At 64.7% G+C, this 56,070-nt stretch carries 52 protein-coding genes (2 of these 52 only partly in view); 23 read left to right on the top strand and 29 right to left on the bottom strand.

The features are described from left to right. From VM94_RS01070 to VM94_RS28425, 3 genes are all read left to right on the top strand, one after another. Positions 1 to 367, top strand: the end of a protein-coding gene (locus VM94_RS01070; RefSeq protein ID WP_046681814.1) for an MFS transporter. The gene continues 1,055 nt to the left of window position 1, outside the view; 367 of the gene's 1,422 nt are visible here — the last part of the coding sequence; the start codon falls outside the window, past its left edge; it ends in the stop codon at positions 365 to 367. Then, positions 364 to 768, top strand: coding sequence for a DUF4440 domain-containing protein (locus VM94_RS01065; RefSeq protein ID WP_046681813.1), 405 nt, complete (start codon positions 364 to 366; stop codon positions 766 to 768). Before VM94_RS01070 ends, VM94_RS01065 begins: the two co-directional genes overlap by 4 nt. A gap of 88 nt (positions 769 to 856) precedes the next feature. Beyond that, a complete protein-coding gene (locus VM94_RS28425) occupies positions 857 to 1,030 on the top strand; it encodes a hypothetical protein (RefSeq protein ID WP_160309262.1) in 174 nt (57 codons plus the stop codon). A gap of 15 nt (positions 1,031 to 1,045) precedes the next feature. Here the strand turns inward: VM94_RS28425 and VM94_RS01060 are convergent, their stop codons facing one another. Continuing rightward, entirely contained in the window at positions 1,046 to 1,510 is a 465-nt protein-coding gene (locus VM94_RS01060; RefSeq protein WP_046681812.1) for a DUF2269 family protein, read from the bottom strand. Beyond that, the gene (locus tag VM94_RS01055) at positions 1,498 to 2,808 is read right to left on the bottom strand and encodes an SDR family oxidoreductase (protein WP_046681811.1); all 1,311 of its coding nucleotides are present in this window, start codon (positions 2,806 to 2,808) and stop codon (positions 1,498 to 1,500) included. Before VM94_RS01055 ends, VM94_RS01060 begins: the two co-directional genes overlap by 13 nt. Positions 2,809 to 2,886: 78 nt before the next feature. Here VM94_RS01055 and VM94_RS01050 point away from each other — a divergent pair, with 78 nt between their 5' ends. The 4 genes from VM94_RS01050 to VM94_RS01035 all read left to right on the top strand — a co-directional run bounded on the left by VM94_RS01050 (position 2,887) and on the right by VM94_RS01035 (position 5,674). Next, positions 2,887 to 3,354 (top strand): hypothetical protein, encoded by a 468-nt coding sequence (locus tag VM94_RS01050; RefSeq protein ID WP_046681810.1) that lies wholly within the window; start codon positions 2,887 to 2,889, stop codon positions 3,352 to 3,354. A gap of 107 nt (positions 3,355 to 3,461) precedes the next feature. After that, positions 3,462 to 3,818: a hypothetical protein gene (locus VM94_RS01045; RefSeq protein WP_046681809.1), complete on the top strand. Its 357-nt coding sequence runs from the start codon at positions 3,462 to 3,464 to the stop codon at positions 3,816 to 3,818. A 29-nt stretch (positions 3,819 to 3,847) separates the two neighbouring features. Next, a complete protein-coding gene (locus VM94_RS01040) occupies positions 3,848 to 4,756 on the top strand; it encodes a manganese catalase family protein (protein ID WP_034752585.1) in 909 nt (302 codons plus the stop codon). 24 nt (positions 4,757 to 4,780) lie between these two features. After that, positions 4,781 to 5,674, top strand: a complete 894-nt coding sequence (locus tag VM94_RS01035; RefSeq protein WP_235432783.1) for a ZIP family metal transporter — start codon at positions 4,781 to 4,783, stop codon at positions 5,672 to 5,674. A gap of 18 nt (positions 5,675 to 5,692) precedes the next feature. Here the strand turns inward: VM94_RS01035 and VM94_RS01030 are convergent, their stop codons facing one another. The 5 genes from VM94_RS01030 to VM94_RS01010 all read right to left on the bottom strand — a co-directional run bounded on the left by VM94_RS01030 (position 5,693) and on the right by VM94_RS01010 (position 12,440). Then, positions 5,693 to 6,268 carry a DUF1349 domain-containing protein gene (locus VM94_RS01030; protein WP_046681808.1) on the bottom strand — a complete coding sequence of 192 codons (576 nt, stop codon included), beginning with the start codon at positions 6,266 to 6,268 and terminating at the stop codon, positions 5,693 to 5,695. Positions 6,269 to 6,293: 25 nt separating this feature from the next. Beyond that, positions 6,294 to 7,682, bottom strand: a complete 1,389-nt coding sequence (locus tag VM94_RS01025) for an efflux transporter outer membrane subunit (RefSeq protein WP_046681807.1) — start codon at positions 7,680 to 7,682, stop codon at positions 6,294 to 6,296. Beyond that, the gene (locus VM94_RS01020; RefSeq protein ID WP_046681806.1) at positions 7,679 to 10,777 is read right to left on the bottom strand and encodes a MexW/MexI family multidrug efflux RND transporter permease subunit; all 3,099 of its coding nucleotides are present in this window, start codon (positions 10,775 to 10,777) and stop codon (positions 7,679 to 7,681) included. Before VM94_RS01020 ends, VM94_RS01025 begins: the two co-directional genes overlap by 4 nt. 12 nt (positions 10,778 to 10,789) lie before the next feature. Beyond that, the gene (locus tag VM94_RS01015; RefSeq protein WP_046681805.1) at positions 10,790 to 11,890 is read right to left on the bottom strand and encodes an efflux RND transporter periplasmic adaptor subunit; all 1,101 of its coding nucleotides are present in this window, start codon (positions 11,888 to 11,890) and stop codon (positions 10,790 to 10,792) included. Between the two features lie 67 nt (positions 11,891 to 11,957). Further along, complete coding sequence (locus tag VM94_RS01010) at positions 11,958 to 12,440, bottom strand: DUF2165 family protein (protein ID WP_046681804.1); 483 nt, start codon at positions 12,438 to 12,440, stop codon at positions 11,958 to 11,960. 124 nt (positions 12,441 to 12,564) lie between these two features. On the opposite strand from VM94_RS01010, the gene VM94_RS01005 reads away from it, so the two are divergent. Further along, positions 12,565 to 13,224: a helix-turn-helix transcriptional regulator gene (locus VM94_RS01005; protein ID WP_046682047.1), complete on the top strand. Its 660-nt coding sequence runs from the start codon at positions 12,565 to 12,567 to the stop codon at positions 13,222 to 13,224. Here VM94_RS01005 and VM94_RS01000 read toward each other — a convergent pair. After that, on the bottom strand, positions 13,221 to 14,486 hold the full coding sequence (locus tag VM94_RS01000; protein WP_046681803.1) for an MFS transporter: 1,266 nt from the start codon (positions 14,484 to 14,486) through the stop codon (positions 13,221 to 13,223). The genes VM94_RS01005 and VM94_RS01000 overlap by 4 nt on opposite strands. A gap of 70 nt (positions 14,487 to 14,556) precedes the next feature. Here VM94_RS01000 and VM94_RS00995 point away from each other — a divergent pair, with 70 nt between their 5' ends. Continuing rightward, the gene (locus VM94_RS00995; RefSeq protein ID WP_235432782.1) at positions 14,557 to 15,498 is read left to right on the top strand and encodes a LysR substrate-binding domain-containing protein; all 942 of its coding nucleotides are present in this window, start codon (positions 14,557 to 14,559) and stop codon (positions 15,496 to 15,498) included. Here the strand turns inward: VM94_RS00995 and VM94_RS00990 are convergent. Beyond that, entirely contained in the window at positions 15,495 to 16,247 is a 753-nt protein-coding gene (locus VM94_RS00990) for an SDR family oxidoreductase (protein ID WP_046681801.1), read from the bottom strand. The two genes, VM94_RS00995 and VM94_RS00990, sit on opposite strands and share 4 nt — an antisense overlap. 117 nt (positions 16,248 to 16,364) lie before the next feature. After that, positions 16,365 to 17,408, bottom strand: a complete 1,044-nt coding sequence (locus VM94_RS00985; protein WP_046681800.1) for a methyltransferase domain-containing protein — start codon at positions 17,406 to 17,408, stop codon at positions 16,365 to 16,367. 128 nt (positions 17,409 to 17,536) lie between these two features. Between VM94_RS00985 and VM94_RS00980 the strand changes: the two genes are divergently transcribed. Continuing rightward, a complete protein-coding gene (locus VM94_RS00980) occupies positions 17,537 to 18,427 on the top strand; it encodes a helix-turn-helix transcriptional regulator (RefSeq protein WP_046681799.1) in 891 nt (296 codons plus the stop codon). A gap of 57 nt (positions 18,428 to 18,484) precedes the next feature. Further along, entirely contained in the window at positions 18,485 to 18,889 is a 405-nt protein-coding gene (locus tag VM94_RS00975; protein ID WP_046681798.1) for a VOC family protein, read from the top strand. Between the two features lie 131 nt (positions 18,890 to 19,020). On the opposite strand, the gene VM94_RS00970 is transcribed toward VM94_RS00975, so the two are convergent. Beyond that, a complete protein-coding gene (locus VM94_RS00970; protein WP_046681797.1) occupies positions 19,021 to 21,891 on the bottom strand; it encodes an insulinase family protein in 2,871 nt (956 codons plus the stop codon). Positions 21,892 to 22,173: 282 nt separating this feature from the next. Between VM94_RS00970 and VM94_RS00965 the strand changes: the two genes are divergently transcribed. The 4 genes from VM94_RS00965 (at position 22,174) to VM94_RS00950 (ending at position 26,119) form a co-directional block, all read left to right on the top strand. Further along, entirely contained in the window at positions 22,174 to 23,586 is a 1,413-nt protein-coding gene (locus VM94_RS00965) for a sensor histidine kinase (protein ID WP_046681796.1), read from the top strand. Further along, a complete protein-coding gene (locus VM94_RS00960; protein WP_046681795.1) occupies positions 23,583 to 24,125 on the top strand; it encodes a hypothetical protein in 543 nt (180 codons plus the stop codon). The genes VM94_RS00965 and VM94_RS00960 overlap by 4 nt, the downstream gene beginning before the upstream one ends. Continuing rightward, complete coding sequence (locus VM94_RS00955; RefSeq protein ID WP_046681794.1) at positions 24,122 to 25,489, top strand: sigma 54-interacting transcriptional regulator; 1,368 nt, start codon at positions 24,122 to 24,124, stop codon at positions 25,487 to 25,489. Before VM94_RS00960 ends, VM94_RS00955 begins: the two co-directional genes overlap by 4 nt. A 267-nt stretch (positions 25,490 to 25,756) precedes the next feature. Next, entirely contained in the window at positions 25,757 to 26,119 is a 363-nt protein-coding gene (locus VM94_RS00950; protein ID WP_034752546.1) for a BON domain-containing protein, read from the top strand. 157 nt (positions 26,120 to 26,276) lie between these two features. On the opposite strand, the gene VM94_RS00945 is transcribed toward VM94_RS00950, so the two are convergent. The 7 genes from VM94_RS00945 to VM94_RS00915 form a co-directional block, all read right to left on the bottom strand. Beyond that, complete coding sequence (locus tag VM94_RS00945) at positions 26,277 to 27,650, bottom strand: FGGY-family carbohydrate kinase (RefSeq protein ID WP_138828953.1); 1,374 nt, start codon at positions 27,648 to 27,650, stop codon at positions 26,277 to 26,279. Positions 27,651 to 27,658: 8 nt separating this feature from the next. Beyond that, a complete protein-coding gene (gene rhaM, locus VM94_RS00940) occupies positions 27,659 to 27,973 on the bottom strand; it encodes an L-rhamnose mutarotase (protein WP_046681793.1) in 315 nt (104 codons plus the stop codon). A 3-nt stretch (positions 27,974 to 27,976) separates the two neighbouring features. Continuing rightward, positions 27,977 to 28,981: an ABC transporter permease gene (locus VM94_RS00935; protein WP_082127517.1), complete on the bottom strand. Its 1,005-nt coding sequence runs from the start codon at positions 28,979 to 28,981 to the stop codon at positions 27,977 to 27,979. 29 nt (positions 28,982 to 29,010) lie between these two features. Continuing rightward, complete coding sequence (locus VM94_RS00930; protein WP_046681792.1) at positions 29,011 to 30,009, bottom strand: ABC transporter permease; 999 nt, start codon at positions 30,007 to 30,009, stop codon at positions 29,011 to 29,013. Beyond that, positions 29,997 to 31,550, bottom strand: a complete 1,554-nt coding sequence (locus VM94_RS00925; protein WP_046681791.1) for a sugar ABC transporter ATP-binding protein — start codon at positions 31,548 to 31,550, stop codon at positions 29,997 to 29,999. The genes VM94_RS00930 and VM94_RS00925 overlap by 13 nt, the downstream gene beginning before the upstream one ends. Before the next feature lie 76 nt (positions 31,551 to 31,626). Further along, complete coding sequence (gene rhaS / locus VM94_RS00920) at positions 31,627 to 32,613, bottom strand: rhamnose ABC transporter substrate-binding protein (protein WP_409929623.1); 987 nt, start codon at positions 32,611 to 32,613, stop codon at positions 31,627 to 31,629. Positions 32,614 to 32,712: 99 nt separating this feature from the next. Beyond that, the gene (locus VM94_RS00915; protein WP_046681789.1) at positions 32,713 to 33,552 is read right to left on the bottom strand and encodes a DeoR/GlpR family DNA-binding transcription regulator; all 840 of its coding nucleotides are present in this window, start codon (positions 33,550 to 33,552) and stop codon (positions 32,713 to 32,715) included. Positions 33,553 to 33,865: 313 nt separating this feature from the next. On the opposite strand from VM94_RS00915, the gene VM94_RS00910 reads away from it, so the two are divergent. The 3 genes from VM94_RS00910 to VM94_RS00900 all read left to right on the top strand — a co-directional run bounded on the left by VM94_RS00910 (position 33,866) and on the right by VM94_RS00900 (position 38,482). Further along, positions 33,866 to 35,974 (top strand): bifunctional rhamnulose-1-phosphate aldolase/short-chain dehydrogenase, encoded by a 2,109-nt coding sequence (locus VM94_RS00910; RefSeq protein ID WP_082127495.1) that lies wholly within the window; start codon positions 33,866 to 33,868, stop codon positions 35,972 to 35,974. A gap of 51 nt (positions 35,975 to 36,025) precedes the next feature. Beyond that, positions 36,026 to 37,321, top strand: coding sequence for an L-rhamnose catabolism isomerase (gene rhaI / locus VM94_RS00905; protein ID WP_046681788.1), 1,296 nt, complete (start codon positions 36,026 to 36,028; stop codon positions 37,319 to 37,321). Between the two features lie 147 nt (positions 37,322 to 37,468). Then, positions 37,469 to 38,482 (top strand): bile acid:sodium symporter family protein, encoded by a 1,014-nt coding sequence (locus VM94_RS00900; RefSeq protein ID WP_046681787.1) that lies wholly within the window; start codon positions 37,469 to 37,471, stop codon positions 38,480 to 38,482. Between the two features lie 3 nt (positions 38,483 to 38,485). On the opposite strand, the gene VM94_RS00895 is transcribed toward VM94_RS00900, so the two are convergent. Further along, positions 38,486 to 39,904 (bottom strand): UdgX family uracil-DNA binding protein, encoded by a 1,419-nt coding sequence (locus VM94_RS00895; RefSeq protein WP_046681786.1) that lies wholly within the window; start codon positions 39,902 to 39,904, stop codon positions 38,486 to 38,488. Further along, a complete protein-coding gene (locus VM94_RS00890; protein ID WP_046681785.1) occupies positions 39,901 to 41,133 on the bottom strand; it encodes a putative DNA modification/repair radical SAM protein in 1,233 nt (410 codons plus the stop codon). The genes VM94_RS00895 and VM94_RS00890 overlap by 4 nt, the downstream gene beginning before the upstream one ends. Before the next feature lie 138 nt (positions 41,134 to 41,271). Here VM94_RS00890 and modA point away from each other — a divergent pair, with 138 nt between their 5' ends. The 4 genes from modA to VM94_RS00870 are packed head-to-tail and all read left to right on the top strand — an operon-like array spanning position 41,272 to position 44,232. Beyond that, a complete protein-coding gene (modA, locus tag VM94_RS00885; RefSeq protein WP_046681784.1) occupies positions 41,272 to 42,030 on the top strand; it encodes a molybdate ABC transporter substrate-binding protein in 759 nt (252 codons plus the stop codon). Positions 42,031 to 42,045: 15 nt separating this feature from the next. Further along, positions 42,046 to 42,717: a molybdate ABC transporter permease subunit gene (gene modB, locus VM94_RS00880; RefSeq protein WP_046681783.1), complete on the top strand. Its 672-nt coding sequence runs from the start codon at positions 42,046 to 42,048 to the stop codon at positions 42,715 to 42,717. 5 nt (positions 42,718 to 42,722) lie between these two features. Next, the gene (locus tag VM94_RS00875; protein WP_046681782.1) at positions 42,723 to 43,424 is read left to right on the top strand and encodes a sulfate/molybdate ABC transporter ATP-binding protein; all 702 of its coding nucleotides are present in this window, start codon (positions 42,723 to 42,725) and stop codon (positions 43,422 to 43,424) included. A 40-nt stretch (positions 43,425 to 43,464) separates the two neighbouring features. Then, positions 43,465 to 44,232, top strand: coding sequence for a TOBE domain-containing protein (locus VM94_RS00870; RefSeq protein ID WP_046682043.1), 768 nt, complete (start codon positions 43,465 to 43,467; stop codon positions 44,230 to 44,232). Between the two features lie 66 nt (positions 44,233 to 44,298). On the opposite strand, the gene VM94_RS00865 is transcribed toward VM94_RS00870, so the two are convergent. Then, positions 44,299 to 47,373: a response regulator gene (locus VM94_RS00865; protein WP_046681781.1), complete on the bottom strand. Its 3,075-nt coding sequence runs from the start codon at positions 47,371 to 47,373 to the stop codon at positions 44,299 to 44,301. 239 nt (positions 47,374 to 47,612) lie between these two features. Here VM94_RS00865 and fnr point away from each other — a divergent pair, with 239 nt between their 5' ends. Further along, positions 47,613 to 48,371: a fumarate/nitrate reduction transcriptional regulator Fnr gene (fnr, locus tag VM94_RS00860; RefSeq protein ID WP_046681780.1), complete on the top strand. Its 759-nt coding sequence runs from the start codon at positions 47,613 to 47,615 to the stop codon at positions 48,369 to 48,371. 126 nt (positions 48,372 to 48,497) lie between these two features. Here fnr and VM94_RS00855 read toward each other — a convergent pair whose 3' ends face one another. The 8 genes from VM94_RS00855 to VM94_RS00820 form a co-directional block, all read right to left on the bottom strand. Then, positions 48,498 to 49,022, bottom strand: a complete 525-nt coding sequence (locus tag VM94_RS00855) for a FixH family protein (protein WP_046681779.1) — start codon at positions 49,020 to 49,022, stop codon at positions 48,498 to 48,500. Positions 49,023 to 49,084: 62 nt separating this feature from the next. After that, positions 49,085 to 50,467, bottom strand: a complete 1,383-nt coding sequence (gene ccoG / locus VM94_RS00850; RefSeq protein WP_138828954.1) for a cytochrome c oxidase accessory protein CcoG — start codon at positions 50,465 to 50,467, stop codon at positions 49,085 to 49,087. 4 nt (positions 50,468 to 50,471) lie between these two features. Next, positions 50,472 to 51,392 carry a cytochrome-c oxidase, cbb3-type subunit III gene (gene ccoP / locus VM94_RS00845; RefSeq protein ID WP_046681778.1) on the bottom strand — a complete coding sequence of 307 codons (921 nt, stop codon included), beginning with the start codon at positions 51,390 to 51,392 and terminating at the stop codon, positions 50,472 to 50,474. Beyond that, entirely contained in the window at positions 51,385 to 51,588 is a 204-nt protein-coding gene (locus VM94_RS00840) for a cbb3-type cytochrome oxidase subunit 3 (protein ID WP_046681777.1), read from the bottom strand. The genes ccoP and VM94_RS00840 overlap by 8 nt, the downstream gene beginning before the upstream one ends. Position 51,589: 1 nt before the next feature. Next, complete coding sequence (ccoO, locus tag VM94_RS00835; protein ID WP_046681776.1) at positions 51,590 to 52,204, bottom strand: cytochrome-c oxidase, cbb3-type subunit II; 615 nt, start codon at positions 52,202 to 52,204, stop codon at positions 51,590 to 51,592. Positions 52,205 to 52,219: 15 nt separating this feature from the next. Beyond that, positions 52,220 to 53,647: a cytochrome-c oxidase, cbb3-type subunit I gene (gene ccoN, locus VM94_RS00830; RefSeq protein ID WP_046681775.1), complete on the bottom strand. Its 1,428-nt coding sequence runs from the start codon at positions 53,645 to 53,647 to the stop codon at positions 52,220 to 52,222. Between the two features lie 227 nt (positions 53,648 to 53,874). Then, positions 53,875 to 54,051, bottom strand: a complete 177-nt coding sequence (gene ccoS, locus VM94_RS00825) for a cbb3-type cytochrome oxidase assembly protein CcoS (protein WP_046681774.1) — start codon at positions 54,049 to 54,051, stop codon at positions 53,875 to 53,877. A 2-nt stretch (positions 54,052 to 54,053) separates the two neighbouring features. Next, a protein-coding gene (locus tag VM94_RS00820) for a heavy metal translocating P-type ATPase (RefSeq protein WP_046681773.1) crosses the window boundary here: on the bottom strand, positions 54,054 to 56,070 show its 3' portion. 413 nt of this gene lie beyond the right edge of the window; the window shows 2,017 of its 2,430 coding nt (coding positions 414-2,430); its start codon lies beyond the right edge, outside the window; it ends in the stop codon at positions 54,054 to 54,056.

Genomic DNA, 56,070 nt, shown 5'->3' with positions numbered 1-56,070 from the left:
GCTGGCCGGCGCGTACGCCGTGATGGGCTTTGGCGGCGGCTTGTGCAGCAGCACGGCGCAAAGCACGGCCTTCTTGCGCACGCCGGACGCGCAGCTGAGCCAGGCCAGCGCCGTGTGGAATATCAACCGCCAGCTGGGCTTTTGCCTGGGCGTGGCGCTGCTCAGCGTACTGCTGAATGGCTTGCTGGCGGCGCAGGGCATCGCTTCGCTGGACGACCCCGCCCAGCACCTGCGTGCGGCGCAGGTGTTCCACTGGTGCTTTGCACTGGCCGCCGCCTCGTGCCTGCTGCCTTTGGCACTGTGCCTGCGCATCGACAACCGCGCCGTTCTCGACCTTTTACACCACCATGGAGCAAGCAAAAAATGACTGCAACGAACCCCTATTTTGACGACGTTTTATCCACGCATGTGCTGATCCGTGCATGGCTTTCCGGTGAGGCGGCAGCGGAAAACTGCGCGCAATTGCTGGCGCGTTTTTCGCCCGATTTTACGATGGTGGCGCCCGGCGGGATGCGGCTCGACCACTTTGGCTTGACAGGGTTTTTCCAGGGCGCCGGCGGCAGCCGCCCGGGCCTCGCCATGCGCATCACGGACTTGCAATTGATCCAGGAAAGTGCCACCGGCGCCACCGTCTCCTACCGCGAATTCCAGTCGCTGCCGGGCGCGGAAAACACCGAGCGCTGGTCCACCGTCGTGTACGAGAAAACGCCCGACGGCGCCTTGCTGTGGCGCCACCTGCATGAAACGTGGGCCGCGCGGGCGGATTGATCCTACAGCGTGGCGGCGGGCGCGCCGATGGACAATGGCGCCATGGCGGCTAGGCTGACAGGGTCCCCTCGTTCATCAGGAGCGCGTCATGCCCAAGCAAAAATCGCAGGCCGGCCAGAATCGCCAATCGGCCGCCCCCACGGAAGACAAAAGTAGCACCGACAATGACGTTGGCAAGCGCGGCAAGGATGCGGCCAGCCATACCAAGGCCGGTTCCGGCAAGGGCGCCGGCGGCGGCAAGAAGCAGGGCCGCAAACATTGAAGGGCACCGGCGCGCTCACGCCGGCTTGGCCGTCATCAGGTAAAACACGATGATGAGGGCGAAGAAGGCGGGCACGCCCAGCGCCGCCCAGATGCGCAGGTAGCGCCAGTACAGCGCGGGCAAGGCGACGCCGTCGCGCGCGCTCGTTTGCGCCATGTCGCGCATGCGCATCTGCAGCCACACGACGGGCAGCCAGCAGGCGCCGGCCACCAGGTACAGCACCACGGACCAGACGATCCAGCGGCTGCTCAAGGGAAAGCCGGCCAGGTGGGCCAGGTAAAAGCCGCTCAGGGGCTGGAACACCACCGTCGTGGCCGTAAACAGCCAGTCGGCGCGCACCACGTGGCGGCTGACGACGGCGATGGCGCGCACGTCGCGGCTCAGGCTCGCGAACAGCAGGTAGAAGGCCGAGCCGATGCCGGTGCCGAACAGCAGGGTCGACGAGACGATGTGCAGCCATTTGACGATCAGGTATTCCATGGATGTTCCTCCAGTTGGTACAGCAGCCACAGGGCCGCCAGCATGGGCAGATTTTTCGTCAGGGGTCCGTACGGATGCCACAGGAATTCCGGTAGGAATACGGCGATCCAGACGGTATAGAACACGATGAGCGCGGCTTGCAGCGGCCATAGCCAGCGCCGCCACGGCGGGCGCAGCGCCAGGGTGGCCATGCCCAGCAGCAGGTCGAGCAGGCAGGCGCCGGCCAGCAGCGGCGGCGCCCAATCTGGCGGCACGCCGCTGCGTTCGAGCAGGCGATAGCTGTCTTCGACTCGATAGACGCCGGCCGAGACGATGGCCGTGGCGATCCACACGATGGCAATCGACAGGCGCAGCACAGGCAGCAGCCAGTCGAGCTGGGCGCGTACGGCCGCGCCGCGCGCGTCGCTGATGAACTGCGCCACGGGACGCGGCGCGTGTCCCAGCAAACGCCGCGTGAGCCCCGCATCGGCTGTATTGCCGCGCTCGAGCATGCCCAGGGTGGCGCGGTCCGGCATGGCAAAGCCCAGCAGCCTGGCCAGCAGCAGCACGGGCGGCATCAGCCACCTGGGCAGCGGCGCGACGCGCAGCCGCCCCAGCCCCATGGCTGAGCGCAACGCCGCCAGGTAGGCCGCAAACGGCAGCGCCTGCGGCCCCACGACGGGCACGCGGCGCGTCTTCTGGCCGCCCAGCGCGCCCGCGCCGCGCACCAGCGCGACGATGACATCGGTCAGGTCGTCCACATGCACGGGCTGCACCAGCTGCGGCGCGCGGCCGAAGCGGGGATACACGGGCAGGCTGGCCAGCATGCGGAACAGGCGCGCGCTTTCGCCATCGTCGCCATACACGAGCGAAGGCTGCACGATGACGGCGCGCAGCGGCAGGCTGGCGAGAAAATCGTCGGCCGCCTTCTTGCTCAGGTGGTAGGGCGAGACGGCGCCGTCGTCCGCGCCGAGGGCCGACAGCTGTATCACCAGTTGCACCTCGCTTTCGGCGCAGGCGGCGAACAGGGCGCGCGGCGCCTGCGTGTGCAGGGCCGCAAACGTCTGCGCGCCATGCTCGGCGATGATGCCGACGCAGTTGATGACGACGTCGATGCCGGCCAGGCGCGGCAGCCACGCGGCCTTGGCCGTGTCGCGCGCAAAATCGGCCTCGATCAGGTGCACGCGCTGCTCCTGGCCGGTGGGCGCGCGGGGCGGCGCGCGACGTGTCGTGCACGCGAGCTGGAAACCTTCGGCCAGCAGCGCGGTCGAAACATGCGTTCCGATGAAACCGCTCGCCCCCGTCAGCAGTATGCGCATCGATGCCCTTTCCTGATGGGAGTTGGATTCGCCTTTTGCGTTTCAGTTCATTACCGCATTTACTACGGGAGAACCACCATGCCAGCCTTGCCTACCACCCTGCATCACGGCGCCCTGTCGGGCAGCCTTGCCTCCCTCCTGTCCGCTGCCGCCCTGGCCCTGTGCGGCCGGCGCGAAACGGGCAGCGTGTTCGCCGCCGTCAACGCCGTCAGCCACTGGCTGTGGGGCGACGAGGCGGCGCGCCGCGACGACGCCTCGCTCAGGCATACCCTGGTCGGCTATGTCATCCACCATTGCAGCGCCATGTTCTGGGGCGTGCTGTTCGAGCGTTATGCGGCGCGCATCCTCGACCGGCGCCGCGTGGCATCCACCGTCGCGGCGGCGGCCGGCGCCACGGCCGTGGCCTGTTTCACGGATTACCAGCTGACGCCGCACCGTTTGCAGCCCGGCTACGAGATGCGCCTGTCGCGCCCCTCGCTGCTGCTGGTGTACGGCGCCTTCGGCATCGGCCTGGCCGCCGGCGCGCTGTGGCTGCGGCGGCGCTGAGGCGCTGCGCGAGTCACTTTCCTACACGCCGGCCCGCCGCGCGCCTATCTTGCCGGCCGTTGCGCGCCAGTAGCATGGAACTTCATCCACCAACCGAGGAGAAGCGCATGCAGGAAAAACACGGCAACACTCCGCAGCATCCCGCCGACCAGGGCCGTAACACGCGCATGGACAAGAGCGACGTCAATCAGTCGCAGGGCGATGCGTATGCCAATCAGGGCGGCGGCAAGCTGGCCAGCGGCAATGCCAACAGCGGCCACTGGGCCAACGACGTCATCACGCCGCAGGGCGGGCTTGACCCGGTGGAGCAGGAAAACCTGCCCACCCTGACGCAATCTGACGACAACGCCCACGTCAAGGGCGCGGCGCAGCGGCCGCAGAGCGAAGCGGGCAAGCTGGCCGACGACCGGCCGGGCCGCAACGAGTCGAAGGACATCCACAGATCACTGAATCAGCACGAGTAGACCGGCGTGCTGCGAACGAGGAGAGCACCATGTTTGCACACAACAAGCGACTGCAATACACGGTCAGGGTGGAGCAGCCCAATCCCGGGCTGGCCAACCTGATGCTGGAACAATTCGGCGGCCCGCAGGGCGAGCTGGCCGCCGCCTGCCGCTATTTCACGCAAGCCTTGTCGGAGGACGATCCGGGCCGCAAGGACATGCTGTTCGATATCGCGACGGAAGAACTGAGCCACCTGGAAGTGATCGGCAATATCGTCGTCATGCTCAACAAGGGCGCCAAGGGGCGGCTGGCCGAGGGCGTCGACCAGGCGGCGGAGCTGTACCGCAATATCACGGGCGCGGGCAACGACAGCCACGTGACGCAGGTGCTGTACGGCGGCGGCGCCCCGCTGGTCAATTCGGCCGGCGTGCCGTGGACGGCCGCCTACATCGATACCATCGGCGAACCGACGGCCGACCTGCGCTCGAACATCGCCGCCGAGGCGCGCGCCAAGATCGTCTACGAGCGCCTGATCAACCTGACGGACGACCCGGGCGTGAAGGAAGCGCTGGGTTTCCTGATGACGCGCGAAGTGGCACACCAGAAGTCGTTTGAAAAAGCCCTGTATTCGATCGAGCCCAATTTCCCGCCCGGCAAACTGCCGGGCGACCCGCAGTACGCGGACGTGTATTTCAACATGTCACAGGGGCCGGGCGAGGAACGGGGACCGTGGAACCAGGGCGGCAAGTGGCAGTACATTTCCGACCCGCGCCAGCAGATGGCCGTCGACGGCGGCACGGGCGAGGCGGAAGTGAAATTGCCGCAGGACGAACTGGCCACCGTGCAGCAGATGGCCGCGCGCACGGCATCGAATCCCGATGCCGACCCGTTGACGGGCGCGGAACTGGGCATGCGGCCCAACGGCCGCGATGGCGGCACCTCGTCCATGCCCTTGTAGCGCAGCTGGCCGGGCACCACCAGCGTGAACACGCCGCGCGCGCTGCAGGCCCTGGCCAGACACTGGTCCTGGCCCCATGCACTGGGCTTTGCCCTGTGCGGCGGTGGCGCGCTGTGGTTGCTGTACGCGCTGACGGCCCAGCTGGGGCTGCGCCATGCCCATCTGGCGCCGGCCCTGATCGGCGGCGCCATGGCCGCTGCCGCCACGGCGCTGGGGACCGTGCCGGTGCTGTTGTCGCATAAATTTTCGCAGCGCAGCTACGACTGCTTCCTCGGTTTTGGCGCCGGCGTGATGCTGGCGGCCACCGCGTTTTCACTGGTGTTGCCGGCGCTGGCGGCGGCCAGGCAGCGCGTGGCAACGCCCATGCACGCCAGCCTGCTGGTGGCCTTTGCCATGGGCCTCGGCATGCTGCTGATCGTCGTGCTCAACCTGGTCGTGCGCGAACGCGTACAGGGCGCCGCGCCCGCCGCCAGCAGCCTGAAAAGAGTGTGGATTTTTGTGCTGGCCGTCACCTTGCACAACCTGCCCGAGGGGCTGGCGATCGGCGTCGGCTATGCGGGCGTGGCGCTGGAACGCGCCAATGCGCTGGCGGCCGGCATTGCCATCCAGGACGTGCCGGAAGGGCTGGTCGTGGCGCTGGCGCTGCGCAGCGTGGGCTACGGCCGGCGTTGGTCGGTGGCCATGGGCGCCGCCTCCGGTCTGGTTGAGCCGGTGATGGCGCTGGCCGGCCTGGCGCTGATCGGCCTGTCGTCCGCCCTGCTGCCGTGGGGCCTGGCGGCGGCTGCCGGCGCCATGCTGTTCGTCATCGTGCACGACGCCATTCCCGAGGCGCAGCGCAGCGGCAATGGCGGTTTTGCCAGTGTCGCGCTGGTGTTCGGTTTTCTCCTGATGATGGTGCTCGATACGGCGCTCAGCTAAGCAAGGCGCAATGGCGTTCTAAGTGAGATCGTGCAAATCCTTTTGCAGTGCCGGTCCGGTGGAAAACTGCGAAAACACGACTTCGAGCCCGGCCCGTTCCGGGGTGCAGCACATGGGGCCGACAAGGTAGCGCGATGCGACGGGAAACGGCGCCAGGCGCAGCAGCGGCCACAGCTTGCCATCGGTCGAATACTGCACCCGGATCACGCCCTGCTCCACCGTTACGCGCAGCCAGAAACCGTCCGGCATGGCGGGCGCCAGGCTGACGGCCCAATCGGATGTATCGGCCGTCAGCACGGTGCTCAATAAGAGCTGGCCGTCGGAAAATTCGACACCGCACTTGATCCAGTTTTCCGCATCGATGCGCACCATCAGGCCGGCCTGGTCGTACAGCGACGCGTATTGCGCCGCCACGTGCAGCTGCGCCGTGAAATCGCCATCGATTTGCGTGCCGAAAAAGTGGCCGCTGTCGCGGATAAAACCATACGAGGTCTTGCGCCAGAAATCCGTGTTGGCGTCCGTCGTCACGCGCAATTGCGCGCCGTCGGCGGACCAGTTTTCCGGTGGATTGAGCCAGCTGCCTTGCGTGAACATCGCATTTCCTCCTGATCGAAAAATGCTACATAGTTTGCCCCCATCCCAGCGCCTTGTACAGGGCAATCGCATCGATGTAGGACGCCGTCTCCGCCAGCAGCGCTTCGCGCCGGATATCGTACAAGGTGCGCTGGTTTTCCAGCACGGCCTGGTAGCTGCCGGCACCGCCCGCATAGCGCGTGCTGGCGATGCCGAGGGCCGCGTTGCCATGGCGCGCCGATTCCAGCAGGGAGGCCAATCGCGTCTGGTTTTCCGCCAGCTGCGTGACGGCGTTTTCCACGTCTTCCTGCGCCAACAACATCGTTTGTTCATAGCGCGCCAGGGCGCCCTGCGCCTCGGCCTGCGTGCCGCGCAAGCGTGCCCTGACGCTGCCCAGGCGGAAGGCCGGATAGCTGACGGAGGGCGCCACCTCGACCGCGCGCGCGCCGCCATCGAACACGCCGCTGCCGCGCAAGGCAAAGAAGCCTAAAAAGCCACCGAGGCTCAGGCGCGGATACAGGTCGGCCGTGGCCGCCCCCACGTCTTCGCTGGAGGCGGCCAGCAGGCGCTCGGCGCGCACCACGTCGGGCCGCTGCTTGATCAGGCGGTTGACGTCGCCGAGCGGCAGCCGGCCGGCCAGCGGCGCCTGTTGCTGGGGCTTGGTGGCCAGCGCGACGGCGCCCGGCGCCTGGCCGCTCAAGACATCGAGCCGGTACTGCGCCTGGCGCAGGCCCGCCTGCAACGGTGGCAATGCCGCCTCGCTGCGCGCCAGGTTGGCCAGCGCGTTGTGGCGTTCTTCCGGCAAGCCGCTGCCGGCGCGGATGCGCGCGTCGATCAATGCCACCGTGTCGCGCCAGCTTTGTACCTGCGCCTGCGTCAGTGCCAGGTTTTGCTGGTAGCCCAGCGCCTCGTAGTAATTGCGCGCCACCTCGGCGGCTATCGTCAGCCGCACTTGCCGCAAGTCCGCCTGCGCCGCATCGGCGCGCGCCTGCGCCGAACGGCTCATGTGCGCCAGGCGGCCGAACAGGTCGATCTCCCATTGCGCGTCGAATCCCACACGCGTGCTGGCGCTGGCGGTGCGGCTATCGGGTGTGTCCTGCTGCACCGTGCGCTGCCAGCCCGCCTGCCCCGTGACAGCGGGCAGTTTATCGAGCCGGCGCTCGTCGAAGACGGCGCGCGCGGCCAGCAAATTCGCCTGCGCCTGGGCGATATCGAGGTTGTGTTCGAGCGCGCTGGTGATCAGCTGCGACAGCCGTGCATCATCGAAAAACGTCCACCACGCGGCCTCGCTGACGGCGCCCGTGCCAGCTGCGAATTGCGCTTGCTGCGGGCTGGCCAGGGCGATGGCGGGCGTGCCCGGCGTGACGTAGGCGGGACTGACGGCGCAACCGGCCAGCACGGGGAAAAGGGCGACGAGATAGCGGTAGTTTTTCATACGGATTCCTTCAGCGCCTGCGACAGGTCGCGGGCGCGCGGCGTGGCATGGTCGGCCGTGTGGCGGCGGGCCAGAAAGGTGTACACGGTGGGCAGCACGAACAGGGTAAAGAAGGTACCGATCAACATGCCCGAGACGATCACGACGCCCAGGCCGAAGCGGCTGTTGGCGCCCGCGCCGGAAGCGAACAGCAGCGGCACCAGGCCCACCACCATGGCGGCCGTGGTCATCAAGATCGGGCGCAGGCGGATCTGCGCCGCCTTGCGGATGGCCGTGATGCGGTCCAGCTGTTCATGCACCTGCAATTCGTTGGCAAATTCCACCATCAGGATGCCGTGCTTGCTGATCAAGCCGATCAGGGTCACGAGGCCGATCTGCGTGTAGATGTTGACGGTGGCGTAGCCGAGCGCCAGCGGAATCAGGGCGCCGCAGATCGATAGCGGTACCGTGATCAGGATGATCAGCGGGTCCGTCAGGCTTTCGTACTGGGCCGCCAGCACCAGGTAAATCACGACGACGGCCGCCAGGAAGGCCAGCAGCAGGGCATTGCCTTCCGTGGCGAACTGGCGCGCATCGGACTGCCAGTCGTAGCTGAAGCCGGGCGGCAAAGTCTTCGCCACGCCGTCGAGGAAGGCGACGGCGTCGCCCAGGGTCACGCCCGGTGCCGGCACGCCCTGGAAGGTGGCCGCGTTTTGCTGGTTGAATTGCGTCAGCATGTTCGGCTCGATCTGCTCGCTCACCGAGACGACGGCGGACAGGGGCAGCAGGCTGCCATCGTCGGCGCGCACGTACTGCTGCGTCAGGGCTTGCGCCGTGAGTCGCTGTTCGCGCGGGCTTTGCGCGATGACGTCGTACGCGCGGCCATCCATGCCGAAGCGGTTCAGATAATTTTCGCCCACCAGCACGGCCAGCGATTCGCCGATGTCCTGCATGCGGATGCCCAGGCTGTTCGCCTTCGAGCGGTCCACGCGCACTTTCACGACGGGGTTGTTGTAATCGAGATCGCTGTCGACGACGGCAAACAGGCCGCTATCGCGCGCGCGCTGCTTGACGTCTTCCATGGTGCGGAACAGGGTGGCGTAATCCTGCGCGCTGCGCAAGACCATCTGCACGGGCAAGCCGCCGCTCGATCCCGGCAGGGGCGCCAGTTGGAAGGCGAAGATGCTCGTGCCTTCCACGTCGCCCACGGCGTGCTGCAATTCCGCCTGGATGACGGCCGCGTTGCGCGCGCGTTCAGCCCACGGCGTCAGGTTGATGCCGCCGATGCTCGATGCCGGACCTTCGCCGCCGTTGATGATCCAGCGCGAGTGCGTTTCGGGGATATTCTTGTAGATGGCATCGAGCTTGTACGAAAAGCGTTCGACATAATCGAGGTTGGCATGCTGCGGCGCCTTGATGGCCGTCAGTACGCTGGCCTGGTCTTCCGCCGGCGCCAGTTCGCGCTGCGGCAGCAGGTACAGGAAGGGCAAACTGACCATCACCAGCGCGGCGAAACCGGCACTGAGCCAGCGGTGGTGCAGCGAGCGGTCCAGCAGGCGCGCATAGCGGCTGGTCAAACCTTCGAAGAAATGCTCGGCGGCGCGCGCCATGCGTCCTTCCGATTGTTTCGGCTGCAGCAGCAATGAGCTCATCACGGGCGACAAGGTCAGGGCCACCACGCCCGACACCACCACGGCGCCGGCCAGGGTCAGCGCGAATTCCTTGAACAGCGCTCCCGTCAAGCCCCCCATCATGCCGATCGGCGCATACACGGCGGCCAGGGTGATCGTCATGGCGATCACGGGGCCGGCCACTTCGCGCGCACCGACGAGGGCGGCCGCCACGGGCGTCTTGCCTTCCTCGATATGCCGGTGCACGTTTTCCACCACGACGATGGCGTCGTCGACCACCAGGCCCACGGCCAGCACCATCGCCAGCAGGGTGAGCAGATTGATGCTGAAGCCGAAGGCCAGCATCAGCGCCGCCGCGCCCAGCATCGACAGCGGAATCGTCACGACGGGAATCAGCACCGAGCGCAAGGAACCCATGCACAGGTAGATGACGATGACGACGATCAGCAGCGCTTCGAGCAGGGTGTGCGCCACCTCGTCGATGGATGACTGGATGAAGCGCGCCGTCTCGAACGCCAGCTCCACTTTCACGCCGGGCGGCAGGGTTTTCTGGATCTCGGGCAGCAGCTTCTTGATGCCGTCGACGATCACCAGCGGGTTGCCGCCCGGCGTGGGCGACAGGCCCAGGTACACGGCCGGCACGCCATCCATGATGCCGCTCGTTTCCGTGGCGGCCGCGCCCAGTTCCACCGTGCCCACGTCTTTCAGACGCACGAGCGATGCGCTGTCTTTTTCATCGCCGCCCTTGCGGATGACCATGTCGCGGAACTCGGCCACGCTGGTCAGATCCGTGTTGACGCTGATGTTGGAGACGACGAATTGTCCCTTCACTTTACCGGGCGCCGCCTGGTAGTTATTGCGCCGCACGGCGTCGGCCACGTCGGCCGCCGTCAAGCCGCGCGCCGCCAGTTTGGCCGGGTCGATCCACAAACGCATGGCCAGCTGCTGTCCGCCGTACACGTCGACCTTCGCCACGCCGTCGATGGTGGCGAACATCGGCTGCACCACGCGCGCCAGGTAGTCCGTCAGCGCGGGTGCCGAGACGCTCTCGCTGGCAAAGCCCACGTAGGCGACGGCCGAGGAATCGCCGGCCGAGCGCTCGATGACGGGGTCAAAAGCGCCTTCGGGCAGCTTGTAGCGCACCTGGTTGACCTTGGCCATCACTTCCGTCAGCGCCTGCGTGGAATCGCGGTTCAATTCCATGCGCACGGTGACCGTGCTGCTGCCCTGCACCGAGGACGAGGTCAGATAATCGATGCCTTCCACCGACGACACGGCTTGCGCAATCGGCTGCGTGACAAAACCCTGCATCAGTTCCGCCGAGGCGCCCGGATACGTGGTTTTCACGGTGATGGTCGATGATTCGAGCATCGGGTATTGGCGGATCGGCAGCTGCAGGATGGCGACCACGCCCAGCATCAAAATCAGGGTGCTGATCACCAGCGCCAGCACGGGGCGGCGCACAAACAAGTCGGTAAATTTCATTGTGTGCGCTCCTTAGGAACCGGCCTTGGGCGCGGCGCGCTTGGCCTCGTCCAGGGTGTTGGCCACGGCTTGCACGGCCATGCCGTCGGCCAGTTTCAGCTGGCCCGAAGCGACCACGCGCTGCCCCTCGCGCAAGCCGTCCAGGATGGCGACACGGCCCCCTGCCCGCTCGCCCAGTTTGACGCCCACGCGCTTGACGGTGAGCGGCTGCTTGCCCTCCTGCTGCGCCACAAACACGGTGTCGCCATACGCGCTGTAGGTCACGGCCGTTTCCGGCACCGTCAGCTGCTGTCCCGCTTCGCGCGCCACGCGCACATTCGCGTACATGCCCGCTTTCAGGGCGCCACGGGGATTTGTCAGCGCCGCCTGTACCTGCACCATGCGCGAGCGGGCGATCAGCGGATCGATGGCGTTGATCTTCGCTGTAAAGACGTCGCCCGGATACGCGTCCACCAGCACTTGCACGGCCTGGCCCGGCGCCAGCTTCGCGCTGCTCTGTTCATCGAGGGCGAAGTTCACCATCAGCGACTTCGTGTCGATCAGGCTGGCCACCGTGTCGGCCGCGTTCAGGTACTGGCCCGCGTGCACCTTGCGGATGCCCAGCTGCCCCGCGAACGGGGCGCGGATGGTCTTTTGCGCGATCAGCGCCTCCGTCTGGCGCACGTCGCCCAGGGCCGCATCGCGCGCGGCCAGGGCGCTATCCAATTGTTCCTGCGTGGCCGCTTTTTCCTTGACCATCTGCGCCGTGCGCGCATGGCTGCTTTCCGCGTTTTTCAGCTGTGCGCGCTGGCGCAGCAGCGCTGCCTGTTCCGGCGCGTCATTGAGCTGTACCAGCACGGCGCCAGCTGCCACCTGCTGGCCAGATTCGAAGCGGATCTGCGTGATCCGGCCGCCCGTTTCGGCGGCCACTTGTACTTGCCGCGCCGCTTCCAGTTCGCCCACGCCCGCAAAAAACCGCTCTTGCGTGCCCAGCACGACGGGGACCAGCGCCACCTTGGTGGCGGGGGAGGCGGCGGCATCGGCCGCATGCGAGTCTGCGCGGGGATACAGCGCGGCACCGGCGACGGCCAGGGCGATGGCCAGCGCAGAGGCGCCGACGATTTTCGTATTCATGATGAAGTCCTTTACAGCAGTACAAAGGGAAGAGTACAAAGGGAAGAAGAGGCGCAGCGGAGGCTGATCAGGTCCGCTGCGCGTTGAAGAGTACAAACAGGGCTATGGTCCACAGCAGCAGCACCAGGTGCGTCGTCTGCAAGCCTTCCTGCGCGATCCAGTAGCCGAACCACAGGCCGCCCAGGTGCATCAGCAGCAAGAAGGCGGCCATGGCGCACAAGGCCAGGTTCAGCCAGGGCAAGCCAGCGGCCAGGCCGCCGCCGAACAACAGCGCCACGCCCGTCCAGGCGGCGATGGCGGCGCCAAGTTGCAGCGCCAGCACCACGCCCAGCGAGAGCCGGTGCAAGGTCAACGAGGTGAGCGCGCGGCGCAGCAGCGGCGTCTGGATGGTCGGGTCCTGGCGCAGCGGGTCCATGCGCATGGTGTTGCCGATGGCCCAGACGGAGCCGTGGAAGGCGTGCAGGTTGTTGATGGCGGCCAGGGTGAGCCAGGTGGCCAGGCCGGTAGCGAGGATGGCGTGAAACAGCCAGATCGAGTGTTGCAGCTGCATGGGATTCCAGTCCAAAAGAGTGTCTTGCCGGCAAGCGGACGTGGAAACTCCTCGACAGCGGGGAGCTACCGGCCTATTATGCAAGCAATTAGTTGGTTAACTGGCCCCATGATAGTTGAGCGAAATGAATTACACAAGTAAACGTTTGGATAATAGCGAAGCGCCGCAAACGACGGAGCGCATCCTGTATTTCATCAAGACCAAAGGACCCGTCTCCACGGCGACCCTGGCCAAGACCCTGGACATGACGGGCGAGGCGGCGCGCCAGCAAGTGCAAAAGCTGGTGGCGGCGGGCCTGATCGAAGGACGCCAGGAGGCGCAGGCGGGCGCGGGACGGCCGCGCCAGAACTGGGTCTTGACGGAAGCGGGCAATGCGCGCTTTCCCGACACGCATGCGCAGCTGACGATCAAGCTGATCGGTTCCGTGCGCCAGCTGTTCGGCGAGGCGGGGCTGGATAAACTCATCACGCAGCGCGAAGAGGAAAGCCGCAGCGCGTATGCGCTCGCGTGCTCGGCGCCGGACTTGCCCACGCGGCTGCAGCAGCTGGCCGCCGTGCGCGATGAAGAGGGGTATATGGCGCGCGTGGAAGCGGACGGCGACGACTGGCTGCTGATCGAAGACCATTGCCCCATCTGCGCGGCCGCGCGCACCTGCCAGGGCTTTTGCCGCTCTGAACTGCAGCTGTTCCAGGAAGTGGTGGGACCGCACGCCAGCATCGTGCGCGAACAGCACGTGCTGGCGAACGCGATGCGCTGCGTTTACCGGATTTCGCCGCTTTCTTAAGGCTTCGGAAACAGCGGCCAGGTCAGCAGCGCCACCAGTCCCGCCAGCCACCATACGACGGACCAGTTGCTGGCCGCCAGCAGGTGCGGGATGGCCATCGGCGTGAGGAACAGCCCCACGTAGACGGCCGTGTTCGCCATGCCCAGGGCCGTGCCCGCGTTGGCGCCGCCCGCTTCCGTGGCCAGCTCCGTGTAGGCCACGCCATGCCAGGCGGACACGGCGATGCCGGCGAGCACCACGGCGGCCATCAGCAGCCAGCCAGGCGCCTCCAGCCAGGCGATGCATCCGAGCAAAATGAACGAGGCTAGCGCCACCAGGGCAGAGCCGCGCAGGTAGGCGGGCCGGTTCGCGTGGCGGTCCGTGTGGCGTCCGCTCCAGATGCGCATCACCATGGCGCCCGCCTGCAGGGCCACCATCACGGCGGTGATTTCCGCCAGGCCCAGGCGGCCATGGTCGTGCAGGAAGACGGTGGCGTAGCTGAGCACGGCAAACTGCGGCACGCACAGCAAGCCGATGGCGGCCACCATGCGCCAGACCTTTCGATTGCGTAACGGTGGCAGTGGCTTGATCCCGGGCAGGCTTTTGGACGCGTTTTGCGGCCCCTTGGCGGCCTCGGCAGAGAAATCGGGCTCATGCATCCATCGCCACGTAAAAAACGCCGACAGGCCGCATACGAGGGCCAGGGCGCCGAACACGGGCATGAAGCCGTAGCGCGATGCCAGGCTGGGCAGGACGAGGGCGCCGAGGCCGCCGCCGAGCGGCACGGCCGTCTGGCGGATGCTCATGGCGAAACCCCGTTCGCCCGGACCGAACCAGCGCATCACGGCGCGGCCGCTGGCGCCGTTCACGCTGCCGCCCAGCACGCCGACCAGGGCCAGCCCCGCCGCCAGCGCCCATAAGGGCGGCACGGACCCGCCAGCGGGTGTAATCCACAGCAGCAAGGCCAGCAGCGCCAGCATGGTGCCCAGCAAGCCGGTCAGCAGCACGGGGCGGTCGCCCCAGCGGTCGGTGGCCATGCCCCATGGCAATTCGGTCAGGGCCACGCCCAGGCCCATGGCGCCCAGCGCCACCCCCAGTTCTGTATTGCTCAGGTGATAGCCGCTGCGCAGCCAGATGGCCGTGGTGGGCATGCCATTGGCGGCGGCGGAAAAGCTGGCATTGGCCGCCACGCCGACGGCGAGCACTTTCCAGCGGTGGGCGTCGCCCAGCGCGGGCGCGGTGACGGGGACAGGAACGGGAATGGCTTGGCAACTGGTGTTCATGGCAGGGAGAGAAAAGTGGTTGACCCTGACAGTGTCGCGCGCTACGATCATTCTGAATATCAGATAATTTATGCGACACCATCCCAAAAAACCGGACGATTGCTTCTACGCCATGAGCCTGCTTAATTTCGACATCGCCTTTCTGCGCAGCTATGTGGCTGGCATCGAGCTGGGCAGCTTTGCCCGCGCGGCCGACAAGGTGGGCCGTTCCACCTCGGCCGTCAGCGCGCAGCTGAAAAAACTCGAGGAGCAGGCGGGCATGCCGCTGTTCCGCAAGGATGGCCGGGGGCTGGCGCTGACGCCCGCCGGCGACGTGCTGCTCGGTTATGCGCGCCGTCTGCTGGAGCTCAACGACGAGGCGGCCGTCGCCTTGCGCGGGGCGGAACTGGAAGGCTGGATCAGGCTGGGCTTGCAGGAGGATTTTGGCGAAGCCTTGCTGCCTGACGTGCTGGGGCGTTTTGCCCGCGCGCATCCGAAAGTGCGCATCGAGGCGCACGTGGCGCGCAACACGGCCCTGATGGAAGGGCTGGCCATGGGCCAGCTGGACCTGGCCCTGCTGTGGGGCGGCGCCTGCATCGCCGACGTGGCCGAATATCCGCAGCAGCAGCGCCAGCATATTGCCGAACCGGCCATGCGCTGGATCGCCTCGTCCAGCCTGGCCTGGCGGCCCGAGTCGGGCGAGCCGTTGCCGCTCATTGCGTTTGACCGCGAATGCCTGTTCCAGCGCTGCGCCACGCAGGCACTGGACCATGCCGGCATCGCCTGGCGCACGGCGTTTACCAGTCCCAGCCTGGCCGGACTGTGGGCGGCGGCCGCAGCCGGGCTGGGCGTGACGGTGCGCACGGGCCTGGGCTTGCCCTCAAGCGTGCGTGCGCTCGATCACGTGGCGGCGGGCTTGCCCGCCCTGCCCCCGCTGTCGTTGGAACTGCTGCGTGTGTCCAGCGTGTCCAGGCCGCCCGTCGAGCGCCTGGCCAGCCTGATTATCGAGTCGCTGCAGCAAGATTCCGCTTAAAACGCCTGCGCCGTCGGGCGCAGCACGATTTCATTGATGCTCACGTCGGCTGGCTGCTCGATCGCATACGCGATGGCGCGCGCCACTGAGGCGGCGGGAATGGCAATCTCGTAGAACTCCTTGACGGCCTTGGCGCTCTCGGCATGGCTGCTGCCCTCGCTCAGTGGCGTGTCCACGGCGCCCGGTGAAATGACGGTGGTACGGATGGTACCGCCGCTGGCCGCCAGCTCATGGCGCAAGCCTTCCGAAATGGCGCTGACGGCAAACTTGGTGCCGCTGTAGACGGTACCGCCCGGGCTGAAGACTTTTTGTCCCGCCACCGACGAGATATTGATGATGTGGCCGCTGTTTTGCGCCTGGAAATGCGGCAGCACGGCGGCGATGCCGTTCAGTACGCCTTTGATGTTGATATCGATCATGTTATTCCATTCGTCGACCTTCAAGGCGCTCATCGGCGCGATGGCCATCAACCCCGCATTGTTGATCAGCACGTCGACCTTGCCGAACACGGCCAGCGCCGTGTCGATCAAACGCGTCAGGTCGCCCGCCTGGGTCACGTCGGTCTGGGCGATGGCGGCCTGACCGCCGGCCGCCGTGATTTCCTCGGCGATGATGGTGAGCAAATCCATGCGCCGCGCACCAAGCACGACGGAAGCGCCCAGTGCGGCCAGATGGCGCGCGGTGGCTTCTCCCAGGCCGCTGCTGGCACCGGTGATGACGACGACTTTCCCTGCGATATGTAGACTCATGATGGATTCCCTGTGGAGGCAGCAGAGTGCTGCGGATGACATCGATCAATGCCGGCACAGCTTAGCGCATTTGCGTCCCTTTTTGCTATAAAAAAGATAATTGCTAAATGGTAATTGTTAGGAACGAGCAATCAGCACTTGCACGGGCGCCATGGGGAAATCGCTGGCGCCGTACTGCTCCACTTGTCGCCAGCCCGTGTCGCGCAGCAGCCGCGCCAATTCACCGTGCCGTGTCACCTTGCGGCCCAGCATGCGCATCGGCAAGTAGTACGGCAGCACGCGTGCCGCGTCGCCCGGCGCCGGGGCGATTTCCGCCTGTACGCAGACGAGTACGCCACCGGGTTTTAACGCTGTCTGCATCTTGCGCAAGGCCGCCGCCATGTCGGGCACGAAATGCAGCACGGACGAGCACCAGATCAGGTCGTAGTCGTTGCCGATGTCGTCGCAGCCCAGGTCGCCACCCAAGGTTTCCAGGCGGTCGGATAGTTGTGCATGGGCGATGTTGGCGGCCGCCACGGCCACCGTTTCCGGCCAGTCGAACACGCAACCGTGCAAGCCTGCATGGGCTTGCGCCAGCGCAATGGCCACCCAGCCCGGGCCGCCGCCTACGTCGAGCAGGCGCAAGGGCGTGTTGCCGTCCGCAAACGGGGCGATGCGCTGCATCACGGACAGGGCCGCGCGCATGGTGACGGCACGTTGTTCCTGGCCAATTTGCTGCTGTGCGGCGGCGGCCCAGTTGACCCCGTTCGCCGTGTTGTAGGGCGCCACCTTGCCGCCGTCGCGCACGAGGGCAGGTAACTGCGTGGCGAATTGACGCAGCGCATGCAGCCGGTATAGCCAGGCATCGCCGCAGAAGGCCACGGAGTTGCGGCAGAAATACTGCAAGGTGCTGGCCGTGCAGCGGTAGCGTTGTGTGTCTGCTTCAGCATCCGCAGCGGCCCCGTCGCGCTCCAGCACCTGCATGCTCCAGAGCAGTTCCAGCAGCAGGGCCGTGTGCGGCGCATGCAGCGACAGGGTGTCGGCCAGCTGCGCCGGCGTGTGCGGCGTGGCCAGCACATCGAAAATACCCAGTTCCAGGGCGGCGGCCAGCCCGTCCGCCTGCACGGGCGCGACGGCCAGGTCCCAGTAAGGCTGCAAGGCATGCTGTGACGTGAATGACATGAAAGTTCCTTTCGACGAGATGGGCGTGTATGCCTATTTTATGCAACAATGAGAATAATTATCATTTGCATTTGTATGCGGCACGGCGCATTTCGTATGCGCGACGGCGCGCAAGGACGGGAGGAGCGATGAGGGAACAGGACAGGGAAGCGGCAGGCTGGACGCGGCGCCAGCTGGACCCGGGGTTGAAAGAGTGCCGCGCCGACCAGCGCCAGGTCGACCAGGGCTTGCTGCTCGTGCACTCCGATTACCGCCCACGGCTGGCGCTCGTCGAGCAATCGAAGCATGACGATGCGGGCGGCATGGTGATCACCATCGGCCTGGAAGGCGCGTCCGGCTACGTCACGCGCGATGGCGAACAATTGCGTTTCCGGGGCGGCCATACGACGGTGACGGCGTTTCGCCACACGAGCGGCGAGCGCCGTTTCGAGGCGAATCAGCGGGCGGCGCAATTGCGCGTGCTGGTGGGGGAAGAAGCGCTGGCGCGCTACTGGCCGGAAGGCCTGGCGTCCCTGCTGCCCGACGGCGGCGCGCGCCAGCTGGCGCATGCGGCCACGACGGCGGCCTGCGCCCTGCATGCCCGCTCGCTGCTGCGCGCGACGGACCCGCTGGACGTGCATATCGGCGTGCTCAGCCTGTTGGCGGAACAGCTGCGGGCACTGCGGCCGGCGCCCTCTCCCGTGCCGCGCTGGTCCGAGGCCGATATCGCCAGATTGGAACGCGTCCACGCGCTGATGCAGGAACAGATGGCGCAGGAACTCACGCTCGATTACCTGTGCGCGCAAGCAGGACTGAGCTTGTTCAAGCTCAAGCAGGGATGGCGCTACCGCTACAACGACAGTCCGCAGCGCACCCTGCTGGCGTTGCGCATGCAGCGGTCAAAGTTATTGCTGGAAAATGGTTGCCAGGTGGCGCAGGCGGGCTGGCAAACCGGTTATCGCCACCCGGCCAATTTCAGCGCCGCGTTCAGCCGCTATTTCGGCTACGCGCCGAAGACCGTGGCGCGCGCGAAGGGCTGAACAGCCGGTGTAGAATCGGCGGGCAGCACATATTCATACGACCCACAAGGAGACATGATGGCCCGCAAAATCTTTGTCAATCTGCCTGTCCAGTCGCTGGAACGCTCCGTCGCGTTTTTCACGGCGCTGGGCTTCAGTTTCAATGCCCATTTCACGGATGAAACGGCGACGTGCATGATCGTCGCCGACGACATTTTCGTCATGCTGTTGACGCACGACAAATTCAAGCAATTCACGCCCAAGCAGCTGTGCGACACCAAGGTGGCGACGGAAGTGCTCGTGTGTCTGTCGGCCGAGAGCCGCGGCGAAGTCGATGAGCTGGTGGCGAAGGCCGTCCAGGCGGGCGGCAGCATCTACAAGGAGCCGATGGATTTCGGCTTCATGTATGGACACAGTTTCCAGGATCCTGATGGGCATCAGTGGGAACTGATGTACATGGAGCCGAGCGCCGTACCGCAATAGCAGCGCAATCCGACAAGACAGGCCAACAATGTTGTCGGATTACGCTGCGCTAATCCGACCTACCCGATTCGTAGCGTAGGTCGGATTAGCGGCGGCACGCCGCGTAATCCGACACGATCCGCCTGCCCAGCTTAAGAAGCCAGCGCCAGCAAATCCACCACTTCCAGCCCGGCCAGGTCCTGCGTCGTGTTGCCCGCAAACGCGGCGCGGCTAGGCTGGCCGTTTTTCAGCCACGTGCGCGTGACTTCCTTGATCTGCGCCAGGGTGCAATTGAGCACGCCGGTGCGGAATTGCTGGCGCACGGCTTCCGTCGTGCCACGCTGCTGCATGTTCCACGCCGTCAGCGCTTCCGCGTACGGCGAGTGCGGCTTGTCGAGGCCCTTGATGACGCAGATAATGGCTTCTTCCACTTGTTCCTGCGAGAAATCGCCGTCGAGGATTTGATCGAGGGTCGTACCGAAGTCGGCGAATGTGCCCGCCAGGCGCGGATCGCGGTAGGAACTTAACGTAAACGTGCCGGCGCCGGCCGCGTAGCTGGCGCTGCCGCCATAGGCGCCGCCTTTTTCGCGCAGGGCCGTATGCAACACCTGGTTGGTCATCAGTTCGGCGGCCACAGCCAGGGCCGAAGCGTCCGGATTGTGCACGCCCGGTACGGCCCAGGAAACGAAGCAATGGTTGATCTGGCTTGTCGCATGCAGGGCCGTGTTGGCCAGCGGCAAAGCTGCCGGCGCGGCCGCCTCTGTCGATGCGGTAGCGTCCGTGCTGGCTGCAGGCAATTCCAGCAAGCGAGCCAGGGTGATGCCATCCTGCTCCAGGCCGGCGCACAGCACGGTTGGCTGCTGGGCGATGATGTGCGCGTGCAGGGTGTCGAGTTCGCGCGCGATTTCCTGCAAGCCTGCCGACGTCTTGCTCAGCTGCTGCAAGCGGCGGTAGAACGGCAAGGCTGCCGGGCCGCCGACGATGTCATCGAAGCGGCGCGTGGGCGACAGGGGAGCTGCCGAGGCCAGCATGGCGTAGCGGTTGCCGGACTCGGCCAGGCTGGAGAGTTTGTCTTGCACCAGGCTTTCGATCAGGAAGGCCAGGCGCTCTTCTTCATCGAAGCGGGGCTTGGCGATCCAGGCCGACAGCACGGCGGCGATGGCCGCATGTTCTTCGCGCAAGCCGCTGGCCGAGAACGACAGTTCCACGCGCATCGCCTGTTGCGGGCGGGGAATGGCTTCCAGGCCGATGTGGAACGAGGGCACCATGCTCTGGCGCCAGGCGCTGGCGTCGTCGAACGACATGTCGCCCACGCCCAGTTCCGGCGCCAGGTCCGTGTACAAACGCAGCCATGGCCACGATGCTTCCGGCAAGTTCGACACGTCGTACAGCACGTTGGCATAGCTGATGCCGTTCGAGGCGATACTGAACGCCACGGCGCCGTCGACGGCGGCTGGAATCGGCAGGGCCGGACGCGGCAGTGCGCTGACGTCACCAGGGCGGATGCGCGGCAAGACTTCGGAATTCGATGGCAGTTGCTGATGCGCTTCCAGCGCGGCGGACTCGGCCACGATGTGCTCGCGCTCGGCATCCGTCAGCGTCGCCTGCAAGGCCGCCAGCTTGGCGTCTTCCTGGGCGGCGCGGGCCGTGAAGTAGGCGCTGTCGGGCACCACGTGCGTCGTCAAGCGGGTCGGATTGGCGATCAGCTCGCGCACCAGCTGCTTGAAGAATTCAGGATCGTCGATCTGCTGTTCCAGGGTTTCCAGGATGGCCGCATTGTCGAACGCGTCCATCACGTCGCCGCCATACATGGCCAGCGGCAAGGCGTGCAGCAAGCGTCCCAGGCCGTAAGGCATGCGGCCGCTGCTGATTTCGCGCTGGCTGTACTTGATGTCGCGCAAGGCTGCGTGCAGCACGGCGGCGGGAATGCCCTCTTCCGCTGTTTCTTCCAGGGCCGTCCAGATGCGCTGGTGCGCATCGGCGATCTGTTCTTGGGTTAAACCTTCCATGCCGATGTGGAACACCATCTGGCGGATGCCCGCGTCGCGGCCATTCATGTCCGATGGGCGGCCATAGCCGGCCGATTCCATGGCGCGCATGACGGGCGCCGACGATTCGCCGAGCAAGCCGTGCGACAGCAGATGCGCGTGGTAATAGGCGATGGGGTCGCTCGACTCGCCCATCAGCCAGGCGAATTGCAGGCCGAACTCATCGTCGCGCGCTTCCTGCGAAGGAATTTTGACGATGTTTTCCTGTGGCGCCGTCCATGCGGGCGCCAGCTGCGGCAGGCGGCGTTCGGAGAAACCGCTGAGCTTGGACAACACGCGCTCGGCGACTTGTTCCTGCACGGCCGACGCTTCGATATTGCCGGCGGTCATGATCACGGCTTGCGAAGGGTGATAATGGCTGGCGTGGAATTCTTTCAGCATTTCATGCGTCAGTTCGGGGATGTCGAGCGGATCGCCGCCCGATTCCACTTCATACGTCGTGCCTTTGAGCAAGGCGCTGGCGATGCCGCTGTCGAGCGCGCGCATGGGGCTGTTAAACGCGCCCTTCATTTCATTGAAGACGATGCCCTGGTAGACGAGCTTGTCGCCTTCGAACGCATGGCGCCAGCCTTCCTGGCGGAAATTCAGGTAATCGAGGTTCGGGAAGAAGGCCGCGTCGAGGTACACATCGAGCAGGTTGAAGAAATCCTTGCGGTCGGTGCTGGCGAACGGGTACACGGTGCGGTCCGCATAGGTCATTGCATTCATGAACGTGGCCGTCGAGCGGCGCAGCATCGAGAAGAACGGGTCGCGCACCGGGTAGCGCGACGAGCCGCACAAGGCCAGGTGTTCCAGGATGTGGGCGCGCCCGTCGCTCACTTCGGGCACAGTGGGAAAGGCCACCAGGAACACCATCTCAGCCTGCTCGGTATGCATGTGGATATGGCGCATGCCCGTTGCTGGCTCGACATATTGCTCGATGGTTGCCTGCAAGACTGGAATGAAGTTGCTGCTGACTTTTTCAAATGTGCTCATGCGGTATGGGATCTCTGCGGTAGGTGATTCGGATAGTCGGTGGGGCTGCATCACATGTGGGGGCAAAGCGGCGTAATGCCAGGGCCGGGGCCACTTTGATGCCTGTATGAAGTTTTTCCCTATTGTACTAGGAGTATCTGCGCGCCGCCGCCGCCGCTTGCTTGTCGGACGCAAAAGCAACAAGGTTGCCAAATAGGCTATTTTTGACAGCTGGCGCCCCGCGATGGAGGCTTAGCGTACCATGCGCCTTTTACTCTCCAGACTGAACCGAAGGCGCCTACCTTGTCTCGACTTTCCTTTCGCCAATTGTTATTTGCCGCCTTCATTTTGACGACGGGCATTTTGACGGCCACCTCCGTGCAAGCCCTGCTGACCCTGGAACATCTGGCGCGGCTGGGGCGCGAGACGGCGGCGCAGGCGATTGCCCTGACGGAACAGTCGCAGCGCCTGTCCGAGCGCACCCTGGCCATGGAGCGCAGCGCGCGCCAATTTCTCGTGCTCGATGATCCCGTGTTCCGCGAGCGTTTCGCGGCGGCCCGCGACGAAGCGACGGCGGCGCTGCAAGTACTGAACCGTGCCACGCCCGAGTTCGCTCCCCAGCTGGCCGACGAATGGACGGTGCAGGCGCAATCGGCCTGGGAAGTTTTACAGGCGGGCAAGCGCCGCAAGCGCGATGGCCACGCCGTCGTATACCGCGCGTTTGCCCGCATGGCGCAGATCAATGACAGCCTGGCGCGCGAAAGCAAGACGGAAATCGGCAGCCGCAACGACGCGCTGCTGGCCGAGCTGGAGCGCCAGCGCCGCCTGCTGGGCGTGCTGGTGGGCGGCGCCGTGCTGCTGGCGGCCGTGCTGGCCACCTGCTTCGGTTTTCTGTTGTCGCGTCCGCTGCGCCGCATCAAGACGGCCATCGAGCGTCTGGGCGACAAACGCTACGACCAGCCCATCGTCGTCGGCGGCCCGGCCGACACGCGCCGCCTGGGCCAGCAGCTGGACTGGTTGCGCCAGCGCCTGGCGGATCTCGATGCCGACAAGGAACGGTTTTTGCGCCATATTTCGCATGAATTGAAAACCCCGCTGGCGGCCCTGCGCGAAGGCGTGGCCTTGCTGGAAGACGAGGTGGCGGGCAAGCTCAGCGACAGCCAGCGCGAGATTGCCGGCATCCTGCAGCAAAACACGGCGTCCTTGCAAACCCAGATCGAGGACTTGCTGCGCTACAATACCGCCGCTTTTGACGCCCAGCACCTGGCGCACAGCAAGGTCGATTTGCTCGTCTTGCTGCAAGATGTGGTGGCCGGGCAGCGCCTGCAATGGCTGGCCCGCCGTTTGACGGTCGAGGTGCAGGGCGAATCCATGATCGTGCAGGCCGACCGCGACAAGCTGGCGACGGCGCTGGCGAATTTGCTGTCGAATGCCGTGCGCTTCAGCCCGGAGGGCGGCACCGTGCGTTTCACCCTGTCTTGCGCAGGCGGCCGCGTATGCATCGATTGCATCGACGAGGGCGCCGGCGTGGCGCCCGAGGATGCCGCGCGTATTTTTGAACCGTTTTACCAGGGAGTGCGCCAGGCGGCCGGCGCGCGCAACGGCAATGGCATCGGCCTGTCCATCGTGCGCGAATATATCGCCGCCCACGATGGCAGCGTCACTCTTTTACCGCGCCCCGCCGGCGCGCATTTTCGGATAGAACTGCCCTTATGATGACGAGAATTTCCCTGGGCGCCATGGTCGCCTGCGCATTGCTCTTGGGCGCTTGCGCCGCCAAGCCCCCCATCCAGACGCCCGTGCTGGTGCAAACGCCGCCCCGCGTGGTGGTGGTGGCCGATCCCCAGCTGACCGAACTGCTCGCGTATCAAAGCGCCTTGCGCCTGATGACGCCGTCGGAACTGGTGAAAGCGCAGCTGGACCTGGCGAAAGCCGACCATGCGCCGCAGAACACGCTACGCCGCGCCATGCTGCAAGCGGCCTTGCGCGGTCCCGGCGACCTGGCCCGCGCGCAGGCGCTGCTGGAACCATTGCTGACGGCCACGGGCAAGGATGCGCAACTGCTGGCGCCGCTGGCACAATTGCTGGGCAGCCAGTATGCGGAACTGCGCCGCCAGGAAGAGAGCATCGACAAGCTCAACACGCAGCTGCGCGACGCCCAGCGCCGCAACGACTTGCTCAATGAAAAACTCGAAGCGTTAAAGAATATCGAGCGCAGCCTGTCCGTGCGCCCTGCTGCGGGAGCGCCGAAATGAGCGAGCACGCCCACATTTTATTGGTCGACGACGATCCCGACCTGCTGCGCCTGCTGACCATCCGCCTGAAGGCGGGCAACTATCGCGTGACGGCCGTGGGCAGCGCGGAAGCGGCGCTGGCGCGCCTGGCCGTGGAATTGCCGGCCCTGGTCATTACCGACGTGCAATTGCCGGGCCGCGACGGCCTGGCCTTGTTCGATGAAATCCGCCGCCAGCATGCGGCCCTGCCCGTCATCCTGTTGACTGCCCACGGCACCATTCCCGACGCCGTCGACGCGACGGCGCGCGGCGCGTTTGCGTATCTGACGAAACCGTTCGATGGCAAGCTGCTGATGGAAAAAGTGGCGTATGCCATCAATTTGTCCACCGTCATGCCGGCGCAAGCGTCCGGCGACGAGAGCTGGCGTGCCGAGCTGATCAGCCGTAGTTCGCAGATGGCCGAGCTGCTGGCCGAAGCCAAGCTGGTGGCCGGGTCCGATGCCAGCATCCTGATTCGCGGCCCCAGCGGCACGGGCAAGGAATTGCTGGCGCGCGCCCTGCACAATGCCAGCCGTCGCGCCAAGGCGCCGTTCATCGCCGTCAACTGCGGCGCCATTCCCGAGCAGCTGCTGGAATCGGAATTGTTCGGCCACGTCAAAGGCTCGTTTACGGGCGCCGTCGGCAACCGCGAAGGCTTGTTCCAGGCGGCCGATGGCGGCACCCTGTTTTTGGATGAGATCGGCGACATGCCGCTGCCGCTGCAGGTGAAACTGCTGCGCGTGCTGCAGGAGCGGGCCGTGCGCCCCGTCGGCGCCGACCAGACGCGTCCGGTCGACGTGCGCTTGCTGTCGGCGACCCACCGCGACCTGGACGTGGCGATGACCGAGGGGCAATTCCGCGAAGACTTGTATTACCGCCTGAACGTTGTGACCTTGACCTTGCCGCCGCTGGCCGAGCGACGCGAAGATATCTCTCTGCTGGCGAACCATTTCCTGCAGAAACTGGCAGCCAAGTATCAAAAACCCTTGAACGGTTTCGCGCCCGACGCCTTGACGGCCCTAGTGGCCGCACCATGGCCCGGCAATGTGCGCCAGCTGGTCAATGTCGTTGAGCAAGTGTGCGCGCTGGCGACGGCGCCGCTGGTGCCCTTGTCGCTGGTGCAGCGAGCCCTGCGCGTGCCGTCGCTGGAAGCGCTCAGCTATAACGAAGCCAAGCAGCGCTTCGAGCGCGACTACCTGATTCAGCTGCTGCGCCTGACGGACGGCAACGTGGCCGACGCGGCCCGCCTGGCCGACCGCAACCGCACGGAGTTCTACCGCTTATTGCAGAAATACGAGCTGACGCCGGCCCTGTTCCGGGGCGATGGCGACCCTGTCGCTGAATAGCGACAAAAATAAAGCGTTAAAAATCAGGGGCTTGGCGTAAAACATTGACGGTCTTGCCACAAGCTGTCGCTGCCAGGCGACAGAAAGCCCCCTTTTTCGGGCCAGATCGCCGCGAAATGGGCTGGAAAAATCGAGTGTGACTCTAAGTACTTGATTTTAAATGAAATTTAAAAGCTGGCACGGCGCTTGCTGTATGGGTAGATGTGACGCTTCAAAGTGTTGCTTTATCCAAGTAAGAAGCTTTTAACTTCATTGAGAGGAACTACCATGCAAACATCGAAACTGTTCAATACCCTGGTTGCCGCTATCGTACTGTCGGGCGCCTCGATCACCGCTTCGCATGCCGCTGACTCCGCACCAAAAGCACAAGCTCCTGCTGACACCGTCGTGGCCGCCAACGCTGCCGCAGCCGTCCCTGATGAAACCATCACTTCCTCGGCCAAGGCCGCCCTGAGCGCCGATGCGCAAGCCGCTGCCCTGCCAGTCAAGGTAGCAACCCAGCAAGGTGTGGTCGTCCTGTCGGGCGACGTGCCGAGCGCCGAAGCGGGTGACCGCGTCGTGCAGATCGTCGCTTCCGTGAGCGGCGTGAAAGAAATCAAGAACGAGCTGAAAGTCAAAGCCGCCGGTTAATCCCCTCGCGCTGTACTTTACTCCGGGTTGCCCTGTCTGCGGACAGGGCATTTTTCGTTTACACCAGCAGTGCGTAGGTCGGGTTAGCGCAAAGCGCGTAACCCGACAACATTGTTGGCCAGCGCTGGTGATGTTGTCGGATGACGCTCCTGCGGACCTAATCCGACCTGCAAATCGCCCTCCATTGCGCACGGTATGCGGTCAAACCATCCACTTCCATCATGGGCTCCACCGTCGCCTCCATCGCCGGCACCTCGCCCCAGCGGTGCAGCATCCAGCCGCCGCACGTCGTGCCGCTGGCGTCTTGCGACACGCTCACTTCCTGCCCTGGCCGCAAGGCCGCCAGCAGGGCGGCGAAATGCGGGTTGTCCGTGAAGCTGCCTTCCACCGTCACGGCGCCTTGGGCATCGAGGGCATCGAGGCAATAATCGCTCATCAGCGCGCAATACAGGGTGGCCAGCGCATAGCGTTCCTGGGCCGTACGTGGGGCTGGCCCGACGATGCGCCCCGCCTGCCCGACGAAGGGGCCGCCCGATTCCGCAAAGCAGGGCAGCGCCAGCGTACCCTGGCTGACCAGGCGTGCGATATTGTCCACGCCGCACACTTGAGGTTCGCTGCCCGCCAGCACGGCAAATTCGCGCCCGCCCATGAAGCGCATGCAGGCCACGGGTTGGCCCAGCGCATGCACATTGGCCAGCATGTCGGCCGTTTCATCGAGCCGGCCGAGGGGTGCACCGAAGGCGGCGGCAATCGCCCAGGTACCGGTCGACAAGACCGTGCGCGGCTGGGCTTGCTCTTGCGCATCGAGATAGCGCAGCAAAGAAGCATTGCTGTCGTGGATGCCGCACAGCACCTGGCAATCGGGCAGCAAGCCATTGTTCTCGCGCCACTGCGGCAGCACGGGTCCGAGCGCCGTCCATGCCGATTGCAACGGCGCAAATAATGGCGTCCAATCCATGGTCTCCACCAGCGATGAATAGGTCCCTAGCTGCGGCTGCCACAAATCCGTATGGCAACCGAGCGAGGTCACTTCGCTGGCGGCCACGCCCGATAGCCGCCAGGCCCAGTATTGCGGATAGGTCAGGATATGGCGCGCGTTGGCAAACTCCTGCGGGTAGGTTTTCGCGAGCCAGAACAGTTGCAAGCCCAGGTTCAGGCCGCATGGCAACTGTGGCGACAGGCTGTCGCCGAACGCGGGCCGCAAGCTGGCATACTCGGCCGCCAGCGATTGCGGCAAGGTCGATTCATAGTCGAGAATGGGCAGCACCAGGCCGTCATCGTCGACCAGCGCTGCCGTGGCACCATGCGTGACGGGCACGATGGCGGTGACGTGCGCCAGGCGCGCAAAGGCGGCCAGGCCCGTTTGCAGCCAGTCCCACAGGCGCTCCGTATCGTGGTGCGGATACGGCCCTGCGTGCACGATGCTGTTCGGGCGGCGCTCTTCGGCCAGGATGGCGCCGGCGGCGTCGAGCAGGGTCAGCTTGGCATTCGTCTTGCCGATATCGAGTACTACGGTGGCGTCGATGGTCACGGCCGTCCTTATGCGAGGTGAAACATGGGGGTTAAAGGCACGGCGACGGGCGACGCATCGGCCTGCGTTTCCATCAGGTCGGCCATGTGCGCCCACCAGCGGCGCATCACGGGATGTTGCGGCAGCGCCTCCATCGCGTGGCCGTCCATGCGGCGCAGCACGGCGAACAGCGCGCCCGTATCCTCATCGAGAAAGATGCTGTAGTCGCGCACGCCCGACTCGTGCAGCAGGCTGGCCAGCTCGGGCCAGATGGCGTCGTGGCGGCGCTGGTATTCGGCGGCATGGCCGGGTTTCAACTGCATCTTGAAAGCGATCTGTTGCATGGTTTATTTTCGTGTGTGTTTGCGGTTCAACAGGCGCGGCAGTGCAATCGTGATCAGCAGCAAGATGCCGACGACAATCGTCATGATGACCCCAGGAATATTGAGCAGCGCCAGGCCATACGTCACCATGCCCAGCAGCAGCACGGCCAGCAGCACGCCGCCGATGCTGCCCTTGCCGCCGGCGATGCTCACGCCGCCCAGGATGACCATGGTGATCACTTCGAGTTCCCAGCCCATGGCGATGTTCGGGCGCGTGCTGCCGATGCGTCCCGTCAGCAGCCAGGCGGCCAGGCCCGCCATGGTGCCCGTCGCCACGAACAGGGCGAAGCGGTAGCGGTCCACGGCCACGCCGGAAAAGCGCGCGGCGCCGGGATTGCAGCCGATGGCGTAGATGCGCCGGCCCCAGCTGGTGGCATGCAGCAGCACGGCAAACAGGGCGGTGAAGAGCAGCAGGATGACGAAGGGGCGCGGCACGATGTCGAAGAAATAGCCTTGCCCCCAGTCGATCAGCAGTTGCGGATAGCCCGTGTAGGCCTGGTCGCCCAGGATCACGCTGGCCAGGCCGCGGAACAGGGCCACGGTGCCGATCGTCACGACGATCGACGGCAGGGCGAAGCGCGTCACCAGCACGCCGTTCAGGCAGCCGCAGAGGGCACCCATGGCCAGCGCGACGAACAGCAAGCCTTGCGGCGGCACGCCGTGGTGATGCGCAAACCCTATCGCCACCGAGGACAGCGCCAGGATGCCGGAAACGGAAATGTCGATCTCGCGGCAAATGATCAGCAAGGCCATTGGCAGCGCGATCAACGCCTTCTCGCTGAAGTTGAAGGTGCTGTCGGCCAGATTGTAGGCGTCGAGGAAATTCGGCAGCAGCACGCTGTTGGCCGCGAACACGGCGATCAGCAGCAGCGCCAATAACGCTTCCCAATGGGCAAAATACTGGCCGATGCGGTGCGCCTTGCGGTCGAGGATGGTGTAGCGCGAACGCACTGGCGCCGTCTCCGGCATGCTGCCGTGCAAGGTGGGGACAGTGGCGTTCACGTGGCGCTCCTGTGAGTTGTAGGGGTGAGCCGCGCCAGCGGCAGGATTTGGCGGCCCGTGTTCTTGTTGCCGCGCGCATTGAGCAGCACGGCCGTGAGGATCACGATCCCTGTCAGCGCGCTTTGCCAGAAGGGCGAGACTTTGACGATGGGCAAGGCATTGTTGATGACGGCCAGGAACAGCGAGCCGAGCACTGCGCCGCCCACCGTGCCGGCGCCGCCGGCGATGCTGATGCCGCCGATCACGCAGGCCGCGATCACGGTAAATTCAAAGCCGTAGGCGATTTCCGAATACGCGACGGCATAGCGCGCCACCCACAGATAGCCGCATAGGCCGGCCATCAGGCCTGACAGTCCATACGTCCACAGCAGGCGCCGCGCCGTGGCGATGCCGACGTAGCGGGCCGCCTGCGGCTGGTTGCCGATCGCATACAGGTCGCGCCCGAAGCGCGTATAGCGGGCCAGGTAGCAGGTCAGCACGATGGCGGCGGCGGCGATCCACACGAGGTGGGTCACGCCCAGCAGCCGCGTCAGCGGGAAATCGATGAAGGCGGCCGGCATCTGGTGCGAGGACACCCAGGCGCCGCCCGACAGCACGAATACGAGGCCCCGGTACACGCTCATGGTGCCCAGGGTCACGACGATGGGCGGCAAGTCCAGGTAGCCGATCAGGTAGCCGTTGAGCAGCCCCAGCAGCAGGCCGATGCCCAGCGCCGCCAGGATCACCAGCGCCAGCGGCAACTGCGGATGGTGCACGGCCAGCAGAGCCGACAGCATGCCCGACAGGGCCAGGTTGGACGCCACGGACAGGTCGATGCCGCGCGTGATGATGACGAACATTTGCGTCAGCGCCAGCATGATCAGCAAGGTGCTGTCGGTAAGCAGGCTGGACAGGCTGCCCAGGGTCAGGAAGACGGGCGAACGCAGGCCCACCAGCAGCACCAGCAGCACGATCAGCAGGGCCAGTTGGACTTCGCGTTGTTTCAGATAGCGCATGCCAGCTCCTCGTGCGGCTGGCCGCTGCCGGACGCGGCGGCGACGACGTTTTCAGGGGTCGCCTGGGCGCGTGCAAAGACGCGGTGGATATGGCCCTGGTGCATGACGACGATGCGGTCCGCCATGCCCAGCACTTCGGGCAGCTCGGACGACACGAGGATCACGGACAGGCCTTGCGTGACGAGCTCGCTGATGAAACGGTGCACGGCCGCCTTCGAGCCGATATCGATGCCCTTGGTGGGTTCATCGAGAATGATCACTCTGGGCTTGGTGGCCAGCCACTTGGCCAGCACGACTTTTTGCTGATTGCCGCCCGACAATTCCGACACCATCTGCGTAAAGTGGCTGGCCTTCAATTCGAGCTGCTCGCTCAGGTGGCGCGCGATGGCCGTTTCCTGGGAACGCCGTGGCCGCAGGAAAAAGCCGATGCTGTCCAGAATCGGCAAGGTGATGTTTTGCACGATGGACATCGACAGGTGCGCGCCCTGGTGCTGGCGGTCTTCCGGCACATAGGCGATGCCGTGGCCGATGGCGTCGCTGGCGCAGCCGATGGCCACTTGCTGCCCGCCAATGGCAATGCTGCCGCTCACGCCCGGCGTGAGGCCGAACAGCGCCTGCATCACTTCCGAGCGGCCGGCGCCCACGAGGCCGTAGAAGCCGACGATTTCGCCTTGCCGCACAGAGAAACTGACGTCGTGAAATTCCGTCGGGTGGCACAGTTGCGTCACTTCCAGCACGGTGGGGCCGAGCGGCACGTCCACCTTGGGGAACACTTGCTCGATGGTGCGTCCCACCATCAGCGACACCAACTGCGCTTCCGTGATGTCGGCCAGCGCGCCGGCGGCAACGAAATGGCCGTCGCGCAGCACCGTGTAGGTATCGGCGACGGTAAAGATTTCATCGAATTTGTGCGAAATGAAAATCACCGCCGTGCCCGCCGCGCGCAGTTGGGCGATGATGCGGTACAGCTCGTGGATTTCGCGCTGCGACAGGGAGGCCGTCGGTTCATCCATGATCACCACGCGCGCCTCTTGTGACAGGGCGCGGGCGATTTCCACGAAATGGCGCTGCGCCACGCTCAGTTCCTTGACCTTGGCCAAGACGGGCAACTGCACTTCCAGGCGCGCGAAGATTTTCTCCGCCTCGGCCGCCATGCGCGGCCAATCTATGCGCGCGGGAAAGCCCGTTTGCGGCTGGCGCCCGATATAGATGTTCTCGGCCACCGTGAGTTCTTCGAACATCATGGTTTCCTGGTGCACGGCGGTAATGCCGGCATCCATCGCATCTTGTGGGCTGGAAAAAGAGACGGTTTCGCCGCCCAGCTGCATGCTGCCCGCGTCCGGTTGATAGATGCCCGTCAACGTCTTGACCAGGGTCGACTTGCCGGCGCCGTTTTCGCCGATCAGCGCCATGACTTCACCGGCGCGCACGCAGAGGCCAACCTCGTGCAGCGCGACAACGCCGGCGAAATGCTTGCAGATGCCGGACAGGCGCAGCACCGGCGCCTCCGCCGGCACGGAAATAGGGGGATTCTGTGACATGGTCCGTTCGCACAAAAGAGATTTCGTAGGCCAGGCCGGGCCAGAGGCCCTGACCCGGCAAAAGCCGCCGACAGTCTTAGAAAATCTTCGAGAACTTGTCGACGTTATCCTTGTTGTAGGTGAACGGTGGCGCCAGCGCCGCTTCGCCGCTGGCATCCAGGGTCAGCTTGCCCATGCGGCCCACGGCGATGGTGTCGCCGGGCTTGCTGCCGGCCTTGCCGGTGACATATTGATGGGCTGCATACGTGGCCGCGTAGCCGAGGTCGATCGGGTTCCAGATGGCAAAGCTTTTCACGGCGCCGCTCTTCACGTGGCCGGCCATTTCCGATGGCAGGCCCAGGCCCGTCACGTACACTTTACCGACGAGCTTTTCATCGGCCACGGCCTTGCCGGCCGCATTGATGCCCACCGTGGTCGGCGCGATGATGGCTTTCAGGTTCGGGTTGCTGCGCAACAAGCCGATGGCTTCGCGGTAGCTCTTGTCGGACTGGTCGTCGCCATACACGGTGGCCACCAGCTTGATTTTGGCGTACGCGGGCTGGGCCAGCGTCTTTTTCATTTCGCCGATCCAGATGTTTTGGTTCGTCGCCTGCGCCGTGGCCGACAGGATGGCGATGTCGCCCGCGCCGCCGATGGCGTCGGCCGCCATTTCAATCTGCTTCTGGCCGATCAGCGCGGGGCTGGACGGATTCAATTGCATCAAACGTCCGTCCTTGGCCAGGCCGCTGTCGAACGAGATGACCTTGATGCCGCGCTGCATGGCTTTCTTGGTGATCGGCACCAGCGCATTGGCGTCGTTGGCGGAAATGACGATGGCGTTGACCTTCTGACTGATCAGCGAGCTGATGATTTCGATCTGCCCTTCCGCCGTTGCCGTGGTGGGGCCCGTGTAAATGATTTCCACATCGCCCAGTTGCTTGGCCGCCTCGTTCGCGCCTTCGTGGGCGGCGTCGAAAAAGCCGTTGCCCAGGCTCTTGACGACCATGGCGATCTTGATTTTTTCCGCCGCCTGGGCGCTGCTGGCCAGGCAACCGATCATGCACATGCTCAATGCCGTCACCATCATCTTGTTCAGTTTCATGCCACGTCTCCTTTTATTGTTGCTGCCGGGGCGGTAGACACCATGTCTCCAGCCCTCTGTTTTCCACTGACTAGGTATTGCCTATTGCTCTTGCCACGCCTGCTCCGCCGGCGACAGCGGCATGGCCGCTTCCGCCAGCGCCTCGGGCGCCACGGCCACGACCTTGACGCCCGACTGCTCCAGCATCTGCACGGCCGCATCCGATGCGCCGGTGTCCGTGATGACGCAGGACACGCGGTTCAGGCCGCACAGGATCAGCCCTGCCTTGCGGGCGAACTTGGAACTGTCTGCCAGCACGATCAGCTCTTCGGCCTGGCTGATCAGGCGTTTTTCCGCCTGGATCAGCAAGGGATCCGCTTCCATCAAGCCCAGCATCGACAAGCCATAGATGCCCATGAACATCTTGCCGGCGTAATGGTGCTGGCTGATGTCGTTGTCGAAGGGACTCAGAATGACGTTTTGTTCGCGGTACACCTTGCCGCCGGGCAGGATGATTTCGTTCTCGCTGCTGCGCAATAATTGCTCGGCCATGAGAAAGGAATTGGTGAGGATTTTCAGGCGCTTGTCGACGAGGAATTCCACCATGCGGTAGGTGGTGGTGCCGCCATTGATGATGATGGTGTCGCCATCGCTGCACAGGCCGCAGGCATGCCGGGCGATCGCGCGTTTTTGCGCGGCGCAGCGGTCGATATTGTTATGGAAGGTGTCGCCTGACAGGGCAAACGTGCGCTGTTTCTTCTGCGGCAGGCTTTCGGCGCCGCCACGCGTGCGCACCAGCAGGCTGCGTTCGGCCAGCCACGCGATGTCGCGCCGTACCGTTGCCGGCGACGAATTGAGCCAGCCGACCAATTGGTCGACGCTCGCCACGCCATGCTCGGCAAGTAACTTCAACAGCCCTTTGCGGCGTTTGTGATTAACCACGTTGTCTCCTTTTTGAGTCCTCTCCCGTACCAGCTGCCCGGGGACGACTTCTTTATCGGTGAGCCAGCCTAAGCAGTTGAGCAGTGCATGTCAACATTCAATCAATCAACATGGTGATTATTTGGCGAGCGCGCAAATGCGTGATTGGAGTTCCAATCAACATGATGATTATTTGCGTTTCCCTCACGTTTTTGATTGCTTGTTGATTGACATGATCAGGCCGCTGGCTTCTACTGGGCGTTGCCGTCATGGCGTCCCGCACACAGATGCGGCCATGACAATCCGCACGCACAACCAAGAATGGAGACACTGTATGACCGCCACGATGGACACCACACCGCCTGCGCCCATGGCCTCGTTATGGGACGATGCGCACGCCGCGACCTTGAGTGAACCGGAGCTTCTGCTGTACCGTTCCAACCTGCTCGGTTCGGACATGCGCATCACCAATTTTGGCGGCGGCAATACCTCGGCCAAGATCGCCATGACGGATCACCTGACGGGCGAGCAAGTCGACGTGCTGTGGGTGAAAGGCTCCGGCGGCGACCTGGGAAGCATCAAGCTCGACGGCTTTTCCACCCTGTACATGGACAAGCTGCGCGCCCTCAAAGGCCGCTACCGCGGCCTGGCGCTGGAAGATGAAATGGTCGCCTACCTGCCCCATTGCACCTTCAACCTGAATCCGCGCGCGGCCAGCATCGACACGCCCCTGCACGCCTACATCGCCCGCAAGCACGTCGACCACATGCACCCGGATGCCGTGATCGCCATTGCCGCCTGCGCCAACAGCCAGGCACTGACGCACAAGATTTTTGAAGGCGAACTGGGCTGGCTGCCATGGCAGCGTCCCGGCTACGACCTGGGCCTCAAACTCGAAGCGCTGTCTCAGTCGCAGCCGCATTTGAAAGGCATCATCCTCGAAGGCCATGGCTTGTTTACCTGGGGCGATACGGCCAAGTCCTGCTATGAAACCACCTTGGCCATCATCAAGCGCGCGGAAGACTGGCTGGCGGCCAACACCACGCAGCCGGCGTTCGGCGGCGCCAAATCCGTGCCGCTGCCGGCGCACGAGCGCGCGGCCCTGGCGCAGCGTTTGATGCCTCTGCTGCGCGGCAAGATCAGCCAGGACGAGTACAAGCTGGGCCACTTCGACGACAGCGCCAACGTGCTCGATTTCGTTTGCAGCGCCGACCTGCTGCCGCTGGCCGCGCTGGGCACTTCCTGCCCCGATCACTTCCTGCGCACCAAGATCCGCCCCTTCGTCATCGACTTCGATCCGGCCTATCCTGATTTTGATCGTTTGATCGCCGGCCTGGATGAGGCGCTGGCCGCCTACCGCGCCGATTACCTGGCCTATTACACGCGCTGCAAGCGCGACAACAGCCCCGCCGTGCGCGACGCCAACCCCATCATTTACCTGATCCCCGGCGTGGGCATGCTGTCGTTCGCCAAGGACAAGGCCACGGCGCGCATCGCCGGCGAGTTCTACGTCAACGCCATCAACGTGATGCGCGGCGCCAATGGCGTCGACACCTATGTGGGCTTGCCGGAACAGGAAGCGTTCGACATCGAATACTGGCTGCTGGAAGAAGCCAAGCTGCAGCGCATGCCCAAACCCAAAAGCCTGGCCGGACGCATTGCGCTCGTGACGGGCGGCGGCGGCGGCATCGGCCAGGCCGTGGCGCGACAGCTGCTGCAGGAAGGCGCTTGCGTGATGCTCACCGATATCGACGGCGCCGCGCTGGAAGAGGCCGAGCAGAGCCTGCTGAAGGTGGCGGGACGCGACAATATCGCCACGGTGCGGGCGAACATCACGGCCGAAGGCGACGTCGAGGCCATCCTGAACGCGGCCGCGCTGCGCTTTGGCGGCATCGACCTGCTGGTGTCGAACGCGGGCATCGCTTCCTCGGCGCCGCTGGAAGAAACGACCCTGGAGATGTGGGAGCGCAACCAGTCGATCCTCGTGACCGGCTACTTTCTCGTCAGCCGCGCCGCTTTCCGCATCATGCAGCAGCAGAAGCTCGGTGGCAGCATGGTGTTTGTCGCCAGCAAGAACGGCCTGGTGGCGTCGGCCGGCGCCTCGGCCTATTGCACCGCCAAAGCGGCGGAAATCCACCTGGCCCGCTGCATCGCGCTAGAAGGGGCGCCGCACGGCATCCGCGTCAACGTGGTCAACCCCGATGCCGTCATCCGCGGCTCGCGCATCTGGGACGGCAAGTGGAAGGAAGAGCGGGCCGCCTCGAACAAGATCGAGACGGGGGACATCGAGGAATTCTATCGCCAGCGCAGCATGCTCAAACGTAGTGTGCTGCCGGAAGATATTGCCGAAGCCGTATATTTCCTCTCCAGCGACAAGGCCGCCAAGAGCACGGGCAATATCATCAATGTCGACGCGGGCAACGCGGCCGCATTTACACGTTAATCTAAAAAACGACGCAGCCGGCCATGGCGCCGCTGCGCGCAAGGAGACAAGATGCATAGCATGATCGATAGCGGCCTGGTGGCCGACCACAATGCCAAGCTGCAAGCCAACCTGGAGGCCGACTATGCGGCCCTGGGCGGCGTGCTGGAACGGCGCGGCCAGGACATCGAGCAATTGACGGTGCTGGCGCAGACGTTTGCCGTGGCCGTGCCCAGCTGGGGCGCAGGTACGGGCGGCACGCGCTTTGCCCGCTTCCCTGGCCTGGGCGAACCGCGCAATGTATTTGAAAAACTGGAAGACTGCGCCGTGATCCATCAATTGACGCGCGCCACGCCCGCCGTCTCGCTGCATTTTCCGTGGGACAAGGTCAGCGACACGGCGGCCCTGCGCGACATCGCCGCGAGCCACGGCCTGGGCTTCGACGCCGTCAATTCGAACACTTTCCAGGACCAGGCCGGCCAGGCGCAGTCGTACAAATACGGCAGCCTGACGTCGCACAGCGCGGCCGTGCGTGTGCAAGCCATCGAGCACAACATCGAATGCATCGAACTGGGGCGTGCCTTGGGTTCGAAGGCGCTGACGGTATGGGTGGGCGATGGCGCCAACTTTCCCGGCCAGCACAACCTGCGCGGCGCGCTGGAGCGTTACCTCGACAGCATGCGCGACATCTACGGCGCCCTGCCCGCCGACTGGAATATCTTTATCGAGCATAAACTGTTCGAGCCCGCGTTTTATGCCACCACCATCGCCGACTGGGGCACCAGCTTTGCCTGCGCCAGCGCGCTGGGGCCGAAAGCCAAATGCCTGGTCGACCTGGGCCACCATGCGCCGAATACCAACATCGAGATGATCGTCGCGCGCCTGGCGCAGTTCGGCAAGCTGGGCGGCTTCCATTTCAACGACAGCAAATACGGCGACGACGACCTCGATTCGGGCAGCATCAATCCGTTCCAGTTGTTCCTCGTGTTCAACGAGCTGGCCGATGCGGCCGCGCGCGACGGCGCCGCCTTCCATCCCGCCTACATGCTGGACCAGTCACATAACGTGACGGATCCCATCGAAAGCCTGATGAGCAGCGCAGTCGAGGTGCAGCGCGCTTTCATTCAGTCGGCGCTGGTCGACCGCGCCGCCCTGCGCCATCACCAGGAAGCCAACGACGTGCACGCCTCGGCGCAGGCGCTGAAGCAGGCGTTCCGCACCGATGTCAGCGCCATCCTGGCGATGGCGCGCCAGCGCTCGGGCGCCGCCATCGACCCTGTGGCCAGCTACCGCGCCAGCGGCTACCGCGAGGAGCGGGCCGTGGCGCGGCCACCGAGGGCAGGCGCCAGCAGCAGCGGCATCGTGTAAGGCGCGGTAGCGAGTTAGCGCATTGCTGCTTCCAGGCAAGCTGCCTGGAAGCAGGTAGAATGGCTGGCACTGGCGCCGCTCCCGGCGCCGTTTGTCATCCCCGGCACAGCGTTCTGTTGCAAGGCTGCGCCGTTACCAGGCTACCGCATGTCTTCTTTTTCTCCCGCTGCCCTGCTGCGCAATTTGAAACCCGATAATTTCACTATCGCCCTGCTCGTCACCGTGGCGCTGGCCACTTTCCTGCCCTGCACGGGCCAGACGGCCGTGGTCTTCGGCAATATCACCACGGTCGCCATCGGCGCCCTCTTCTTCCTGCATGGCGCCAAGCTGTCGCGCGAAGCCGTGGTGGCAGGCGCCATGCACTGGCGCTTGCACTTGCTGGTGCTGGCCAGCACCTTTGTCCTGTTTCCGCTGCTGGGCCTGGCCCTGCGTCCGCTGGCGCTGACCTTCCTCACGCCGGACCTGTACATGGGCATCTTGTTCCTGTGCGCGCTGCCGTCCACCGTGCAATCGTCGATCGCCATGACGGCGATGGCGCGCGGCAACGTGCCGGCCGCCATCTGCAGCGCCTCGGCCTCGAATTTCATCGGCATCTTCCTTGCCCCCATCCTCGTGGGCTTGCTGGTGGCCAAGGGCGCGGAAAGCAAGTCGTCCGTGGACGCCGTGCTGTCCATCGTCATGCAACTGCTGTTGCCATTCCTGGCCGGCCAGTTCCTGCGCCGCTGGATCGGCCGCTGGGTCGACCGCCATAAAGCTACCTTGAAGTATGTCGACCAGGGTTCGATCTTGCTGGTGGTCTACACGGCCTTCAGCGAAGCCGTCAGCGAAGGCCTGTGGCATACGATCTCGGTAGAAACCCTGGTCGCCCTGGGCCTGATCAGCCTGTTGCTGCTGGCGCTGGTGCTGGGCATCTCCACCTTTGTCAGCCGCCGCCTGGGCTTCAACAAGGAAGATGAAATCGCCATCGTCTTTTGTGCCTCGAAGAAAAGCCTGGCCAGTGGCGTGCCGATGGCCAAGGTGCTGTTTTCCACCCGTTCGCTGGGCATGGTGATCTTGCCGCTGATGCTGTTCCACCAGATTCAGCTGATGATCTGCGCCGTGATCGCGCAACGCTATGCGCGGCGCGATGAGGGGCAGGATGTGCCGGCGACGACGTTGTGATGGCTACCCTGCCCTAGGCCCCAACAGCAGTGCCTGCCGCAGGCCGTCCACGATCACCGCGTAAGCCTGCCGCCGACTCCCCTCATCAGGCGCGCGCAGCACGTATGCCGGGTGATACACGGTTACCACCGAGCGTCCCGCATGCTCGATAGTCGTGCCGATCAGCGGTGTCATGCTCACCGCACCGTCCTGCAGGATGGACTTCAAGGCTGTGCTGCCCAGCGCCACGATCACCTGCGGCTGGACACGCTCGATCTCTTCTTCCAGCCAGCCATGGCAGGCGAGGATTTCGCGCTGCGCGGGCGTCTTGTGCAGGCGGCGCTTGCCGCGTGGTTCCCACTTGAAATGTTTGACGGCGTTGGTCAGGTAGATGCTGTCGCGCGCCATGCCCGCTTCCTGCATGGCTTGCTCGAGCAGCGCACCGGCCGGGCCCACAAACGGCAAGCCCTCCAGGTCTTCCTGGTCGCCCGGCTGCTCGCCCACGAGCATGATGCGCGCCTGTGCCGGGCCAATGCCCGGCACGGCTTGCGTGGCGTGTTGCCACAGTTCGCAGCGGCGGCACTGGTCCAGGCTGGTCGCTACCTCGCGCGTGGGCTGGGCGCGCTCGGCGGCAATCGGGATCGTGGTGGCGCCGCTGCGCTGGCCCACGCTGGCCGTCTGGCCCGTGCGCCGTTCGCCGTTGGCGGCGCCGCTGAGCATGGCGGGCACGATGGCGCCTTCCGGCAGATTTTTCCAGAAACGCGAGGGGATATGACTGTGCAGCAAATCGGCATTCACGCGCGCGGGGTTGAAGATGCTGCGGTAGTAGGTCAGCCATAGCGCTTCGCCCGCATCGTCGATATCGGCCGCGCCGCTCAGCAGGGCCGGTCCTGCATGCAAGGTCGTGCCATCCCACAGCATGCTGGCGGCGGGCGTGGCGATCATCCAGCTGGTAGCTCCCATGCGGCGGGCAAAGTGGCGCGCCACTTGCGGCAGCACCTCGTGCACGGGTTCGAACCAGGCAACAAAACGGGGCGCGCCCTCGCATTCCGGTCGCTCGCGAAAGCGCACATACGCATGCATGTCGTGCTCCTCGCGGTGCACGGCCTTGACCATGGCGTGCAGGCGCGCGCCGTCCGCGTCGGCGGGCGACATCACGTCGTGCTGGCCCAGCTGCCAGCGCCACAGCACCTGGTACAAAAAGGCCCAGCGGTCAGGCGCGTTGAAGCAGGCGGCGCTTTCCAGCAATTCCACCAGGGGACGGGGCAGGCGCAGCCGTGGCGCGCCGGTATCAGTGGCATCCGGCGTGGCGGAAAACAGGTCGCCCTCACCGGGCTGCGACTGCCAGGCAACGTCGGCAGGTGGCACGCCAAGCGCGATCAGTTCGCGTGCTGCCGCGCGCCACTCATCGAACGACTGCGCCAGCCGCGCCACCGTACTCATGCGGCCTGCAGCTCCGGCCACAGATTCATCTGCTGAGGCGCCTCCGCCATGGCCCGGCGCAGGTGTTCCGAGGCGGTGGTGTCGCGCGCGGGAAAGTAGTCGGCCGTGATGATGAACGGCGCGATTTTCTTCATGCTGCAGCGCAGGCGCGACAGGTCGGCATAGCGCACCTGCCGCAGCCTTCGCAGGTCGACGATGCGCTGGGCATTGCGCAGGCCGATGCCGGGCACGCGAGCGATCATGTGCTGCGCCGCGCGGTTCAAGTCCAGCGGAAAATGTTCGCGGTGCGCCAGCGCCCACGCCAGTTTCGGGTCGATATCGAGCGCCAGGTTGCCGCCCGTGGCCGGCAGCAGTTCGCTGGCCTGGAAACCATAGCTGCGCAGCAGGAAATCGGCCTGGTACAGCCGGTGTTCTCGCAGCATGGGCGGCGGCGCCAGCGGCACGCTTTTCGGGCTGTCGGGGATCGGGCTGAAGGCCGAGTAGTACACGCGCTTGAGTTTATAACTGCCGTACAAGGTCTCGGCCGTGGAAAGGATCTGCTGGTCGTCGCTGGCGTCGGCGCCGACGATCATCTGCGTGCTTTGCCCGGCGGGCGCGAAACGCGGCGAGCGCGGTTCTTCCGCCTTCTCGTCGAGCTTGCGGCGAATGGAACCCATCGCCAGCTTGATCGTATGCACGCTCTTTTCCGGCGCCAGCTTTTGCACGCTGTCCTGTGTCGGCAATTCGATATTGACGCTGAGGCGGTCGGCATAGCGGCCCGCCTGCGCGATCAGGGCCGGATCGGCGTCGGGAATGGTTTTCAAATGGATGTAGCCGCGGAACTGGTGTACCTCGCGCAACTCGCGCGCCACCTGCACCAATTGTTCCATCGTGTAGTCGGCCGACTGGATGATGCCGGAACTGAGGAACAGGCCGTCGATGTAGTTGCGCAGGTAAAAGTCGCTGGTCAATTTCACCACTTCGGCCACCGTAAAGCGGGCGCGCGGCACGTTCGAGGTACGGCGGTTGACGCAGTACTGGCAATCGTACAGGCAGTAATTGGTCAGCAGCACCTTCAGCAGCGAGACGCAGCGCCCGTCCGGCGTGTAGCTGTGGCAAATGCCCATGCCCGAGGTGGCGCCAAAACCGTCCTTGCCGATGGAATCGCGCTTCGGTGCGCCGCTGCTGGCACAGGACGCATCGTACTTGGCCGCATCGGCCAGGATTTCCAGCTTGTCCGTCAATTCCATGGCTCACCTCGATATACTGTGTTTATATACAGTATATCAGGGAATCGGCCTGGTACCGGCTTGATCTGCGCAATGGCATAACGCTATATATCGGTGTATATTACGGTTCTTGTTCTTCAGCTCATCAAGGATACGATCATGCGCCTCACCTCCCTCGCCCGCCTGCTTGGTGCCGCTCTGCTCGCCACCGCCGCCACCTCCGCCCTTGCCGGCGAAGTGGTGGTGTCGGCCGCTGCCAGCCTGACGAACGCGTTCAAGGATGCGGCGCAAAGCTACGAGGCGCAGTATCCGGGCAGCAAGGTGTCCCTGAACTTTGCCGCCTCGGGCGTGCTGCTGCAGCAGATCGTCAAGGGCGCGCCCGTCGACGTGTTTGCCTCTGCCGACCAGGAAACCATGGATGCGGCGCAAAAGCAGGGCCTGGTATTGCCGGCCGACCGCATGGACTTCGTCGGCAACAGCCTGGTGCTGATCGTGCCGCACGATAGCAAGCTGGGCATCAAGAGCCTGGCGGATCTGACCCACAAGGGCGTGACCCGCGTGGCCATCGCCAACCCGGCCAGCGTGCCCGTCGGCCGTTACTCCGAAGGCGCGCTGAGGAAGGCAAAGCTGTGGGACGCCGTGCAAGGGAAAGCCATCGGCACGCAGAACGTGCGCCAGTCGCTCGACTACGTGGCGCGCGGTGAAGTCGATGCGGGCTTTGTCTACGCCACCGACGCGGCCATCATGAAAGACAAGGTCAACGTGGTGCTGGACGTGCCGCTGGACGCGCCCGTGCTGTACCCGATCGCCGTCATCAAGGGCAGCGGCAATGCGGCCGAAGCGAAGCGCTTCGTCAGCTACCTGCAGACGGCGCCGGCGCAAGCCATCCTGGCCAAATACGGTTTCAAGAAACCCTAACGCCACCGCGCCCGCATGGATATCGCCTGGACCGCGCTGGCCCTGTCGCTGAAAGTGGCGGCCTGGGCCACGGCGCTCAATTTGCTGCTCGGCATCGGTACGGGCTATTTGCTGGCGCGCACGCGTTTTCCCGGGCGCGAGCTGCTCGACGCCCTGTTGACCCTGCCGATGGTGATGCCGCCCACCGTGCTCGGCTATTACCTGCTGGTGCTGCTGGGCCGGCGCGGCACCCTGGGCATCTGGTTGCAGGACAACTTCGGCATCAACCTCATTTTTACTTGGCAGGGTGCCGTGATCGCTTCCACGGTGGTCGCCTTTCCCCTCGTCTTCAAGCCCGCGCGCGCCGCCTTCGAAGCGGTCGACGGCCAGCTGGAGCAGGCGGCCCGCGTGCTGGGCATCTCGGAGCTGGCGATTTTCTTTCGCGTTACGTTACCGCTGGCTTGGCGCGGCATCCTCGCCGGCGTGCTGCTGGGCTTTGTGCGCGCGCTCGGTGAATTCGGCGCCACGCTGATGGTGGCCGGCAGCATCCCCGGCAAGACGCAGACCCTGTCGGTGGCCGTGTATGAAGCCGTGCAGGCGGGCCAGGACGACGTGGCCAACACCCTGGTGCTGATCACCTCTGCCGTATGCATCGTGGTGCTGCTGTCGGCTGGCCGCCTGGCGCCCGGGCGCATCGCGCACAAATGACCGCTATGCAACTCGACCTCGACATTCGCGCCACCTTGCGTTCCGGCAAACGCCGCTTCGACCTGCAGGTGCAATGCACCTCAGGCAGCCAGCGCATCGCCATGTATGGCCCCTCCGGCGCCGGCAAGAGCATGACCCTCAAAGCCATTGCCGGACTCTTCACGCCGGACGTGGGCCATATCCGCCTGAACGGGCGCACCCTGTTCGATTCCGCCGCCGGCATCAATCTGCCGCCGCAGCAGCGCAATGTCGCCTACCTGTTCCAGGATTACGCGCTGTTCCCGCACCTGACGGTGCGCCAGAACGTGGGCTTCGGCCTGGCGCGCGGCTGGTTCAATCCCCGCGCGCGCGAAAAATTGCAGAAGGTCGAGCATTGGCTCGACGCGTTTCACTTGCAGGAACTGGCGCACCAGTTTCCCGACGAGTTGTCCGGAGGCCAGCGCCAAAGGGTGGCGCTGGCGAGGGCACTCGTGGCCGAACCGAATGCCCTGCTGCTCGACGAGCCGTTCGCCGCCCTCGATCCGGCCCTGCGTGTCAAAATGCGGCTGGAACTGAGCCAGTGGCAGCAGCGCCTGGACGTGCCCATGATCCTGATCACCCATGACCCGGAAGATGCGCGCATCCTGGGCGAGCATGTGCTGTACTTGCGCGACGGACAGATCGATAACAGGGAAGAACACATGGCATTGGGTGAACGCATTGGATAAATCGGCGGCAGCGGAAATCGGCCTGCAAGGCTCGGTATGGATGACGGTGGGCGGCGAGCACCTGGGCGGCGCCGGTCGGGTGGAATTGCTGGGCGCCATCGCCGAATGCGGCTCCATCACGCAGGCGGCCAAGCTTGTGAAGATGAGCTACAAGGCGGCCTGGGATGCCATCGACGCGATGAACAACCTGGCCGGCGAGCCGCTGGTCGAGCGCTTGACGGGCGGCAAGGGCGGCGGCGGCACGCGCCTGACGCAGCGGGGACGCCAGCTGGTCGACAATTTCCGCATCATCGAGCGCGAGCATGCGCGCTACCTGCGCCAGCTGGGCAGCCAGGCCGAAGGCATCGCCGACGATCTTTTACTCATACGGAGAATGGCCATGAAAACCACGGCACGCAATCAATTCCTGGGCAAGGTGGCCGAACTGAAACAAGGCGCCGTCAACGATGAAGTCACCCTGGAATTGCCGGGCGGCCAGCATATCGTCGCCATTGTCACGCAAGGCAGCAGCGCCAGCCTGGGCCTGGTGCCGGGCGCGGAAGCGTTTGCGCTGATCAAGGCCTCGTCCATCATCCTCGTGGCCGATAGCGCTGGCGCGCGCTTTTCCGCGCGCAACCAGCTGGCCGGGCTGGTGACGCGCGTGCAGACGGGCGCCGTCAATACGGAAGTGGTGCTGGACCTGCCACGAGGCGGCACGATCGCCGCCATCATCACGAACCAGAGCAGCACCGAGCTGGGCATTGAGATCGGCAGCAAGGTGACGGCAATATTTAAAGCGTCCAGCGTGATTCTGGGCGTGCCGGCGTAAGCGGCGACGCTGACCAGGTTCTGGGGTCAGACCCGGCGGGTCTGACCCCAGTTTTACGTTGCAGGCTTAATCCTTCAGCCTGGACAACCAATCGGCCGCCGCCGCCAGCGCCTGCTCCAGCTCCTGTCCCGTCTGCGTCAGCAGCGCCGGCACCTCGTCGAGGCGGCCCGCGTCGATGGCTTCCTCGGTGGCGAACGCGGCGCGGATCAGGCGTTTCGTGCCCAGGGTGCCGACGGAGCCGCGCACGCTGTGCAGGATGCGCGCCACGTCGCTGTGGCGGCCCGCCTGCAACGCTGTTTCGGCGTCGCGCACGGGCGTCATGCCCTTGTTCAGCGCGTCTTCCACCATGCGCCGCAGCACGCCGCGCCCCTTCGCATCGCGTCCCATCACGCGCATCAGCGGCGCCATGGAAAACACTTCCTCGTCGGCAACGGGCGCCGGCCCGGCCGTCTGCACTGGCGGGCGCTTGGGCAGGTGGCGCAGGATCACTTCCATCATCTCTTCCACCACCACGGGCTTGGCGATGAAATCGCTGATGCCGGCCGTCATGCAGCGCTCGCGCTCGGACGCCAGCACGCCGGCCGTCATGGCGATCACGGGCAGGCTCAAGCGCAGTTCCGTGCGGATGATGTGGGTGGCGCTGAAGCCGTCCATGACGGGCATCTGCATGTCCATCAGCACGATGTCGTAGCGCAGCGCTTCCGTGCGCAGCCGTTCCACCGCTTGCAAGCCGTCGCCCACCACGTCGAGGGTGGCGCCCATGTGTTCGAGGATGCCGCGCGCCACGGCCTGGTTCAAATGGTTGTCTTCCACCAGCAGGAAATGCACGCCGGCCAGTTCCGTGCCCAGCGGCTGGTGCAGGATGCGCTGCTCGCCGCCGTCGTTCTTGGCGATCAGCGCCTGGTGCAGGGCATCGAACAGGCTCGAGCCCGTGATCGGCTTCATCAGCACGACGTCGGCCTCGGCCGCGCTGGAGATTTCCTCCAGGTGGTTGCGGGCGAAGGCGTTGACCATCACCACGATGGGCTGGCGCTGGCCGCTGGCTGCCTGACGGATGGCCTTGGCCGTGGCCAGGCCGTCCATCACGGGCATGTGCCAGTCGGCCAGCACCACGTCGTACGGCTGCTGCTGCGCCAGGCGTTCGCGGTACAGTTCGATGGCGGCAAAGCCGGAGTCCACTTCGTCGGCCAGCCAGCCCCACGCCTCGATCAGCTTGACGATCAGTTCGCGCGTGGTGCGGTTGTCGTCGGCCACCAGCAGGCGCAGCTGGCCCAGGGTGGGCGTGCGCCGCGTTTCGGCCGGCTGCGCCAGCATGTCGAACGGCACGCTGAACCAGAAGCGGCTGCCCTTGCCTTCGCTGCTGGCGACGGCGATGTCGCCGCCCATCATGTGGATCAGCTGCTTGCTGATGGCCAGGCCCAGGCCCGTGCCGCCGAAGCGCCGCGTGATGCTCTGGTCGCCCTGCGAAAACGCGGCAAACAGCTGCTGTTGCTGCAACTCCGTCATGCCGATGCCCGTGTCGCGCACTTCGAAGCGCAGCCAGGCGCGGCCGTTGTCTTTCTCGGCCAGGCTGACGGCCACCACCACTTCGCCGCTCTCGGTAAACTTGATGGCGTTGCCGGCCAGGTTGACGAGAATCTGCTGCAGCCGCTGGGCGTCGCCCACGAGGCGGCGCGGCACGTCGGGCTCGACGGCAATCGCCAGTTCCAGCTCCTTTTCGCCCGCATTCATCGTCATGGTCGTGGCCAGCGTGTTCATGACCTCGTCGAGGTCGAATTCGACGGGCGACAATTCCATGCGGCGCGCCTCGATCTTCGAATAATCGAGCACGTCGTTGAGGATCCCCAGCAGCGACTGGCCCGCCACGCGCACCATGGTCAGGTACTTGCGCTGTTCCGTGTCGAGCTTGGTATTGCCCAGCAAATACACCATGCCCAGCACGGCATTGAGGGGCGTGCGGATTTCATGGCTCATGTTGGCCACGAAGTCGCTCTTCGCGCGGTTGGCCGCCTCGGCCCGGTCGCGTTCCTGTTCCAGCTCCGCCGCGCGCGATTCGAGTTCCTGCTGCAGCCGGTCGCGTTCGCTCATCAGGCCGTTGAACGCTTCCGTCAGCTCGCCGATCTCGTCGCGCTGCTGCACCGGCACGGGGGTGAAGCGGCTGCCGCTGGTGCGCAGCGCCTGCAGGGTGTCGCGCAGGCGCACCAGCGGCGAGAGCAGGCGCACGGTGACCCAGCCCAGAACGGCTGCGGCCAGCAGCGAGGCGAGGATGCTCCACAGCACCAGCCGGTACAGCACGCCGTCGAACGGTTCGAAGGCGTCGTCGAGGGGCAGCGAGGCGGCCAGCAGCCAGTTCACCGATTTCAGGCGCTTGAAGCTGTTGACGGCCGTGATGCCGCGGCTGTTGGTGCTGACCATGGTGCCTTCGCCATCGTCCTTCAGCAGCTGGGTGGTCGTCAGGTTGGCGTTCGGCAGGCGCGGCTGCAGCAAACGGCTGGTGTCGGGGTGCAGCACATAGCGCGGCACGGCGCCGCGCGTGAGGATGAAGTAATAGCCGCTCTTGCCGATCTTTTCCGAACGCAGGCGGCCCAGCAGGTTGTCCTTGTACAGGCGCAGCACGCCGATCAACACGCCGGCCACCTGGCCATCGGCGGCGAGTATGGGCGCGACCATCTGCACGATGGGCATGCCGCTCGATTTGCCCAGCATCGGCTCGGTGATCATGGGCTGGCGCGTGCGCAGCACGGTCTGGAAATACTCGCGCTCGGCGACGTTGATGCCGGCGCGTCCCGCCACTTCCGGCATGTCGGCCACGACGGCGCCGTGCGCGTCGAGCACCAGCACGTCGTCGAACAGCACCAGCATCGAGCGGCGCGAATAGTAGTCGCGCAATTGGACGGGCTGGCCGATCAGTTCCGGCGGCTGCTGCCGTGCCGTCAGGGTGACGATCTGCAGCAGCATGCCCAGCTTGTCGTCGAGTTCGGCGGCGGTGCGGGTGATCAGCGATGATTGCTGGCTCAGCAGGACGCGGGTGAAATCGTCGCGCATGTGCTGCACCTGGATCATGGTGACCAGGGCGATCATGGCGATCGAGGTCAGGCTGGTAGCCAGCGCGACTTTTGCTTTGATGCCGAGAGGCTTCATGATTTCCTTTTCAGTACCGTGCGGCACAGGCGGCAGATAATGCTGTCAGGAATTTTCCTATCAATACCCCAGCTTGGCAAGCGCCGCCACGCAAATTGCCCTCTCCGCATGGGCTTTTGACGATGTTGCCATATAATTAAAGGCTGGACGTCGTTTATTCGCCGAAATTACGGTGAAATTGGCACACGGCAACCCGGTATGCAGTAAACTTGTTGTTGCACTTTCTTAAAGGTACCGACATGACTGAAGCGCTACTCACTCCAACCTTGCCCACAGTGAACGTGGAAGCGTTGCGAGCGCGATGCTCGACGTGCAGCATGCATCAATTGTGCCTGCCGATGGGCCTCGATGTGGGCGACATGGACAGGCTGGACCAGATCATCGGCCGCCGCCGCAAGATCGTGCGCGGCGCCTCGCTGTTCCGCATCGGCGACTCGTTCCAGAACCTGTACGCGATCCGCCTGGGGCACTTCAAGACGTACCAGATCAATCCGGGCGGCGAAGAGCAGGTGACGGGTTTCCAGATGGCCGGCGAACTGCTGGGCATGGACGCCATCAGCGCCGACCGCCACCACTGTAATGCGGTGGCGCTGGAAGACAGCGAAGTGTGTGAAATCCCGTTTTCCAGCCTGGAACAATTACTGGGCAATATGCCGACCCTGCTCCGTCATTTCCACCGCATGATGAGCCAGGAAATCACGCGCGAGCAAAGCGTGATGCTCTTGCTGGGCAATATGCAGGCGACGCAGCGCTTTGCCGCCTTCATCGTCAACCTGGCGTCGCGCTACGAGGCGCGCGGCTATTCGAGCAGCAAATTCCAGCTGCGCATGTCGCGCGAGGAAATCGGCAACTACCTGGGCCTGACCATCGAAAGCGTCAGCCGTTTATTGTCGAAATTCAAGAAGGAAGGCTGGCTGCGTGTCTCGAACCGCGAGATCGAGATCCTGCAGCCGGCGAAATTGAAGGCCATTACAGCCGGCACGGACGTCTGCAAATAACAGCACCGTCAAAACCTACTGCGCGTCGCGCTTTGCGGCCTGCGATGCTCGCTGTGCTCTAGCACAGCTGCGCTTCTCAGCCACAAATCACTGCCGCTCGCTACGGTTTTTTCCCGGCGCTGTACGTTATAGCTCTTCATCCGCGTGCAGCGCGATGCTGCGTTGCACGGGCCAGGTCCAGATGCCGGACAGGCGCCACTCGCGTTTGTCGTTTTCCACCAGCACCTGCCAGCGGCTGCGCTCGAGCATCGGCAGCGCTACCGAGAAATTGCCGGCCGCATCGGGCTGCACCAGCAGCTTGATATCCTTTTCCGGCAGGGTCGCATGCGCCAGGTGCAGCTGCAGCGGCCCCTGGTACGCCTTGCCGAAGCTGTGCACGGAACCGCTGAGGCGCGCTGCAGCGACGTCATACGACAGGGTCGTATCCATCGCCAGGTTGCTGGCGATCGTGTCGCGCTTCAAATCCTGGTTGATCGCCTTGCCCTGCTTGTAATAATCGCCCACCACCAGTGCGTCGGGCTGCGTAAACGCGATATAGCCCATGAAGCTGCCGACGACCACGGACAGGCCGGGACCGATCATCAGCAGCCATGGCCAGCGATGCTTGTACCACGGGGCAACGGGAGGTTGCAGTTTCAGACTGTCGGACATGGTATTTCTCCTGTGTTTCTGTGTATACGGCCAGCCCCCATGCGGGGACCGGCCTTCCTGCATTAGCGCGGCACGATGAAGACCGCGCTTTCGCGCACATGCAGCGACGGGTCGTCCAACGAGTGCAATTCGATCGCAATCTTGTTCGACCCTTTCTCGCCGACGCCGTGCGGCACGCGCAGGCGGATCGGCCAGCCCAGCGTTTCCGTCGGCTGCAAGGTCACTTCTTCGCGCGTCAGCAAGGTCAGGCCCGGCAAGCCGGATGCGCTGATTTTGAAATGCTGGGTTTGCTCGGAGGTGTTCATGATCTGCAAACGATAGACGTTTTCGATCATGCCGTCTTCCACTTCGCGTCCCATCGAACCGCGGTCGCGGATCACGTCCATTTTCAGCGGCGTGCGCAGGGCCAGCGAAGTACACACGGCGATGATGATCAGGGCCAGGATGGACGTGTAGATCAGCACGCGCGGGCGCATGGCGCGCTGGCGGATCTGCTTCGAATTGAAGTTGTTTTCCATCGCATGGTCGGTGCTGTAGCGTATCAGGCCACGCGGCCGCTCGACCTTGTCCATCACGGTATTGCAGGCATCGACGCAGGCGGCGCAGCCGATGCATTCATACTGCAGGCCGTTGCGGATATCGATGCCGGTCGGACACACCTGCACGCACAGGGTGCAATCGATGCAGTCGCCCAGCTTGTCGTTGTTGCCGGCCTTCTTGCTCATCGCGCCGCGTGGTTCGCCGCGCTTGGCATCGTAGGTGATGATCAGGGTGTCCTGGTCGAACATGGCGCTCTGGAAGCGCGCGTAGGGGCACATGTATTTGCACACCTGCTCGCGCAGCCAGCCCGCGTTGCCGTAGGTTGCCAGGCTGTAGAACAAGACCCAGAACCATTCCCAGGGACCGAAATTGAGGGTGGTCACCTCGCGCGCCAGTTCCTTGATCGGCGTGAAGTAGCCGACAAAGGTAAAGCCCGTCCACAGGGCGATGGCGCCCCAGACCAGGTGCTTGGCCGTCTTCTTGAAGGCCTTGCGCACGGAGGGGCCCTGCTTGTCGAGGGCCATGCGCGCGCTGCGCGTGCCCTCGATGCGGCGTTCGACCCACAGGAAGATTTCCGTGTACACCGTTTGCGGGCAAGAGAACCCGCACCACACCCGCCCGGCAATGGCCGTGACGAGGAACAGCAGATACGCACAGATGATCAGCAGGGCCGCCAGGTAGATGAAATCCTGGGGCCACAGCACGACGCCGAAAATGTAGAACTTGCGCGTGGTCAAATCGAACAGCAGGGCTTGCCTGCCATTCCAGGTCAACCACGGCAAGCCGTAGAACGCGAGCTGGGTAAGCCATACGCATACCCATCGCCAGGTAGCGTAGCGTCCTTTGGCCTCGCGAGGGTAGATTTGCTCGCGGGCCGCATACATCTTGATGACTTGAGGTTCCATTACATCATTTCACGGGCGTCTGGGGATTCGACAGGCTCCAGACATACGCCGACAGCACGTGTACCTTGGATTCGCCGAGGAAGTCGCTGAAGGCCGGCATGGTGTTGTTGCGACCCTTGCGCACGGTTTCCATGATGGTATCGGCGCTGCCGCCGTACAGCCAGATCTTGTCCGTCAGGTTGGGCGCACCGAGCATCTGGTTGCCCTTCGCGTCGGCGCCGTGACAGGCCATGCAGGCGCCGAACTTGGCCTTGCCCAGCACGGACTTGACGGGGTCCGACGTGGAACCGGACAGGCTCAGCACGTAATGGGCCACGTTCTCGACATCCTTTTCGGAACCCAGCGCGGCGCCCATCGGCGGCATCTGCCCATTGCGGCCGTGCATGATGGTGGTCTTGATGATGTCGGGATCGCCGCCATACAGCCAGTCCTTGTCCGTCAGGTTGGGAAAGCCCTTGTTGCCGCGCGCATCCGAACCGTGGCATTGCGCGCAGTAGGTCAGGAACAGGCGCTGGCCGATCGCTTGCGCCTGCGGATCGGCCGCCACCGTCTTCAAGTCCTGGCTCAGGTACTTGTTGAACAGGGGACCGTAGTCGGCTTCCGCCTTCTTCAGCTCTTCCTCGTACTGGCCCGTCGATTTCCAGCCCAGGCTGCCGGCATAGGTGCCCAGGCCCGGGTACAGGAACAGGTAGGCCAGCGCGAAGACGATGGTGATGTAGAACAGCCACATCCACCAGCGCGGCATCGGCGTATTGAGTTCCTTCAAGTCCTCGTCCCAGACGTGGCCCGTGGTGCCGTCGGCGGGGGCGCCGGCGGCCACTTTCACTTTCGACTGCGAGTACAGCAGCACGCCGCAGCCGATGATGCCCAGCAGGGACAGCACGACGATGTAGATATTCCAGAAGCCGTTGGTAAAGTCAGCCATGGTTGCGCTCCTTCGCCAGGTTCGTCTCGGCCTCGGCCGGATAGTCGAGCGCGTCGTCGGCGAACGGCAGGCGCGCCGCCGCGTCGAAGTCGCCATTGCTGCGGCTGAACGTCCACCACAGGATGCCCACGAACGTCGTAAAGGAAACCACCGTCATGACGCTGCTGGCGCTGTCAAACAGGTTTTCGATTGCCATGCTAATTCCTTGTTTTGATTAATGTACCGAGGCCTTGCAGATAGGCGACCAGGGCGTCTTCTTCCGTCTTGTCCTGCAGCTGCGCGGGGCCGGCGGCGATCTCGTCATCGCTGTACGGCTGGCCCAGGCGTTTCAGGGCGCGCATCTTCGGCATGATGTCGTCAGGCACCAGCTTGGTCTTCGCCAGCCATGGGTAGGCCGGCATGTTCGACTCGGGCACCACGTCGCGCGGGTTGTTCAAGTGCGTGCGGTGCCATTCGTCGCTGTAACGGGCGCCCACGCGGGCCAGGTCCGGCCCCGTGCGCTTGGAACCCCACTGGAACGGACGGTCGTAGACGAACTCGCCGGCGACCGAATAGTGGCCATAGCGTTCCGTTTCCGCGCGCAGCGGACGCACCATCTGCGAATGGCAGTTGTAGCAGCCTTCGCGCACGTAGATGTCGCGGCCCGCCAGGCGCAGCGGCGAGTACGGCTTCAGGCCGGCGACAGGCTCCGTCGTGCTCTTCTGGAAGAACAGGGGGACGATCTCGACGGCGCCGCCGATGCTGATCACCACCGTGACCAGGGCGATCAGCAGCCAGGGGTTTTTCTCAATCCATGCATGTGAAAATTTCATTTGCTTTTGCTCCTATCAGGCGTGCGCCGCGTTCAGTTCCGGAATGCGGGCGACGGGGAGTTTGCTGCCGCGCAGAGTCATCCAGGTGTTGTAGCCCATGATGCACATACCCGACAGGTACAGCAGGCCACCGGCCACGCGCACCACGTAGTACGGATACGTCGCTTTCACGCTCTCGACAAAGGTGTAGGTCAGGGTGCCGTCCGGATTGACCGCGCGCCACATCAGGCCCTGCATCACGCCGGCGATCCACATGGCCGCGATGTACAGCACGATGCCGATGGTGGCCACCCAGAAGTGCACGTCGACCAGGCGCGTGCTGTGCATCTGCGTGCGGCCCGCCAGGCGCGGCAGCAGGTAGTAGATCGAACCCATGGTGATGAAGCCCACCCAGCCCAGGGCGCCCGCATGCACGTGGGCCACGGTCCAGTCGGTGTAGTGCGACAGCGAGTTGATGGTCTTGATCGACATCATCGGACCTTCGAAGGTGGCGATGCCGTAGAACGACAGCGAGACGATCATGAATTTCAGGATCGGGTCGGTGCGCAGCTTGTGCCAGGCGCCCGACAGGGTCATGATGCCGTTGATCATGCCGCCCCAGCTTGGCGCCAGCAGGACCAGCGAGAAGACCATGCCGATCGATTGCGTCCAGTCAGGCAAGGCCGTGTAGTGCAGGTGATGCGGGCCCGCCCACATGTAGGTGAAGATCAGCGCCCAGAAGTGGACGATCGACAGACGGTACGAGTACACGGGGCGCTCGGCCTGTTTCGGGATGAAGTAGTAGACCATGCCCAGGTAGCCGGCGGTCAGGATGAAGCCCACCGCGTTATGGCCGTACCACCACTGGATCATGGCGTCCTGCACGCCCGCATACGCGGAATACGACTTGGTGAACGAGGCCGGCATGACGGCGCCATTGACCACGTGCAAAATCGTCACGGCCAGGATGTAGGCGCCGAAGAACCAGTTGGCCACGTAGATATGCTTGACCTTGCGCTTGATCAGGGTGCCGAAGAAGACGATGGCGTAGGCGATCCAGACGACGGCGATGAGGATGGCGATAGGCCATTCCAGTTCCGCGTATTCCTTGCCGCGGGTCAGGCCCATGGGCAGGCTGACGACGGCGCACAGGATCACGGCTTGCCAGCCCCAGAACGTGAAGGCGGCCAGCTTGTCGGAAAACAGGCGCACCTGGCAGGTGCGTTGCACGACGTAGTACGAGGTGGCGAACAGGCCGCAGATGCCGAAGGCGAAAATCACCGCATTCGTGTGCAGCGGACGCAGACGTCCGTATGTCAGCCAAGGTATGTCGAGGTTCAGGGCAGGCCAGGCCAGCTGAGCGGCGATGATAACGCCAACCAGCATGCCGATGATGCCCCATACCACAGTAGCGACCGCGAATTGCTTCACGATCTTGTAGTTATAGTTCAGCGATTGATCCACAAAGACTCTCCCTGGAATTACTATTTATGATGGTGGCCAGAGAGTAAGTGTTTGACCGCGAAAAAACTTTGATGTGGATCAAAATTCCCCGGATGAAATAAGCGTAGCGAACTGGCATCGAAATAAAGTGATATTCCGGTCAAAAAAGCCGTACAAGATCCCTGCAAAAAGGGGGGGGAGCAGACGCGCCGGCCATGGCGTGCGGGACGCCGGCCGGGCAGGTGAGGTCAGGGATGCGGTTCGCCGGGCGCCGGCTTGACCGTCGTATCGTCGTCCTGCAGCACGCGCAGGCCCGGTCCGACGAGGTCGTCGAACTGGCCGCTGTCCGAGGCCGTGAAATACACCCACAGGGCGATGAAGACGACCACGACGCTCAAGGGGATGAGGAGATACAGTGCTTCCATGTTCAGGCTTTCCGCAGGCGCAGGGCGTTGGCGATGACGACGGCCGAGCTGGCAGCCATGCCGACGCCGGACAGCCAGGGGTTCAAGAAGCCCAGCGCGGCGGCCGGGATGGCCGTCAGATTGTACAGCGTGGCCCAGCCCAGGTTTTCGCGGATGATGCGCATGCTGCGCGCGGCCGTTTTTGCCGTGTCGAGCACGGACATCAATTGGCTCGACAGCAGCACCGTGTCCGCATGGGCCTGTGCCAGCGCGGCGCCGGAGCCCATGGCGAAGGACACGTCGGCACCGCTCAGCACGGCGGCGTCGTTGATGCCGTCGCCGACCATCGCCACGACGGCGCCCGTCGCCTGCAATTGCTGCACGAAATCGAGCTTTTCATCGGGCAGGCACTCGCCGCATGCCGTATTGATGCCCAGTTCCGTCGCCACGCTTTGCGTCAGCGCTTCCTGGTCGCCACTGAGCAGCACGACTTGCTTGCCGCGCCGCTGGAAATACGCGACCACGTCGCGCGCTTCCGGGCGCAGCGCGTCGCTGAGCAGGAAACGCGTCAGCCACCGGCCCTGCGTGCCCAGGTACAGCGGCGTCATGCCCTGCATGCCGACGGCCGTGTCGCCCAGCGGCGGGCCCGCGATGGCGGCGACAAAGGCCGCATTGCCCAGGCGGTAGCGCACGCCGTCGACGACGCCTTCGAGGCCCTGGCCCTGCACTTCCTGTAATTGTTCCGCATGCATGCGCGGCGTTTCTCCCGCTGCTGCCAGGATCGCCTGCGCCAGCGGATGGGCGCTGCCCGCTTCCAGCACGGCGGCCACCTGCAGGCAGTCGTCTTCCGTCATGCCGCCCAGGCCCTCGATCTGTTTCAGCACGGGCCGGCCCAAGGTCAGTGTCCCCGTCTTGTCGAAGACGATGTGGGTGGCGCGGTGCAGGGTTTCCAGCACGTGCGGCTGGACGATCAGCACGCCGCGCCGCAGCAGGCTGTCGGTGGCGGCCGCCAGCGCCGTCGGCGTGGCGAGGGACAGCGCGCAGGGGCAGGACACGACCAGCACGGCAATGGCCACGGGCCACGCCTGCGACGGGTCGTGCCAGCTCCAGAAGGCGAACACGGCGACGGCAAACAGCAGCAGGCCCAGCACGAACCAGGCAGCGACCTTGTCGGCCCACTGCGCGATCTGCGGCTTGCCGCTGCCGGCCCGCTCGATCAGTTTCAACAGGTCGGACAAGGTGCTGTCGCGCGCCGGTTTCAGCACGCGCAAGATCAGCGCGGCGCTGGCGTTGATCGCGCCGCCCGGCACCCGCTCGCCCGTTTTTCGCCGCTGCGCCGCGCTCTCGCCCGTCAGCAGCGATAAATCGAGCGCGCTCGTGCCCTCGATGATGACGCTGTCGGCGGCGATCGCCTCGCCCGGTTTGACGAGAATCACGTCACCGACGGCCAGGCTGCCGGCCGGCACCAGGGTGGCGGCGCGGCTGTCCGGGAAGCCCGCCATCAGGGACGCGGAGGCGGGCAAGGCGTGCTGCAAGCGCTCGAGGGCCGAGGCGGCCTTGCGGCGCGCCTGCAGCTCGAAATAGCGGCTGCACAGCAGCAGGAAGATGAACATCGTGGCCGAGTCGTAATACACCTCGCCGCGGCCCGTAAAGGTCGCCACCACGCTGCCGAAGAAGGCTGCCAGGATGCCCAGCGCCACGGGCACGTCCATGCCCAGGGTACGCGCGCGCAGGCTGGCCCAGGCGCCCTGGAAAAACGGCATGGCCGAATAGCAGATGGCGGGCAAGGTCAAGAGCAGGCTGGCCCAGCGCATCAGGCTGGCCATATTGTCGTCCAGGGTGCCATCTTCGGCCGCCAGGTAGGCGGGCGCCACGTACATCATCACCTGCATCATCGACAGGCCGGCCACGAACAGCTGGCGGCCCAGCGTCTTGCTGGCTTTTTGCAGGCGCTCGCCATGGCGCACGGCGTCGTACGGATAGGCCGTGTAGCCCACTTGCCGCACGGCTTGCAGGATGTCGCCCGGCTCGCACTGCGCG

It is taken from the genome of Janthinobacterium sp. KBS0711 (assembly GCF_000988085.1).
GTDB lineage: Bacteria > Pseudomonadota > Gammaproteobacteria > Burkholderiales > Burkholderiaceae_D > Janthinobacterium > Janthinobacterium lividum_E.
This window is presented reverse-complemented; position numbering and strand designations above follow the sequence as displayed.

Excerpts from the sequence above, each read along its gene's own strand:
- VM94_RS00910 (WP_082127495.1), top strand. The coding sequence starts at position 33,866 with ATGACCGCCACGATGGACACCACACCGCCTGCGCCCATGGCCTCGTTA.
- VM94_RS01015 (WP_046681805.1), bottom strand. The coding sequence starts at position 11,890 with ATGAATACGAAAATCGTCGGCGCCTCTGCGCTGGCCATCGCCCTGGCC.
- VM94_RS01040 (WP_034752585.1), top strand. The coding sequence starts at position 3,848 with ATGTTTGCACACAACAAGCGACTGCAATACACGGTCAGGGTGGAGCAG.
- VM94_RS00890 (WP_046681785.1), bottom strand. The coding sequence starts at position 41,133 with ATGGAATTGACGGACAAGCTGGAAATCCTGGCCGATGCGGCCAAGTAC.
- VM94_RS00985 (WP_046681800.1), bottom strand. The coding sequence starts at position 17,408 with ATGTCATTCACGTCACAGCATGCCTTGCAGCCTTACTGGGACCTGGCC.
- rhaM (WP_046681793.1), bottom strand. The coding sequence starts at position 27,973 with ATGCAACAGATCGCTTTCAAGATGCAGTTGAAACCCGGCCATGCCGCC.
- VM94_RS00935 (WP_082127517.1), bottom strand. The coding sequence starts at position 28,981 with ATGCCGGAGACGGCGCCAGTGCGTTCGCGCTACACCATCCTCGACCGC.
- VM94_RS01000 (WP_046681803.1), bottom strand. The coding sequence starts at position 14,486 with ATGAACACCAGTTGCCAAGCCATTCCCGTTCCTGTCCCCGTCACCGCG.
- VM94_RS00970 (WP_046681797.1), bottom strand. The coding sequence starts at position 21,891 with ATGAGCACATTTGAAAAAGTCAGCAGCAACTTCATTCCAGTCTTGCAG.
- VM94_RS01020 (WP_046681806.1), bottom strand. The coding sequence starts at position 10,777 with ATGAAATTTACCGACTTGTTTGTGCGCCGCCCCGTGCTGGCGCTGGTG.
- VM94_RS00870 (WP_046682043.1), top strand. The coding sequence starts at position 43,465 with ATGACGGTGGGCGGCGAGCACCTGGGCGGCGCCGGTCGGGTGGAATTG.
- VM94_RS01065 (WP_046681813.1), top strand. The coding sequence starts at position 364 with ATGACTGCAACGAACCCCTATTTTGACGACGTTTTATCCACGCATGTG.
- modB (WP_046681783.1), top strand. The coding sequence starts at position 42,046 with ATGGATATCGCCTGGACCGCGCTGGCCCTGTCGCTGAAAGTGGCGGCC.
- VM94_RS00875 (WP_046681782.1), top strand. The coding sequence starts at position 42,723 with ATGCAACTCGACCTCGACATTCGCGCCACCTTGCGTTCCGGCAAACGC.
- VM94_RS01055 (WP_046681811.1), bottom strand. The coding sequence starts at position 2,808 with ATGCGCATACTGCTGACGGGGGCGAGCGGTTTCATCGGAACGCATGTT.
- VM94_RS00980 (WP_046681799.1), top strand. The coding sequence starts at position 17,537 with ATGAGGGAACAGGACAGGGAAGCGGCAGGCTGGACGCGGCGCCAGCTG.
- VM94_RS00995 (WP_235432782.1), top strand. The coding sequence starts at position 14,557 with ATGCGACACCATCCCAAAAAACCGGACGATTGCTTCTACGCCATGAGC.
- VM94_RS00865 (WP_046681781.1), bottom strand. The coding sequence starts at position 47,373 with ATGAAGCCTCTCGGCATCAAAGCAAAAGTCGCGCTGGCTACCAGCCTG.
- VM94_RS00955 (WP_046681794.1), top strand. The coding sequence starts at position 24,122 with ATGAGCGAGCACGCCCACATTTTATTGGTCGACGACGATCCCGACCTG.
- VM94_RS01060 (WP_046681812.1), bottom strand. The coding sequence starts at position 1,510 with ATGGAATACCTGATCGTCAAATGGCTGCACATCGTCTCGTCGACCCTG.
- VM94_RS01005 (WP_046682047.1), top strand. The coding sequence starts at position 12,565 with ATGAATTACACAAGTAAACGTTTGGATAATAGCGAAGCGCCGCAAACG.
- VM94_RS00840 (WP_046681777.1), bottom strand. The coding sequence starts at position 51,588 with ATGGCAATCGAAAACCTGTTTGACAGCGCCAGCAGCGTCATGACGGTG.
- VM94_RS00925 (WP_046681791.1), bottom strand. The coding sequence starts at position 31,550 with ATGTCACAGAATCCCCCTATTTCCGTGCCGGCGGAGGCGCCGGTGCTG.
- VM94_RS01025 (WP_046681807.1), bottom strand. The coding sequence starts at position 7,682 with ATGAAAAACTACCGCTATCTCGTCGCCCTTTTCCCCGTGCTGGCCGGT.
- ccoP (WP_046681778.1), bottom strand. The coding sequence starts at position 51,392 with ATGGCTGACTTTACCAACGGCTTCTGGAATATCTACATCGTCGTGCTG.
- VM94_RS28425 (WP_160309262.1), top strand. The coding sequence starts at position 857 with ATGCCCAAGCAAAAATCGCAGGCCGGCCAGAATCGCCAATCGGCCGCC.
- ccoG (WP_138828954.1), bottom strand. The coding sequence starts at position 50,467 with ATGGAACCTCAAGTCATCAAGATGTATGCGGCCCGCGAGCAAATCTAC.
- VM94_RS00900 (WP_046681787.1), top strand. The coding sequence starts at position 37,469 with ATGTCTTCTTTTTCTCCCGCTGCCCTGCTGCGCAATTTGAAACCCGAT.
- VM94_RS00895 (WP_046681786.1), bottom strand. The coding sequence starts at position 39,904 with ATGAGTACGGTGGCGCGGCTGGCGCAGTCGTTCGATGAGTGGCGCGCG.
- ccoS (WP_046681774.1), bottom strand. The coding sequence starts at position 54,051 with ATGGAAGCACTGTATCTCCTCATCCCCTTGAGCGTCGTGGTCGTCTTC.
- VM94_RS01050 (WP_046681810.1), top strand. The coding sequence starts at position 2,887 with ATGCCAGCCTTGCCTACCACCCTGCATCACGGCGCCCTGTCGGGCAGC.
- fnr (WP_046681780.1), top strand. The coding sequence starts at position 47,613 with ATGACTGAAGCGCTACTCACTCCAACCTTGCCCACAGTGAACGTGGAA.
- VM94_RS00950 (WP_034752546.1), top strand. The coding sequence starts at position 25,757 with ATGCAAACATCGAAACTGTTCAATACCCTGGTTGCCGCTATCGTACTG.
- VM94_RS01045 (WP_046681809.1), top strand. The coding sequence starts at position 3,462 with ATGCAGGAAAAACACGGCAACACTCCGCAGCATCCCGCCGACCAGGGC.
- VM94_RS00990 (WP_046681801.1), bottom strand. The coding sequence starts at position 16,247 with ATGAGTCTACATATCGCAGGGAAAGTCGTCGTCATCACCGGTGCCAGC.
- VM94_RS00855 (WP_046681779.1), bottom strand. The coding sequence starts at position 49,022 with ATGTCCGACAGTCTGAAACTGCAACCTCCCGTTGCCCCGTGGTACAAG.
- VM94_RS01030 (WP_046681808.1), bottom strand. The coding sequence starts at position 6,268 with ATGTTCACGCAAGGCAGCTGGCTCAATCCACCGGAAAACTGGTCCGCC.
- VM94_RS00960 (WP_046681795.1), top strand. The coding sequence starts at position 23,583 with ATGATGACGAGAATTTCCCTGGGCGCCATGGTCGCCTGCGCATTGCTC.
- VM94_RS00975 (WP_046681798.1), top strand. The coding sequence starts at position 18,485 with ATGGCCCGCAAAATCTTTGTCAATCTGCCTGTCCAGTCGCTGGAACGC.
- VM94_RS00930 (WP_046681792.1), bottom strand. The coding sequence starts at position 30,009 with ATGCGCTATCTGAAACAACGCGAAGTCCAACTGGCCCTGCTGATCGTG.
- ccoO (WP_046681776.1), bottom strand. The coding sequence starts at position 52,204 with ATGAAATTTTCACATGCATGGATTGAGAAAAACCCCTGGCTGCTGATC.
- rhaI (WP_046681788.1), top strand. The coding sequence starts at position 36,026 with ATGCATAGCATGATCGATAGCGGCCTGGTGGCCGACCACAATGCCAAG.
- rhaS (WP_409929623.1), bottom strand. The coding sequence starts at position 32,613 with ATGGTGACGGCATTGAGCATGTGCATGATCGGTTGCCTGGCCAGCAGC.
- modA (WP_046681784.1), top strand. The coding sequence starts at position 41,272 with ATGCGCCTCACCTCCCTCGCCCGCCTGCTTGGTGCCGCTCTGCTCGCC.
- VM94_RS01010 (WP_046681804.1), bottom strand. The coding sequence starts at position 12,440 with ATGCAGCTGCAACACTCGATCTGGCTGTTTCACGCCATCCTCGCTACC.